At 51.8% G+C, this 57,671-nt stretch carries 45 protein-coding genes and 1 tRNA gene; 23 read left to right on the forward strand and 23 right to left on the reverse strand.

Annotated elements, in window-relative coordinates; translation table 11 throughout:
- The 6 genes from QEH53_RS20000 to QEH53_RS20025 all read left to right on the forward strand — a co-directional run.
- A partial coding sequence (locus tag QEH53_RS20000; protein WP_309024996.1) for a UbiA family prenyltransferase occupies window positions 1–1,106 on the forward strand: 1,106 nt, incomplete at its 5' end.
- A gap of 57 nt (window positions 1,107–1,163) precedes the next feature.
- Window positions 1,164–1,904 carry an SDR family oxidoreductase gene (locus QEH53_RS20005; protein WP_309024997.1) on the forward strand — a complete coding sequence of 247 codons (741 nt, stop codon included), beginning with the start codon at window positions 1,164–1,166 and terminating at the stop codon, window positions 1,902–1,904.
- A gap of 17 nt (window positions 1,905–1,921) precedes the next feature.
- A complete protein-coding gene (locus QEH53_RS20010) occupies window positions 1,922–2,290 on the forward strand; it encodes an EamA family transporter (RefSeq protein ID WP_309024998.1) in 369 nt (122 codons plus the stop codon).
- 21 nt (window positions 2,291–2,311) lie between these two features.
- Window positions 2,312–3,298 carry an NAD(P)-dependent oxidoreductase gene (locus QEH53_RS20015; RefSeq protein WP_309024999.1) on the forward strand — a complete coding sequence of 329 codons (987 nt, stop codon included), beginning with the start codon at window positions 2,312–2,314 and terminating at the stop codon, window positions 3,296–3,298.
- Between the two features lie 178 nt (window positions 3,299–3,476).
- Window positions 3,477–5,231, forward strand: a complete 1,755-nt coding sequence (locus tag QEH53_RS20020) for a PQQ-dependent sugar dehydrogenase (protein WP_309025000.1) — start codon at window positions 3,477–3,479, stop codon at window positions 5,229–5,231.
- An 80-nt stretch (window positions 5,232–5,311) separates the two neighbouring features.
- Window positions 5,312–6,328 (forward strand): sulfotransferase domain-containing protein, encoded by a 1,017-nt coding sequence (locus QEH53_RS20025; RefSeq protein WP_309025001.1) that lies wholly within the window; start codon window positions 5,312–5,314, stop codon window positions 6,326–6,328.
- 281 nt (window positions 6,329–6,609) lie between these two features.
- Here QEH53_RS20025 and QEH53_RS20030 read toward each other — a convergent pair whose 3' ends face one another.
- Together QEH53_RS20030 and QEH53_RS20035 are read right to left on the reverse strand one after the other, a co-directional pair.
- On the reverse strand, window positions 6,610–7,437 hold the full coding sequence (locus QEH53_RS20030; RefSeq protein WP_309025002.1) for a sulfotransferase: 828 nt from the start codon (window positions 7,435–7,437) through the stop codon (window positions 6,610–6,612).
- Window positions 7,438–7,639: 202 nt separating this feature from the next.
- Window positions 7,640–8,959 (reverse strand): FAD-binding oxidoreductase, encoded by a 1,320-nt coding sequence (locus tag QEH53_RS20035; protein ID WP_309025003.1) that lies wholly within the window; start codon window positions 8,957–8,959, stop codon window positions 7,640–7,642.
- A 356-nt stretch (window positions 8,960–9,315) separates the two neighbouring features.
- Between QEH53_RS20035 and QEH53_RS20040 the strand changes: the two genes are divergently transcribed.
- The 7 genes from QEH53_RS20040 to glmS all read left to right on the forward strand — a co-directional run bounded on the left by QEH53_RS20040 (window position 9,316) and on the right by glmS (window position 22,206).
- Window positions 9,316–10,167, forward strand: a complete 852-nt coding sequence (locus QEH53_RS20040; protein WP_309025004.1) for a glycosyltransferase — start codon at window positions 9,316–9,318, stop codon at window positions 10,165–10,167.
- Window positions 10,168–10,231: 64 nt separating this feature from the next.
- Window positions 10,232–11,755, forward strand: coding sequence for a glycosyltransferase family 39 protein (locus tag QEH53_RS20045; protein ID WP_309025005.1), 1,524 nt, complete (start codon window positions 10,232–10,234; stop codon window positions 11,753–11,755).
- Between the two features lie 235 nt (window positions 11,756–11,990).
- Window positions 11,991–12,881 carry a VPDSG-CTERM-specific exosortase XrtC gene (xrtC, locus tag QEH53_RS20050; RefSeq protein ID WP_309025006.1) on the forward strand — a complete coding sequence of 297 codons (891 nt, stop codon included), beginning with the start codon at window positions 11,991–11,993 and terminating at the stop codon, window positions 12,879–12,881.
- Between the two features lie 438 nt (window positions 12,882–13,319).
- Window positions 13,320–16,394, forward strand: coding sequence for a tetratricopeptide repeat protein (locus QEH53_RS20055; protein ID WP_309025007.1), 3,075 nt, complete (start codon window positions 13,320–13,322; stop codon window positions 16,392–16,394).
- Between the two features lie 94 nt (window positions 16,395–16,488).
- A complete protein-coding gene (gene prsK, locus QEH53_RS20060; RefSeq protein WP_309025008.1) occupies window positions 16,489–18,600 on the forward strand; it encodes an XrtA/PEP-CTERM system histidine kinase PrsK in 2,112 nt (703 codons plus the stop codon).
- A 292-nt stretch (window positions 18,601–18,892) separates the two neighbouring features.
- Complete coding sequence (gene prsR / locus QEH53_RS20065; protein ID WP_309025009.1) at window positions 18,893–20,251, forward strand: PEP-CTERM-box response regulator transcription factor; 1,359 nt, start codon at window positions 18,893–18,895, stop codon at window positions 20,249–20,251.
- Window positions 20,252–20,355: 104 nt separating this feature from the next.
- Window positions 20,356–22,206, forward strand: coding sequence for a glutamine--fructose-6-phosphate transaminase (isomerizing) (gene glmS / locus QEH53_RS20070; protein ID WP_309025010.1), 1,851 nt, complete (start codon window positions 20,356–20,358; stop codon window positions 22,204–22,206).
- Window positions 22,207–22,310: 104 nt separating this feature from the next.
- On the opposite strand, the gene rfbA is transcribed toward glmS, so the two are convergent.
- From rfbA to rpsP, 8 genes are all read right to left on the reverse strand, one after another.
- A complete protein-coding gene (gene rfbA, locus QEH53_RS20075; RefSeq protein ID WP_309025011.1) occupies window positions 22,311–23,189 on the reverse strand; it encodes a glucose-1-phosphate thymidylyltransferase RfbA in 879 nt (292 codons plus the stop codon).
- Between the two features lie 21 nt (window positions 23,190–23,210).
- Complete coding sequence (rfbB, locus tag QEH53_RS20080; RefSeq protein WP_309025012.1) at window positions 23,211–24,317, reverse strand: dTDP-glucose 4,6-dehydratase; 1,107 nt, start codon at window positions 24,315–24,317, stop codon at window positions 23,211–23,213.
- Window positions 24,318–24,421: 104 nt separating this feature from the next.
- Window positions 24,422–25,342, reverse strand: a complete 921-nt coding sequence (locus QEH53_RS20085) for a sugar nucleotide-binding protein (RefSeq protein WP_309025013.1) — start codon at window positions 25,340–25,342, stop codon at window positions 24,422–24,424.
- 37 nt (window positions 25,343–25,379) lie between these two features.
- On the reverse strand, window positions 25,380–25,997 hold the full coding sequence (locus QEH53_RS20090; protein WP_309025014.1) for a polysaccharide biosynthesis/export family protein: 618 nt from the start codon (window positions 25,995–25,997) through the stop codon (window positions 25,380–25,382).
- 274 nt (window positions 25,998–26,271) lie between these two features.
- Window positions 26,272–28,245, reverse strand: a complete 1,974-nt coding sequence (tkt, locus tag QEH53_RS20095; protein ID WP_309025015.1) for a transketolase — start codon at window positions 28,243–28,245, stop codon at window positions 26,272–26,274.
- Between the two features lie 334 nt (window positions 28,246–28,579).
- Window positions 28,580–28,945: a 50S ribosomal protein L19 gene (gene rplS, locus QEH53_RS20100; RefSeq protein ID WP_309025016.1), complete on the reverse strand. Its 366-nt coding sequence runs from the start codon at window positions 28,943–28,945 to the stop codon at window positions 28,580–28,582.
- Window positions 28,942–29,619, reverse strand: a complete 678-nt coding sequence (gene trmD, locus QEH53_RS20105) for a tRNA (guanosine(37)-N1)-methyltransferase TrmD (protein ID WP_309025017.1) — start codon at window positions 29,617–29,619, stop codon at window positions 28,942–28,944. The genes rplS and trmD overlap by 4 nt, the downstream gene beginning before the upstream one ends.
- Before the next feature lie 165 nt (window positions 29,620–29,784).
- Window positions 29,785–30,054: a 30S ribosomal protein S16 gene (rpsP, locus tag QEH53_RS20110; RefSeq protein ID WP_309025018.1), complete on the reverse strand. Its 270-nt coding sequence runs from the start codon at window positions 30,052–30,054 to the stop codon at window positions 29,785–29,787.
- A 94-nt stretch (window positions 30,055–30,148) separates the two neighbouring features.
- Here rpsP and ychF point away from each other — a divergent pair, with 94 nt between their 5' ends.
- The 3 genes from ychF (at window position 30,149) to QEH53_RS20125 (ending at window position 34,746) form a co-directional block, all read left to right on the forward strand.
- The gene (gene ychF, locus QEH53_RS20115) at window positions 30,149–31,252 is read left to right on the forward strand and encodes a redox-regulated ATPase YchF (RefSeq protein ID WP_309025063.1); all 1,104 of its coding nucleotides are present in this window, start codon (window positions 30,149–30,151) and stop codon (window positions 31,250–31,252) included.
- 164 nt (window positions 31,253–31,416) lie between these two features.
- Window positions 31,417–32,301, forward strand: a complete 885-nt coding sequence (locus QEH53_RS20120) for a rhomboid family intramembrane serine protease (RefSeq protein ID WP_309025019.1) — start codon at window positions 31,417–31,419, stop codon at window positions 32,299–32,301.
- A gap of 135 nt (window positions 32,302–32,436) precedes the next feature.
- Window positions 32,437–34,746: a carboxy terminal-processing peptidase gene (locus tag QEH53_RS20125; RefSeq protein ID WP_309025020.1), complete on the forward strand. Its 2,310-nt coding sequence runs from the start codon at window positions 32,437–32,439 to the stop codon at window positions 34,744–34,746.
- 95 nt (window positions 34,747–34,841) lie between these two features.
- Here the strand turns inward: QEH53_RS20125 and QEH53_RS20130 are convergent, their stop codons facing one another.
- The 3 genes from QEH53_RS20130 to queF form a co-directional block, all read right to left on the reverse strand.
- A complete protein-coding gene (locus QEH53_RS20130) occupies window positions 34,842–35,117 on the reverse strand; it encodes a helix-turn-helix transcriptional regulator (protein ID WP_309025021.1) in 276 nt (91 codons plus the stop codon).
- A 234-nt stretch (window positions 35,118–35,351) separates the two neighbouring features.
- Window positions 35,352–36,134, reverse strand: coding sequence for a hypothetical protein (locus tag QEH53_RS20135; protein ID WP_309025022.1), 783 nt, complete (start codon window positions 36,132–36,134; stop codon window positions 35,352–35,354).
- A 13-nt stretch (window positions 36,135–36,147) separates the two neighbouring features.
- On the reverse strand, window positions 36,148–36,528 hold the full coding sequence (gene queF / locus QEH53_RS20140) for a preQ(1) synthase (RefSeq protein ID WP_309025023.1): 381 nt from the start codon (window positions 36,526–36,528) through the stop codon (window positions 36,148–36,150).
- A 159-nt stretch (window positions 36,529–36,687) separates the two neighbouring features.
- On the opposite strand from queF, the gene QEH53_RS20145 reads away from it, so the two are divergent.
- The 4 genes from QEH53_RS20145 to QEH53_RS20160 all read left to right on the forward strand — a co-directional run bounded on the left by QEH53_RS20145 (window position 36,688) and on the right by QEH53_RS20160 (window position 42,336).
- Window positions 36,688–38,460, forward strand: coding sequence for a DUF255 domain-containing protein (locus QEH53_RS20145; RefSeq protein ID WP_309025024.1), 1,773 nt, complete (start codon window positions 36,688–36,690; stop codon window positions 38,458–38,460).
- A 239-nt stretch (window positions 38,461–38,699) separates the two neighbouring features.
- The gene (locus QEH53_RS20150; protein ID WP_309025025.1) at window positions 38,700–39,920 is read left to right on the forward strand and encodes an energy transducer TonB; all 1,221 of its coding nucleotides are present in this window, start codon (window positions 38,700–38,702) and stop codon (window positions 39,918–39,920) included.
- Between the two features lie 204 nt (window positions 39,921–40,124).
- Window positions 40,125–41,348 carry an energy transducer TonB gene (locus tag QEH53_RS20155; protein ID WP_309025026.1) on the forward strand — a complete coding sequence of 408 codons (1,224 nt, stop codon included), beginning with the start codon at window positions 40,125–40,127 and terminating at the stop codon, window positions 41,346–41,348.
- Window positions 41,349–41,439: 91 nt separating this feature from the next.
- A complete protein-coding gene (locus QEH53_RS20160; protein WP_309025027.1) occupies window positions 41,440–42,336 on the forward strand; it encodes an NTP transferase domain-containing protein in 897 nt (298 codons plus the stop codon).
- Between the two features lie 64 nt (window positions 42,337–42,400).
- On the opposite strand, the gene QEH53_RS20165 is transcribed toward QEH53_RS20160, so the two are convergent.
- Together QEH53_RS20165 and QEH53_RS20170 are read right to left on the reverse strand one after the other, a co-directional pair.
- Window positions 42,401–43,516, reverse strand: a complete 1,116-nt coding sequence (locus QEH53_RS20165; protein WP_309025028.1) for an efflux RND transporter periplasmic adaptor subunit — start codon at window positions 43,514–43,516, stop codon at window positions 42,401–42,403.
- A 39-nt stretch (window positions 43,517–43,555) separates the two neighbouring features.
- A complete protein-coding gene (locus QEH53_RS20170) occupies window positions 43,556–44,830 on the reverse strand; it encodes a TolC family protein (protein WP_309025029.1) in 1,275 nt (424 codons plus the stop codon).
- 248 nt (window positions 44,831–45,078) lie between these two features.
- Between QEH53_RS20170 and QEH53_RS20175 the strand changes: the two genes are divergently transcribed.
- Window positions 45,079–45,163, forward strand: a tRNA-Leu gene (locus QEH53_RS20175).
- Between the two features lie 114 nt (window positions 45,164–45,277).
- Here QEH53_RS20175 and QEH53_RS20180 read toward each other — a convergent pair.
- The 4 genes from QEH53_RS20180 to QEH53_RS20195 form a co-directional block, all read right to left on the reverse strand.
- On the reverse strand, window positions 45,278–46,597 hold the full coding sequence (locus tag QEH53_RS20180; protein WP_309025030.1) for an SGNH/GDSL hydrolase family protein: 1,320 nt from the start codon (window positions 46,595–46,597) through the stop codon (window positions 45,278–45,280).
- 134 nt (window positions 46,598–46,731) lie between these two features.
- The gene (locus QEH53_RS20185) at window positions 46,732–48,813 is read right to left on the reverse strand and encodes a response regulator (protein ID WP_309025064.1); all 2,082 of its coding nucleotides are present in this window, start codon (window positions 48,811–48,813) and stop codon (window positions 46,732–46,734) included.
- Complete coding sequence (locus QEH53_RS20190) at window positions 48,695–49,915, reverse strand: ABC transporter substrate-binding protein (protein WP_309025031.1); 1,221 nt, start codon at window positions 49,913–49,915, stop codon at window positions 48,695–48,697. Before QEH53_RS20190 ends, QEH53_RS20185 begins: the two co-directional genes overlap by 119 nt.
- 416 nt (window positions 49,916–50,331) lie before the next feature.
- The gene (locus QEH53_RS20195; protein ID WP_309025032.1) at window positions 50,332–50,784 is read right to left on the reverse strand and encodes a hypothetical protein; all 453 of its coding nucleotides are present in this window, start codon (window positions 50,782–50,784) and stop codon (window positions 50,332–50,334) included.
- Between the two features lie 361 nt (window positions 50,785–51,145).
- Here QEH53_RS20195 and QEH53_RS20200 point away from each other — a divergent pair, with 361 nt between their 5' ends.
- Window positions 51,146–52,117, forward strand: a complete 972-nt coding sequence (locus QEH53_RS20200) for a TIM barrel protein (RefSeq protein WP_309025033.1) — start codon at window positions 51,146–51,148, stop codon at window positions 52,115–52,117.
- An 86-nt stretch (window positions 52,118–52,203) separates the two neighbouring features.
- Here the strand turns inward: QEH53_RS20200 and QEH53_RS20205 are convergent, their stop codons facing one another.
- The 4 genes from QEH53_RS20205 to QEH53_RS20220 all read right to left on the reverse strand — a co-directional run bounded on the left by QEH53_RS20205 (window position 52,204) and on the right by QEH53_RS20220 (window position 57,131).
- Window positions 52,204–52,386, reverse strand: coding sequence for a hypothetical protein (locus QEH53_RS20205; RefSeq protein ID WP_309025034.1), 183 nt, complete (start codon window positions 52,384–52,386; stop codon window positions 52,204–52,206).
- A gap of 32 nt (window positions 52,387–52,418) precedes the next feature.
- Window positions 52,419–53,819, reverse strand: coding sequence for a hypothetical protein (locus tag QEH53_RS20210; protein WP_309025035.1), 1,401 nt, complete (start codon window positions 53,817–53,819; stop codon window positions 52,419–52,421).
- A gap of 146 nt (window positions 53,820–53,965) precedes the next feature.
- Window positions 53,966–56,128 (reverse strand): alpha-L-rhamnosidase C-terminal domain-containing protein, encoded by a 2,163-nt coding sequence (locus tag QEH53_RS20215; protein WP_309025036.1) that lies wholly within the window; start codon window positions 56,126–56,128, stop codon window positions 53,966–53,968.
- Between the two features lie 223 nt (window positions 56,129–56,351).
- Window positions 56,352–57,131 carry an AraC family transcriptional regulator gene (locus QEH53_RS20220; RefSeq protein WP_309025037.1) on the reverse strand — a complete coding sequence of 260 codons (780 nt, stop codon included), beginning with the start codon at window positions 57,129–57,131 and terminating at the stop codon, window positions 56,352–56,354.
- 246 nt (window positions 57,132–57,377) lie between these two features.
- Here QEH53_RS20220 and QEH53_RS20225 point away from each other — a divergent pair, with 246 nt between their 5' ends.
- Window positions 57,378–57,656 carry a hypothetical protein gene (locus QEH53_RS20225; RefSeq protein WP_309025038.1) on the forward strand — a complete coding sequence of 93 codons (279 nt, stop codon included), beginning with the start codon at window positions 57,378–57,380 and terminating at the stop codon, window positions 57,654–57,656.
- The last annotated feature ends 15 nt before the right edge of the window (window positions 57,657–57,671 follow it).

A 57,671-nucleotide genomic window follows, 5' to 3' on the forward strand; every position in this document is an offset into this window, starting at 1 on the left:
GCGACAAGAACATTACTGGTCGAAATAAAGCTCAAAAGCTGAACGAGGCCTTCGGCAAAGGTGCCTATGCGTATATCGGCAACGCTAGCGTCGACTTCAATGTCTGGGACGACGCAGCAGAGGTGGCGGTGGCGAGCGACTCTTCCCGCTTCATAAACTCAGTCGAGTCTCGATACAAGAAGGTCCACGCTTTCAAGCTTCCGGGAGCGTCACTAAGCACCATTGTGAAAGCAGTACGTTTGCATCAGTGGGTAAAGAACTCGCTACTGTTTATACCTTTACTTCTAGACCACAAAATCGCCGACCGGAGCATGGTTGCGGCGACGATCATAGGGTTCCTGTCGTTTTCCTTGATGGCATCTGCAACCTACTTGATCAACGATCTGCTCGACTTGGAAGCAGACCGAGCGCACCCCAAGAAGTCAAAAAGACCCTTTGCAGCTGGTACCCTCCCTGTGTCGAAAGGAGTGCTTTCAGTTGGCCTACTATTTGCCATATCGATCGCTCTCCTGTTCTTCGTGCCACCAGTGTTTTCGATCGTCGCTGGCGTATACCTTACATCAACGCTGCTTTACACGTTTCACCTCAAGTCAATGGTGGTGCTCGACGTGTGCCTTCTCGCTGGATTGTTCACGATTCGAGTCGTTGGCGGTACGGTTCTGATAAATAACGATTGGTCCTTTTGGCTCCTCGCCTTTTCGATGTTCCTCTTTTCAAGTCTAGCCCTCACCAAACGAGCGTCTGAGCTCTACCAGCAGATGAAGCGAAATGTTAGATATGCGGCTGGGAGGGCTTACCGAACGGACGACTACCCACTGATCGTTTCCATGGGCGTATCGAGCGGCTTTATCTCCGTGCTCGTCGTAGCCCTTTACGTGAATAGCAAGGAAGTCGTCCTGATGTACAAGAGCCCTGAAATGCTTTGGCTAGTCTGTCCCTTGATCTTCTATTGGATCGGTCGCATCTGGTTGAAAACGGTTCGCGGAGAAATGAACGAGGACCCTATCGTCTTCGCGATCAAAGACCGCATCAGCCACATCACAGCTGTCCTTACTCTAATTGTGATAGGAATTGCTTCTACTGGACTCCCCAACGTTTTCGGATAATCGGCAGCTCCAAAAAGAATTTAGGATGCATCAACCTACTAACCTCATGAATCGAAAATGAAAACGGTCGCCATCATCGGCGCAACCAGCGCAGTCGCCCAACAAATCTCTTTGATCCATGTTAAAGCGGGTGATTCGGTAGCGCTTGTCGGGCGCAACCAAGATGCACTCGGTGTCATCGCAGCAGATTTGAAACTAAGAGGCCCGAAAGAATGCCAAACATTTGCGGCGGACCTTGTCGATTCCGAGCGCCACGACGAGCTCATCTCTCGAATTTTTGACGGCGTTGGCGAACTGGATTGCGTCTACATTGCTCATGGAACGCTCCCCGACCAATCCGAATGCGAAATCGATTACGAAAAAGCGAGGCTTGCCTTCGACTCGAATTGCTTAAGCCACATCTCGTTGCTGACAAGCCTTGCCAAGAGGATGAAAGCCCAGAAACACGGGACAATAGCGGTGATTACGAGCGTTGCTGGCGATCGTGGACGCAAAAGCAATTACGTTTACGGAGCAGCAAAGGGAATGCTTAGCATATACCTCCAAGGGTTACGCAACGCCCTGTTCGAGCACAATGTACACGTGCTGGAGGCACGCCCTGGGTTTATCGACACACCGATGACCGCTCACATCGAAAAAAAGGGAATGCTTTGGGCTTCACCCCAAAAGGTGGCGACCGATATCGTTACCGCCGCTTCACGAAAAAAAGACATAATCTATACACCTTGGTTTTGGTCGCTGATCATGCTGATCATTCGATCCATTCCTGAGTTCAAATTCAAAAAGATGGGCCTTTAGCTCAAACACAAGTTACAATGTCGAAGTACATCCCTCTAATTTTGTTCACCGTCCTCACGAACTTTGGATCGCAGATCTTGCTCAAAAAGGGCATGACGAGCATAGACCAATTTGAAATCAGCCGCGAAGGGCTGACCAAATCGGCTCTAAATGTGGCATTCAGCCCATACGTTATCGCCGGTTTGCTCGTAATGGTGATAAGCATGGCATCCCATTTGGTAGTGCTATCGCGGGTAGACATCAGTTACGCCTACCCATTCCTTGGACTTTCCTTTATCCTCACCGCAGCATGGGGCCATTTCATATTACACGAAGATGTTAACCTGTGGAGATGGGCGGGGGTCGCATTAATTTCTTCCGGTGTAGCGTTGGTTGCCAAAAGCTAATTCAAAGGAGACCGAAAAAACATGAAGCATTTAATTTTTGGCGGAGATGGCTTTTTGGGCAAAGAGCTAACGAAGAAACTAATAAGCAAAGGGGAAAAAGTCGTTATTTTCGATCTCAAGAAGACCGAAGAGGCTGCAATCTACAAAAGCGACTTGGTGACTCATATCGAAATGGACGTCACCAAAACCGAAGATTTTGCGTTGGTTGACATTCAGCCCGACGACGTACCTTACCACTTTGCGGCAAGGTTGCTTGTGCCAATCCTGCCACGAGGAGAGCGCAAAGAGTACTTCTGGACGGCACTCTATGAAGGGACAAAGAATGTGCTAAGCTTCCTTGAGAGGAATAACTGCAAACGCATGATCTACTACACAACGGATATGGTCTATGGCCATACCGTTCATCATCCTCGCTTTGAAGATCATCCTCGTGCACCTCTCGGTCCCTACGGAGACGCTAAACTCGAAACAGAGTACCTGTGCGAAGAGTACCGCAAAAAAGGCTTCAATATTACAATTTTCCGTCCGCGACTAATCATTGGCCCGGGTCGCCTCGGCATTCTCGAAAAGCTTTTCAAACTCGTTGATGCAAACCTTCCTGTTCCCACAATTGGGAGTGGAAAGAACTACTACCAGTTTATCTCAGTAAGCGACTGCGCGAACGCAGTCATCTGCGCAGTGGAGAATGGCATCCCCAACGAAGCCTATAATTTGGGTTCCCTCAATCCGCCAACCGTGAACGAGCTGCTCAAAAAACTGATAAATCACGCCAACAGCAAATCGTTCCTAATACCTACACCAGCAGGTTTAGTAAAGTTCACGTTAGACCTTTTTGATCGTGTCGGAAAACCGATAATGGATCCCGAGCAATACCTCATTGCGGATGAAACATGCGTACTCGACGTATCAAAAGGCGAGCGCGACCTCGGTTGGATTCCGCAAGACACTGATGAAGACATGCTGATCGCAGCTTACAAGACCTATCGAGAAGGCTTGGAACAGAAATAATTCGCCAACGCTGCAATCGAAAAAGCTGAGCTTAGATCGAATTTTACGACTCGGATTTAAGACTTCAGAACGGGGTAGGTGCGGAACCTTTGATGATCGGGTACTTTATTAACCCTTAAGCTGCAAATGAATCTGACGTTAGCGTTGGAGACAGATCGTAAAGACGAACCACGCACAAATGACGAATGCCGCAAAAATCCTTACCATCCTCTCGCTTATAGTGGGCTCAATTGCCTACGCAGACTGGAAATCAGACTACAAACTAGCACCCGGATTCTCTCTTTCGATCGACACCGAAGGTTTCCAACTTCCAGTAGCAATAGCATTCGTTCCCGAACCGGGTCCTAAGCCCGAAGATCCTTTGTACTTCATAACAGAGCTACGAGGTAAAATAAAGGTCGTAACTAACGATAGAACCGTCCACGTCTTCGCTGAAGAGTTCTACCCAGCTGAGGTTGAAGCAGAACTCCCAGATATACGAGGAGAGGTGGGCCTTGCCGGAATTGCTCTAGACTCCAAGAATGGGTACGTGTTCGTCAGCTACTGCTTTATAGACGGAGCGGGGCTCTATCGTAATGCAATAAGTCGTTTCGAGACAACACCTGGCATCTTTTCAATCAAACCAGAGAGTCATAGAACAATAGCTCCCGTTTTCAATCACCACCTATCCCAAGTGTCTCATCAAATTGGTCCAATGTTAGTGGTTGAGGATAAACTCTTCGTTTGCGTCGGAGATGCTGAGGTAGCCTCAAACTCACGCGACTTAGACAGTCCCATGGGCAAAATTCTACGCTTTAACCTAGACGGCTCTGTCCCCGACGGGAATCCACACGCATTGGATGATGATCCCATTAAAGCGAGAAACCTTATATGGGCGAGCGGCCTTCGAAACCCCTTTTCTATAACTCTTGCCGGAGAAAGGATTTACGTATGTGACAACGGTCCAAGTACCGACAGAATGGTAGAAATAATCCGAGGTACGGACTATCTATACGATGGAACCAACGACTCTTCTTCATCTAATGCGAGGTATGTTTGGAACAATGCAGTTTCCCCCGTACAAATGGACTTCGACCCATCCTTGGCTGAAAAGGCAGGATTCCCCAAACAGCTACACAATTCCGCTTACATAACGCTCTCTGGCGCTCCGAATTCTCCTTCCGGCGCTGGCAAGTGGGGACAAAAGTCCATAGTGGCGATCGGGATCGATAGCGACAGCGGAATGATAACACATACTCCGCAGCAAATATATGCTTATGATGGAACCGGAAGTCAATTACCAGTGGGCTTAGGATGGGGACCCGATGGCTTATATGTAGTGAACTTATTACCCGATTCAGAAGGAGAGTCTCGAATCCTGAAGCTTAGCTACGAGAATGGTGACGAGCACCCGAAAATAATCGCCCCAGATCCCTGGACACTGGTCCGACAATACGCATGCGTTTCATGTCACCAAATTGACAACATTGGAAACGGCCATGTAGCGCCTCAAATTTTAAGAGCGGGTATAACAGAGCGGCTCCTAGAGAAGCTAAGCTCTCCTGCTTATCTAGAGCAAGTAGATGAAATCGATAAATTGAACGCCAGTCCGTTCAACGAATACAGAAACATACGCAAACAAATACTCGAATCAGAGGGGCGTGAGAAGGTGCTCGAATGGGTAACATACCGAATAATGGAACCGCGTTTCGACCAGAAAACCATAGCTATGCCCAACCAAGGCATAAAGTATAGAGAAGCCCGACAAATGGCTGAGTGGTTGCTTGCCGTAGACGAGTATTCAGAAAACTCCGCAACAGAACAAATCAAAGCCCTCCTACCCTCCCCCAGCCACAAATCGATGCTAGCATTTTTCGCGATTGGTAAAATTGCCGGTATTGTATTGGCTTTCGTCGGAGTCTACTTTCTAATAAGGAAGAGAAGAGGCAAATAGAACAACCACCCCTACTCACGTTGATCCACGATCATGGAACTACGTAAACTAGCATCGCTCTAAGCACGCGTTCACTGAAAATGGGCAACAAACTAAGATCGAGAATCAGCAACTTCTCTCAGCCGGCAATTCTTAAGGCAAACTACTTGCTCAACAATTACCGCGAAGTCATATGGCTGATTGGAGATGGCAGAAGCGGTACGACCTGGGTGTCAGACATGATAAACCATGAAAGAAAGTATCGAGAAATGTTCGAACCCTTTCATCCTAAATATGTTCGTTCTTTGAGCTTTATTTCTCCACATCAATACATCAGGAAAGACGAATCCAACGAGAGGCTAGAACAACTCACCTCAAAGATTCTAAGCGGAAAATTCACCCACCCAAGAATTGATTCAGAAAATCGTTCCTTTCGCTATCGTGGTCTTTTAATAAAAGACATATTCGCAAATTTGTTAAGCCACTGGGCCACCTCTAAATTTCCAGAAGTCAGGCCTGTCATGCTGTTACGCAATCCGTTTGCAGTAGCTATTTCCAAATACAAAAAATCCGACTGGTATTGGGCGATTGAACCGAGACACCTTCTAAATCAGAAAAGCCTCCACAACGACTACCTACAGCCCTTCGAGGAAATAATAGCAAGGGTCAGCGACGAAAAAAACCATATACTGAACCTAATATTGATATGGTCTGTTATCAACTACGTTCCGCTTCGCCAATTTAGACCTGGAGAAATACATTTGTGTTTCTATGAACACATTTACGAGAACCCAACTTTAGAGATCAGAAAGATTCTTCAATTTGTTAGGCGTACGAAAGAAAAGCCTAAAATTAAGCTTCCGAAGGCGGTGATAGAGCGACCAAGCCGGGTTATAGGTAACGATAGTAATTTGCTCTCTGCGACAAGCCCCATTTCCTCTTGGAAAAACGAATTAACCCCCAAGTTGATAGATGAAGGCCAGAGAATCTTGCAGTGTTTTGGATTGGACAAACTCTACGATGAGAATTCGATGCCGAACGCAAAGGAGCTTAGGGCCATACTCGAATCTCCCGACTCGAGCCTTGATACCCAACCCAGAAGTGGAACATCCTTGTAGGAGCGATAAATGCGGATCGCGGACGAGGAACTCAGCATGCCTTCAATTCCCGCATCTAAGACGCGATGACGGACTTTTGCACGTCCAACGGAAACTCCGCCCAGAGCCCGTTTTGCAAGATTTGGCTGTAATGGCAGCATGAACAAGCGAATAGTCTTCTCCCTTCCGGACGCTTACCGTACCCCACATTCTAGTACTATTTTCCTTAGCGAGATTAAAGGATTAGTAAAGAACCAAGAAATAGTTACCCACTTCTGACAAATTGACCGAACCGCAGATCGTTAAGTCATCCAATGGTCAAATTTACGCTTCGTCAGCTCCTCTAGCCGTTTAATATCCAATTCAAGGAGGCGGCGAACGACCTCTCTAGCGGTTTCATCGAGTTCCGGCCTTTTTCCGAAACTCCTCGCCGAATTGTCTGTAAGTTTATTGAAAGCATTACGGGAAACCTTCTTAAGCAATCTCAAAGAAAGGCTTGGCTGGTCATATTTCGACAAACGCTTCTGCACTCCTCCGATAGATTTATTTGTGTGAATGGACGCCGTCTCAGGAAAACATCTGTAGTCGACACCCAGAAATGCGGAAACGTTCTCCAAAAAACTCTTCCTATCGTTTATAAAGGTATTAAATTCTTCGATAAAGATGGATTCCTCGCCAAAAGCATCGATATACGGAATCAGCTGCATGTAATAACGGGTGGTATTGATCAGCTTTGGACTGCCAAGAATTGACTCTTCAAGAGTGCAATCGATAAATCCACGCGCGTAAAGATGCATGTAGGCGGAAACGATCCGTTCGAAAGGGTCACGAATAAGGTAAATAAACTTCAGATCCGGATTATATTCGTACAAACTTTTAACTGTCCCCGAATAAATCTCTGGGAAATTTGTGTAGGATACGGAACCTTCGAAATGAATTTTTCCTGGGGCCCACTCAAAATGTGAGTGGTACTCGCCTATATTGTCCTGCCAGCGTGGGTTCGAACAAAAATAAACCAGCTCCTTGGGCGAAGAGCCCTGTAGCAAAGGATGAGTGTTTAAGACATCAAAAAGAGTTGTAGTCCCACACTTCTGGGAGCCTATTATCATTAAACCTACTCGCTTTTCCATTCTAGTGACTTAGTTCTCCTAAACGTTTCATATTATTTGGTTCAAACTGCTGACCTGATCGAATTTAACGACTGATATCTCCCAATTTCGAGAAATCACAATTAGTTCGATTTCAACCCCAGCTCGGAATGCATGCAAGCAGCTGAAATCCTATGCATTATGCTTTCGAGAGTCTACGGTTTCGAATTTTGAGTGGAGGGCCTCAGGATCGAGAACAGCCAAACAAGCGCTCTTGTTGACACGAATCAAATTTCCTAGACCCGAAGGGACGGAAGTAATCGAAACCATCCCTGCATGACATCGTATCCTTGGCGAGGTAGAGTCTTCCTTGATGTTTTTTTACGATGCTGTCCAACTCCCTCACGAGATCGGGTAGCTTCGAGTTCACTTTGAAGTCCAATGCTAAAGTATAGCCTTCAATAGGGAAAGAGTTGAAGGCATTCGGATTGTTTTTGCCGAATAATTTCAATACTGCGAGGAAGGAGCCTTGCCCGCTTCTGTTAATGGCGTCAAGTAATTCGCCCAATCCAGCTTCGCTTGAAGCTAGCGGTAGGGCCATCTGGTACTGAATAAACCCTCCTTTTCCGTATATTCGATTCCATTCTAGTATGCTATCTAACGGGTAGAAGAATGTGTCATAGTCTACAACATTCGAAATGGTTCGCTTCAGCTGTTTGAAATAGTACAAAAAGTTGAAAACCTTAACGGTATATTTGTTCAGAGTAAAATTCGGAAAGAAAAATGGCACAGTCTTCTTGCCTTTTCGCCTCAGGTTCAGTGGAGCACCTTTATGCTTGCCCGGAAGCTCATCAATTGTCGCATGCTCTCCCCGCATCATTATGGAGCGTCCCTGGTTCGATCCCTTTTGCAGGCAATCGATCCACGCAACCGAATACGTCCATTGCTTCGATTCCTCGAACAATCTCATTATCTCCTTGAGGTTCTTAGCTTTGATACAGTCTTGCGTGATGTATGCGGTTTCAATCGGCTTTAACTGAAAGGTTGCTTGAGTGATAATGCCCGTCAGTCCCATGCCACCCACAGTCGCCCAAAAGAGCTCCGCATTCCTCTCCCGAGAGCATTTCAACAGGTTGCCTTCTTCGCCGAGAAGCTGGAATTCCAACACATGCTCCGAAAAACAACCATCAACATGATGGTTCTTACCATGAACGTCAGCCGCAATAGCCCCTCCTACGGATACGAACTTTGTGCCAGGAGTGACTGGGAGGAAAAAACCTTGCGGAACGCTTAATTCAAGCACGTCAGCTAGGAGCGTCCCTGCCTGGCAGGTCATGATCCCCGTCAAATAGTCAAATGCTAGGATCTTGTTGTAGCTGGTCATGTCGATGACCGTATCACTGAGGGCAGCATCACCATAGCATCGGCCGTTTCCTCGTGCCAAAAGGCTGTCGCTGTCCTTGAAATCTCGCAATAACGCTGCTTCGAAAGCAGGGTGACTGACCTGAGCTTCAACTTCAGGATAATTTCCCCAGTTGCTGATAGTCTTTTTGTGGAATGACATGGTATCCTTTGCTGAATGGTGTTACCAGAGCTTTAATACGGCTCTGATCGCAAAGAATCAATACTTCGCGCCACAAAAAGAGGGTATGGCGGCTGCAAATGCTTTTGCAATCTCCGGTCGCTGAGCTTTCCTAGTTTTGAACACAACGATTCCTCAAACCGCTAAAGTAAGATTCGGTAAAACCGAATACGCCCCAGATGAGGCAAAAAATTAAAAAAGGCCATCCGGAGCGGACTTCCCGTTGCGTCTGTTATATCGTAAGCTGCGAGGCGTTGGCTCGAAAATCGAGCTTGCCCCACAGGCGCTTCTAAGCAATTTCGCTTAACACCGAACCGCTTGATTGGACATTTCGTAAAATGAAGGAACCTCAACCAAAGTCAGTCTCATTTTGTATACCCTGCAAGAACCGTTTGAGCTACATCAAAGAGACACTTCCGGTAAATCTGAATCACAATCGGAGGGATGAGGTGGAAACGGAATTTGTCCTCGTCGATTTTGCAAGCGAAGACGGTCTGTCTGATTGGGTAATCGAGAATTGCCGAGTAGAACTGGATTCTGGATACCTCAAACTTTTGTACACGCGCGCGATGCCAGGCTTCCACATGTCCCTTGCAAAGAACACTGCCCATGCCTTCGCGAGCGGAAAGATTCTAACAAGCTTGGACGCGGACAATTTTACAGGGCCCCGAGGGGGCCGATATGTCTACCAGACCCTTAAAAAGTGGGATTTCAAAGCGGTGCTTCACCAGTTCAGCGGTGAGTGGAGAGACGGCACTTCGGGCCGAACGTCCTACTGTCGCGAGCATTTCGTTGGCGTTGGCGGATACAACGAGCAATTGGAGCCTTTTGGTCACGAGGAGCTCGACCTGATAGCTCGAATGCGAGCGACATATTCAACAAAGGTCGTAAATGGGCTCAACACCTTGCTCCAACGCTTCTACTATAGAAAAATAAAGAAAGTTAAAAGCCACCCGCGCTACAACCGAGCTATAAAGTCACCGCCGACCGGCGGCGAAACCTACCGAGATGAAATGCAAAAAAGGAACCGGCTCCGAAGCGATCAAGATATCGCCGCGAGCCGATTCATAGCAAATGGCGGAGCTTTCGGAATCGTCGAGGACATCGAGCAGTGGACAAACGGAAGTTTCTCTCCCTGCGAAACATTGCTCCATGAGCGGGGCCTTCAACCCAAATCGAGCCAAGTGTGAAGTTCGAGGTGGGCGCAACTGATTTGAAAATGCGTAGTCAGTCATGAATGGTGGAAATCGCGCCATGACAAAGCATAAGCGTCTCTCGTCGCAGCTGCTCCCCCTTATCATCATTTTGATAGTCGGAACGGCCCTACGTTTCTACCATATAGGCGGCGAATCCCTGTGGCAGGACGAAGGAACGTCCCATGCGTTTGCCACAATGCCGCTAGGCGACCTGCTTGGGGAAAAAGGCAAGGCCGAAACAAATCCGCCACTGTACTATTTCTTGTTGCATCTATGGGTTCATATATTTGGAGACTCAGAGGCTGCCCTGAGAACTCCTTCCGCCTTGTTCAGCGTGCTCTCGCTAGTTTTCACCTACGCAGCTGGACATTGGTTCATGAATCGGCGAGCGGGGTTATTCGCCGCTGCAATTTCCGCAACGATGCCTTTCCATGTCGAATATGCTCAAGAAGCCCGAGCTTATACGTTGATGCTGCTAGGCGCGACAATCGCGGTGGCCGGCTTCGCCAGGCTCTTGAGAAACCCCGATTCCGCTGGCACCACACTCCGCCTCAACCGAGATTGGAGGGCATGGTCATTATATATACTGGGCACCAGCATTACCCTTTACGCCCATAACGCTGGAGTTTTCCTTCCGAGTTCGCTGACGATCGCCGCGGTCATCGCATTCTGCTTGAAGCCGAAGCAATTCGGAATAGGATTTGCAGCCAACTGGCTGGCAGCAAACGTGATCGTTATCCTGATATGGCTGCCTTGGATATTGGTGGTTCTCAACCAAGTGAACGACATGAGTTCCTTTTGGATTCAGCTGCCGAATCCGGTCGAGATACTAAATACGCCTTTGCAAATTTATCTGCCAATCCCCAACCCCGCTCGACTACTCTCGAAACTGGCCGTAGCCGTAGCGGGAATCGCATTTGCAGCATATTGTTTCCGAAGGAAACGATGGGATCTCTTTGCCGCCATGGCGCTCCTAACCGGAAGCGTGTTCGTGCAGGTATGGATCGCTAGCCTATATCAACCAATCTTCATCCCTCGTATCTTCGTCTGGACCCTGCCAATGTTTGCCCTCGCGATGGCAATAGGTACCGCATCGATTTCTAAGCCAAGCGCGAGGTACCTACTGGCAGGATGCTTGATCGCAGCGAACCTCCTGGCACTGCCTAAATACTATAATAAGCCTGACAAGGAATACTGGCGTCAGCTGGCCGAGGCCTACGAGCAAGTGGACAACAAAGAAACACTCACCTTGATCTATCCGGCCGATATTCACATGCCCTTGGGCTATTACCTCGGCCCCGCTCATTTGTTGGAAGAAAGTGCGATGGGGATTGTAAACAACGGCGACCCAATTAAGGTCTACGGGAGTCACTTGGTAGATAAGCTGGTCCGAGTTAACGAAATCCGTTCAAAGGTGAAAGAGCATCAAAGGCTGTTAATTGTAATCCGGGAAACAAAAACTACCGACGCAGCTGAGGTTTACAGCAGCCTTGAAACGGAGTTCATACTGAACACCTTGTACCAAAAGGGCCACCTTAGCATCACCGAAGGCATTACCCGTGAGATCTCCGCTACCCAATAACTGCAGAACTCCTCGGCAACTCGCTCCGGAGCGAAGGCACCGAATGGAACAGGGCTCCGATTTTCCTAAGGTAGATCGATAACCCTCCGAAGTACGTTATCGCGACCTCGTTCAGGCACTGAAGCCTTTGCGAGTAGCAAACAACCCGATGGCAATCTTAGGCTCCCAGCCGAGAGCCTGCAAGCGACAGAAAACAACGAATTACATTTTGATAGAGCTGAATCCCAATTCACCAATGCCTACCCTGAAGCCCCCAAACAAACAAGCCGTCATCGTGCTCGCGATTACGATTGGAGTGTTGTCACTGCTCTTCGTTACACCACTCCAGCACCTATGGGCGCTGGCTCGAAGCAGCGATCTCTATTCTCATGTCATCCTGATTCCATTGGTCTCAGTCTATCTGGCTTGGGATACGAATCGCTCTCAAGTGATCGAGCCCTCGAGACCTAAGCGATCCCTCGCTCTCTTCCCTATCGGACTCGGCCTCGTCTCATTACTCGCCTTCTTCCTTGGCTCTGAAAATCCATTGAATCCCGATCAAATCGAGGATTACCTTGCGTATTCAATTTTCTCTTACACTTGCTTCATCATCGCAGCAATCTTCCTGCTATTTGGAGTAAAAACAATCCAAAGCCAAATCTTTGCGATTCTCTTCCTCCTGCTAATAACTCCGTTCCCCGTCGCTGTAAGAGAGGGAATACAGGTGTTTTTTCAACACACGTCTGCCGAAGTCGCTTACTGGGGCATCAAGCTTATCGGCGTTCCTATTTTTCGAACGGACCTCATTTTCGAGATGCCTACTATTTCGATGGAGGTAGCACCACAATGCAGCGGCCTACGCTCTAGCTTAGTACTCTTCATCACCAGCTTGGTGGCCTCTTTTCTTTTTCTGAAAAGCCCTTGGAAACGGGCTATTTTCGTATCGCTCTTCATCCCGATCGGAATCCTTCGAAACGCCATCAGGATAACGGTGCTTGCGTGGCAATGCTACTACATCGACCCTGCGATGATAGACGGCTGGTTTCACAGGCAAGGTGGGCAACCGCTTTTCGCGGTGACACTAATCCCAGTTTTTATCGTGCTCTGGCTATTTCGCAGGTCCGAGAGCAAAGCTGCTGGAGTGTGACAACGAGAGTGACCAAGCCTCCGCCGGGCCCGCAAGGCGAAATCTCGGTAAGCGGCGCAAAGCTGAAATCCTGACAAAACTGAGCCTGCAAGTGCGCAATTGATAAAAAAGGTTCACTTCGACTCCGTCTCGAGGGATTCCTTTCATGTTGCTCAAGGAAAGACTCTCGTCTCGAATGGCTCTGTAATCGAGAAGCTGGCTAGTACCCGCACGTCAAAATGCTTCATCAACCTCCGTCGACCGTTGAGTATTGGAGAGACACCTTTCGGATTGAGTCGAACTTTGGTTAAACATTTCGCTTCGCTCACTAGAGGAAACCTGCTTGATCACTAAACGTTTACGCGAAGAAACCGACCTAAGACTGGAGAAGTAGCTCTACAAAGCCCTATCTTCGATATTCCGTCGCCCAAAAAAAAATTCCACATCCCTTTCGAATTCATGAATCCAAAATCCATAGCCACACTTTTCCTCGTAGGTATCACCTCCATTCTCTTATCAGGATGCGGAGGCTCCGATCCGGCGAGTCTCATCCAAAAAGCCGAAGACCAAGTTGAACTGGGCAAATTCGCCGAGGCTGAGATTCTCCTTAAGAATGTCTTGCGCGAGGATGAAAAAAATCCGCAAGCTCTCGCACTTGTTGGCGAAATCTACAATCAGCAAGGACGCATCCGCGATGCCTTCCAAGTCCTTACCGCCGTCAAACAACTAAACCCCGAGGACGCGAACAGTCTCGCCACCCTCGCGAGTATCGAACTGGCCGTCGGAATGCGCGAAGAAGCGCTCGTCGACGCCCGTGCAGCGCTAGAGATCGACCCAGGTAACGCCAACGCCCCCGTAATACTGGCCGAACTGTCGAGCTCACCGGCGGACAATGCTCAAACGAAAGAATGGCTCTTGTCTCTTCCTGCCACCGCTTCCATCCACGCGGCAATCGGCTCGCTCGAGCTCAGCTCCGGAAACACAGCCGCAGCAAGTAAGCGATTCGAACAAGCCATCGAAGCTGCCCCCGACTCTTACGTTGGGTATGCTGGCCGCTTCCAAGTTCTGCTTACGCAGAAGAAGCAAGAAGAAGCCATGGACGCCTTCGCTCAAGCCGCCCAAGCCGCCCCACCACGGTCTGGAATTCGCGTACGATACGTGCAGTACTTGCAGCAATCGCAAGGCGACGAGGCCGCCAAAACCGAGCTAGAGGAGATCTTAAACTCAGCCCCCGACTACCTCCCCGCCTTATCTCTAGCAGCTGAACTTGCCGCTAAAACGGGGAATATCGACGAGTCCAGGAAATTCACGGAGCGTGCGCTACGGCTCGACCCGATCGATCAAACCGCCCTTCGGATTAAAGGGACGCTCTTGATCATGGAGAAAAAAGTCGACGAAGCCATTACGCACCTCGAAAAAGCACTCGAATACTATCCAGACGACGCCAAAACAAATTATCAGATAGCCCTAGCCTATCTCGCCAAAGGAGCTTCCTCCAAAGCAAAATCCAGCCTGTTTCGCGTAGTGGAACGCCAACCAGGACACTTCGAAGCTACTGCGTTGCTCTGCACAATATTGGTTCAGGAGCAGGACCTCAGCGGAGCTATTGTTACAATGGAAGACTTCCTGAAAGTGAATCCGAATTCGTTACAGGGCTACCTTCTCCTCGCCGACGTCTATACCCGAAAAGGAGAAAACGAAGCAGCCTTGGCAATCTACAAGAAACTAGAAGAGGCTCAACCCAACAATCCTCAATTGGACTACCTCTCAGGGCTCTCCCACCTCAGGGGGCAGAATCGCAGCGATGCCCGTTCTGCATTTGAGTCCGTCCTCTCGGACAATCCATTGCATTTCCAATCCGTCGAACAATTGACCGCGCTCGACGTAGGCGAGCGCAATTACGAAGCCGCCTTAGACCGGATCGACCAAACTATAGCCGCATCACCTGGCACAAGCGTACTCCACACTCTTCGAGCTCAAATCTTGCAATCGAAAGGAGATACTGAGGCCGCGCTCAAAGCACTAGATACCTCAATCAAGCTCGACGGAAACAACAGGACAGCTCGAACTCTCTACGCCCGCATTCTACTCGCTCAAGGCAAGGAGGACGAGGCCTTGACCCAATACAGGGCGATGCTCGACAACAATCCTGACGATATCGAAGCGAGAATGACGATCGCCACTTTATACGAACGAACGAAGCGATTCTCATTGGCTGCCGAGGAATACGAACAGATCCTCAAAGTGAACGATGCTTCAATCCAAGCATTGAACAACCTCGCCTACCTTTACTCCACCGCTATTTCGAATCCCGAGCGAGCGTTTGATCTAGCAGAAAAAGCGAGAGCCTTATCCCCTGACAACCCCTACCTCGCTGACACTTTCGGTTGGATTCTATTCAAGCGAGGAGATTATACTTGGGCCAAAAACGTGTTGAGCGACAGCTATAGGAAACTTCAGGGTAACGCAGAGGTAGCTTACCACCTCGGCTCGGCACTTTATTACGTCGGAGAACTTGAAGCTGCCGAAAAGCATTTGAGAGATGCAGCTGAAAGCGAGCAGACGTTCGACGGTCGCGATGACGCCGTACGAAAAGTTCAATTACTCTCGATAGATACCACAGCCATAGAGCCGGCCGATTCCAGCTTACTCGAGGACGCCAGCCAAGACGGAGACCCGGTCGCTTGGGTTGTTAGGGCTCAAATCGATGAAGCCATGAAAAAGGATGGAGAAGCACTTTCTAAGTACCAGAAAGCACTGAAAATCAGCTCCGACCACCTTACAGCTCTACTAGGAGAAGCCCAGCTCCTCGCTGAATCAGGAAAGCTCGAGAGAGCCAGCGAACGGGTCGAGCGAGCTGCTAAGTTAAAGCCAAACAACCCTGCCGCAATATCTCTGCAAGGACAGATTGCATTCCTCAAAGGCGATCACTCAAGGGCCGTAAACCGACTATCCGAAGCTGCTCGAATCGCACCCAACAATGCAAGGACACAAAGATACTTAGCTCTTTCTGCTTTCGCGATCGGAGATATCCAAAGAGCGCGAGCGGCTGCAGCACAATCCTTGACCATATCAGAATCGGTTGAAATTTCATCGTGGCTTGCGGGGCTTGATGCACTTCAGGATCCCGATCTAGCGCCTTCATCAGAGTCGCTGCTACCAAAACCAATAAAGGACCTGATCGACGGCTTGCGGTCGCTGGAATCCGAAAACCTGTCAGATGCTAAACAGAAATTCGCTGCAGTCCTCGAAACCTACCCCCTGCAAATACAGGCAAAGCTCGGTATGGCAGAGATCCTCGCCGAGGACGCTTCCAATGCAGGCGAGGTGGAACGTCTCGCTGACGAGGTGCGAAAACTAGATCGCGTTAATTCTACCGCAGTTGCTCTTCAAGGGATTGCCGCATTTCAAAAAGACAAACCAGAACAAGCTCTCCAAATTTTGAATACGCTTACAGACGAGCAAGTATCCAAGCAGAGCCCGAGGATCCAAACAAAAATTCAAGAAATATTGTCCAGCAACAGCGGAAATTGAGTGCCGTTCACTCAATCTCCGATCATTTCTGTTAGCGGCCTAACGCTCTGCCAGCCCGATTTTCAGAACAGCCCCCTTCTAGTCCCTAAAACTCGTGGCTCTACCCGTACTTTTCTCATTCATCAGTGCGGCTGTTGCCGCTTCATTAGCCTTTACCGTTCCTCTCGGTAAGAACCGTGGGCTAGCGGGGTGGGCTTTCGCGGGCGTCATGCTTGCTCTCGCGACAGAGCAATTATTGGTTGGCCTCTCCGAACAAAGCAGCAGCCCCTTCGATGTTGATACTGTCATTCGATGGCGTTTCGCGCTGACCTCACTTTTGCCCGGTCTTTGGCTCCTTTTCTCCGCTACTTACTCCCGCGGCGAAGCGCGCAAAAATCTACGGAGGCGACTGCCCTTCGTTATTCTAGCATTCGCGATTCCCATATCGGTGGTTTCATTCGCCGAGGGTGAAATGGCATACCTAGTCGAAGACCCAGAAGACCCGCTTCAAGATATCTTGAAGCTAAACATAGCTGGCTTCTTCCTCCATGTATCCATGATGCTCGCCATGTTGGGAGCGATGGTCAGCTTAGAACGCACCTATCGTGCATCGGTTGGCACTCTACGCTGGAAAATTAAGTTCATGCTGTACGGCATGGGAACCCTTTACGCAGCGCGGTTCTTTACCAGCAGCCAGATCGTACTGACTCAAAGGATCGAACCTTCGCTCGAGAATATTAACGCCGTAGCACTGTTCGCGTGCTGCATACTGGTAGGACGCTCCCTTTTCAGAAAAGGCAGCTTCGAAATCGACCTCTACCCTTCGCAATCTATCATCAGCGGTTCGTTGGTTATTTCGCTGGCGGGCATTTACCTTATCGCAATAGGAGTTCTCTCGAAAGTTATCGTCCACTTTGGGGGGGAACAGGCTGGAGCAATCCAAACGCTCATCGTCCTCATCACCCTTGTAGCGCTCTGCGTTCTGGTACTTTCTGACCGCTTCCGTCAGCTGATACGTAGGTTCGTAAGTCGCAACTTTCAGAGACCACTCTACGACTACCGCACCCTGTGGCTAAAACTCACGGCTGCCACCGCTCAAAGCGTACGTCAAAAAGACATTTGCGAATCAACGGCCAAGCTACTCGCCGACCTCTTCGATACGAAGCTAACTAACATCTGGCTCTTGGATGCGAACGAGGGAAACTTTAATCTCATTTCGACAACGGATCAAGACGACGGCCATGTTGACAGCAACGGCGCTCACTCAATTCCATCCGATTCAATTCTCAAAAAACTGATCGATTCGCCCGAGCCTCAATCGATCGAAAGGTCAGGAGAAATTTGGATAAAACCGATCCTAGACAGCAACCCAAGCTCCTTCGACGATGGCGGAGATCGCATCCTGGTACCACTGACCGGCCAGGGGCGTGCTATCGGATTTATCATGCTCGGAGATCGCACGAATACGCTCGAATTCACCCAACAAGAATTCGACACACTTCGGTGTATTGGAGATCACATCGCAGCAAACATCCTAGGTGCTGCACTCACTCGCAAGCTTGAGGAATCCAAGGAAATTGAGGCCTTCCAAACGATGGCTACGTTCTTCGTCCACGACCTAAAGAATGCGGTTTCCACCCTTAACCTCATGCTTAAGAACATGCCACTGCACTGGGACAATCCAGAGTTCCGGGTAGACGCCCTGCGAGGTATTGGCAATACCAGCAACCGTATCACAGACCTCATCACGCGGCTCAGTCAAGTAAGGCACGGATTGGAGATCTCTCCATCGCCTACCGATCTTAAGAAACTGATCGACGCCTCAATTTCAGAATGGGAGAAGCCGGACGATATAAACTTCGAAACCGAGGAGACAGAAGGGATCTCGATCTCCGCAGACTTTGGCAAGCTGAAGAGCGTGGTACTTAACCTGTTAATTAATGCCAGCGAAGCTATGGACGGTTCAGGCAGCATTTCCGTTTCCACTCGAGTGACAGGAACAAACGCAGAAATTGTTGTTGCCGATACCGGCTGCGGCATGAGTCCTGACTTCATTCGCAACGGACTCTTTCGCCCTTTCAAAACCACCAAAAAGAGCGGACTAGGCATCGGTATGTTTCAAAGCAAGATGGTCGTAGAAGCTCACGGCGGAGCCATTTTCGTCGAGAGCGAGGAAGGGAAAGGAAGCGTGTTTAAAATACGGATACCAACTTCCGCTAAGGATTGAGTACCTTTTACACAAAGGCTCGCGCAACGAGCCCCGGTTTGAGTGCAACCTATTGGGCGACTGGCTAATGTTAGCTCATTTGAGTTTTCCATAACATGTGTCGTTGGAGAAGGGAGACGAGGCCTCGGTGACGGCAGGCGAGCCCCTCCTAACCTGTCGCATCATCTTGATTAAAAAGCCTGCTACAAAAAAACCTTCATATTCCCTCCTTTGGAACGATACTGTAAGGTAATCCGACAGTACAGACACCCGAGTCAGCACCGCAACCTTACTCCAGATCACTCTTCCATCTATGCCTGCTAGTAAACCTAAGCTACTGATCGTCGACGACGACGAAGAAATCCGCACCCAAATGCGTTGGTCCCTCGGAACTGAATATGAGATTTTTCAAGCGGGAAATCGGGAGGGTGCTATCCAGCAATTTAAGGAAAACACACCTCCTGTAGTGCTTCTAGATCTCGGCCTGCCGCCCCGTCCGAACTTAGTAGAAGAAGGCATGAACACCTTGGCAGAGATTATGCAAATAGCTCCCAAGACCAAGATAATCATCATATCTGGCCAAGGCGAGCGAGAGAATGCCCTCGAAGCCATCGGTCGCGGGGCTTACGACTTCATGTCGAAACCGGTCGACACAGATGAGCTTCAGCTCGTCCTGAAACGTTGTTATTACGTTGCCGATTTGGAACGAGACTACGTTTCCATGCAGCGCAAACTCAACGTGGACGCTTTCGAAGGTATGCTCGGCACCAGCGAGCCGATGCAAAAGGTCTTCAATCTTGTTCGCAAAGTGGCTACGAGCGACGCTCCCGTAATGATCCTCGGCGAAAGTGGCACAGGCAAGGAGATGGTTGCCAACGCTATACACAATCGCTCTAGCCAAGCGGACGGTCCTTTCGTCGCCATAAACTGCAGCGCGATTCCGGAATCGCTGCTCGAAAGCGAACTTTTCGGCCATGAGAAAGGCTCATTTACCGGGGCCGATAGCTCTCGCGTTGGTAAGATCGAGCAGGCCTCGGGTGGTACACTCTTTCTCGACGAAATCGGCGAAGTTCCGCTCAACGTGCAAGTCAAACTCCTAAGGTTTCTTCAAGAAAGCTACATCGAGCGAGTAGGAGGACGTGAACAAATCCCCGTCAAAGCCCGTATCGTCGCCGCCACAAATGCGGATTTGAAAAAAGGTATGGCGGACGGAACCTTCCGCGAAGACTTTTATTTCCGTCTTTCAGTTGTTGAAATCGATCTTCCACCACTTCGGGAAAGAGGGGAAGATATAGACTTCATCGCCACCAGCTTCCTCAAGCGTTTCGCCGCAGAAGCAGACAATGGTGCACTCACCTTTAGCACCGCAGCCCTCAAAGCAATTCGAGCGTACCCTTGGACCGGTAACGTACGCGAACTGCAAAATCGGGTGCGAAGAGCGGCCATCATGTCAGAGGGCAGCAAAGTTTCACCTGAAGACCTGCAGCTTCCCTCCGACCGTCAGGTTCCTTCAGGCACCACACTCAGAGAAGCTCGCGAAGCCTTGGAGAAGGAGATGATAGAAGCCGCTCTGAAAAAGCACAAAAACAAGGTCACCGCAGCCGCAGCCGAGCTGGGCATCAGCCGACCCACGTTTTACGAGCTTCTAGATCGACTCGGCATCAAGAGATAGGGCAAGGAAGCACTCGACATTTCACGTACGACTTACTGGTATCCTTAGCCTTTGGGCCGCCTGGTCACCCGGAACTTTGACTGGGAGGCGCAAAAGTACTAGTTATGTGTGGAATAGTTGGATACATCGGGCACGAAAATGCAGCCCCTATACTCTTGAACGGTCTCAAACGCCTCGAATATCGCGGCTACGATTCCGCCGGCATGGCGATTTGGCAAAAGGATGACTCGATTCTTCTTACTCGACGCGTCGGCAAGGTTGCGAACCTCGCAGCCGCCCTCCCTTTGGACCATGACGATGCCGGACTCGGCATCAGCCATACGCGCTGGGCAACCCACGGTGGAGTAACCGAACCCAACACTCACCCTCACAGCTCCTGGAATGGGCTCATCCACCTCGTGCACAACGGGGTCATTGAAAACTATGAACAGCTGAAAACCACGCTAGCTTCTAAAGGCGTACGTTTTAGCAATGAAACCGACTCCGAAGTCCTTTCCAACCTGATCGCTTACAACTTGGAAACCTTGAAAGAAGGAATCTCGGAGAAAAGTGTGTACAAAGCGATCCGCACCAGCCTCGCGGCAGTCGAAGGGACCTACGGCTTAGCTATAATCTGTTCGAAACTTCCCGGTGTACTTTTCGGAGCTCGCAAAGGAAGCCCACTCATCCTCGGCGTGGGCAAAAACGAGATGATGCTCGCCAGCGACGCCAGCGCTATCCGAGCCCGCACGCGAGAGGTCGTCTATCTCGACGACAACCAAATCGTCACCATGACGGAGGACAAGTTCAACATAACCACCATGGAAGAGGCGGCGGTCGTCCCAGAGATCAGCACAATTTCCTGGAAGGACGAAGATGCAGAGTTGGGCAATTTCGCCCACTACATGCTCAAGGAAATTCATGACCAACCAAGCGCGCTAGAAAACGCATTCCGAGGGCGCCTCGACCTGACTGAAGGTACCTGCAAGTTTGGTGGGCTAAATCTTTCCCGCCAAGACATCCGTCACATCGACCGTATTCTCATCGTAGCCTGCGGCACAGCATGGCACTCCGGATTAGTTGGAGAGTATTTGATCGAACGCTATGCCCGAATTCCCGTGGAAGTGGAATATGCTAGCGAATTTCGCTACCGGAATGCGCCTATGGACAAGAACACCTTGGTCATAGTGATTAGTCAAAGCGGTGAAACCATCGACACGTTGGAGGCGCAGCGCGAGGCCCAACGCAAAGGCTACCACGTGATCGGTATAATAAACAATGTCGGCTCTACCATCGCGCGAGAAAACGATGGAGGAATTTACCAGCACTCCGGACCTGAGATTGGGGTAGCTTCAACCAAGGCGTTCACTTCCCAAGTCCTCATCCTCTCCATGCTCTCTTGCTATCTAGGACGTACACGTGACCTTTCCTATGCGGAAGGTTGCAAGATGGTGAAGGCAGTTCAGGAGCTCCCCGCCCTCGTCAAGCAAACCCTGTCGCTTGCTGACTCCCTCAAAGCGGTCGCTAAGGACTTCGCTAAATATCAGGACTTCCTATTCCTCGGCCGATTGGAAATGTTTCCCATAGCTCTGGAGGGCGCCCTGAAGCTCAAGGAAATCAGCTACATCCACGCGGAGGGCTATCCCGCAGCAGAAATGAAGCACGGCCCGATCGCCCTCATTTCCGAAGATTGCCCGAGCGTAGTGATCGTGCCAGACGACGAGACCTTGAGGAAGAATCTTTCCAGCGTCCAGGAAGTCCGCGCCAGAAAAGGTAAGGTTATCATCATAACGGACTCGCACGAGATCCCCTCCTCGCTTGCCGATGAGATTATTATCGTACCCAAGGCCCACAATTGCGTCCTGCCAATTTTGATGACTATTCCACTGCAGCTCCTCAGCTACTACATCGCGGTTGAGCTCGGCAAGGACGTGGACAAGCCACGTAACCTCGCGAAAAGCGTTACAGTCGAGTAAAGGCACAGAACAGACCTCTCCGTGCGGCGATTGAGAATAAAAAAGAGGCAGGACAATTGTCCTACCTCCCACGATCGTTCGTGCTTTTCAGCTTGAGAAAGCAGCTACTTGATTAAGTGCCTCAAATAGGTCGCGTAACTCGTCTTGCCCAAGAATTGGATACGCTCCTCTAATTGCTCGCGGGTGAGCCAACCCTTCTCATAGCCGATCCCTTCAAGGCACGCCATCTTAAGCCCTTGCCGCTCTTCGATCACCTGAACGAACTGGCCGGCCTCCATGAGGTTCTTATGCGTCCCGGTATCCAGCCAAGCGGTACCGCGGCCGAGCAGTTCCACATTCAAGGCACCCTTTTCCAGATAGATGCGATTCAGGTCGGTGATCTCCAATTCGCCTCTCGGCGAAGGTTTCACCTGCTTCGCGTACTCGACTACCTTCTCGTCGTAAAAGTACAGGCCAGGCACAGCGTAGTTGGACTTCGGTTCCGTTGGCTTCTCCTCGATGGAGATGACCTTTCCGTCAGGCGCAAACTCCACAACGCCATAAGCCGTCGGATTCGCCACGTTGTATCCAAAAATAGTAGACCCCTCCGCGCGAGCGTCCGCATTCTTGAGCGTACGCACCAACTCATGCCCGAAAAAGAGATTGTCTCCCAACACGAGGGCTGCCGGGGCTCCGTCCAGGAATTCCTCCCCGATCAGGAAGGCCTGCGCGAGGCCGTCGGGACTGGGCTGGACCTCGTAGCTGAAATTGACCCCGAAAGCGGACCCGTCGCCGAGCAAGCGCTCGAACAGCGGCGTGTCCTGCGGGGTGGAAATGATCAGGATATCCTTGATTCCCGCCAACATCAGGAGGGACACAGGATAGTAGATCATCGGCTTGTCGTAGATCGGCATCAGCTGCTTGGATACGGCGATCGTGCAAGGATAAAGGCGGGTTCCGGAACCGCCCGCGAGGACGATCCCTTTTCTTGGTTTGGAAGACATAATAATCTAGGCTCGAGAGAATCAGCTGTTTCCTAGGCGCTCGCGGGCGTACTTCCTTTCGGCGATGTCGCGGCACCAGTCCTGGTTGTCCAAGTACCACTGCACCGTCTTGCGGATTCCGCTGTCGAACGTCTCGGCGGGAACCCAGCCGCACTCCTTCTCGCTGCGCTCGCAGTTGATGGCGTAGCGGCGGTCGTGCCCAGGACGGTCCTTCACGTAAGCGATCAGGTCCTCGTACTTCTCGATACCTGCCGCTTGGGCGTTGCGGTTCTCCGACACGGGCGCCAGCTCGTCGAGCAAGGCGCAGATACGCTTCACGATCTGGATGTTCTCCATTTCGCTGCGACCGCCGATGCAATAGGTTTCGCCTAGAGCTCCCTTCTCCAAGGCCGCTAGGATCCCCGTGCAATGGTCCTCAACGAACAGCCAGTCGCGGATCTGCTTGCCGTCGCCGTAGATCGGCAGCGGCTTCGCCTCGAGGGCGTTAAGGGTGACCAAGGGGATCAGCTTTTCGGGGAACTGGAAGGGACCGTAGTTGTTGGAGCAGTTCGTGGTGACGACCGGCATCCCGTAGGTGTGGTAGTAGGCTCGCACGAGGAAGTCGCTGGAGGCCTTGGAGGCCGAATAGGGACTGTTGGGAGCGTAAGGGGTCGTCTCGCAGAAGGCTGGGTCGTTCAGGCCGAGCGTGCCGAACACCTCGTCGGTGGAAACGTGAAGGAAGCGGAAAGACTCCTTCGCCTCTCCTTGCAAAGTCGCCCAACGGCGACGAGCCGCCTCGAGCATGCGAAGGGTGCCCGTCACGTTGGTTTCGACGAAGGGCTCCGGCGTGTCGATGGAACGGTCCACGTGGCTCTCCGCCGCGAAGTGCACGATGGCGCTGACGCCGTGCTCCTCGATGAGCGAGCTGGTCGTATCCTGGTCCATGATACTGGAATGGGAGAAGACGTAGGCTTCGGACGATTCGAGGTCGCTGAGGTTGGCCGGGTTGCCCGCGTAGGTCAGCGAGTCGACGTTCACGACACGGTCAAAGCCCTTGGCCTTGAGCAGCTTCGCGTCGTCGCGAAGCAGGACGCGTATGAAGTTGGAGCCGATAAAGCCGCAGCCACCGGTTACGAGGATAGAGTTCATAGGAGAGAATTTTCGACCGCGAAGGCAGCGGCATCGGGCGAGCCGTCGCCTGGGTCAGTTTCGGATGTTTTGAGCGAGTTAAATAGAGTCTGGCTGCCCGAGGGCTAGGCTTTCCGCCAGTTCCTGAGCGACCATTCGAGAGCTTCTTCGACAGGACGCATGACGACGCCAGCGTCGCGAAGCTTGCTGTCGTTCAAGACGCAGTTCGAGCGGGGCGTCTTGGCAGCCTTCGACATGAAATCCGCTTCATCCTCGAAGAACTGGAACTCCTTGCCGTTCACGCCGGACTTCTTGATGAGGTCCACGACCTGCGAGGTCTCGACCGCGCCAGGATTGGTGACGTTGTAGATCCCGAACGGGACCTCCTTCTCCACGCACTCGTAGCACGCATTCACGAAATCCTCCAACTGGCTGAGGGAGTTGGTCGCCTGCAAGAGCGTCGCGTAGGTCTGGACCTTGGTGAGGTAGTTGCGAGGGTTGTCGATGTGGTTGAAAGGTATCCGCAACCTCCATACGTAACCTTCGGGGGACGACTCGTGCTCCCACGAGGGCCACTCGCCTTCTCCGCGGGCCGCTTCGCGGTAGCCGAGGACTTCTTCTCCCAGAGCCTTGGTCCCGCTGTAGAACGAACAAGGCGGCCTGCGGAAGGAAAAGTTCGGCGCGTCGCTTTCGAGCCAGCCACCGCCGCCCGGGCGCTCGCCTCCGAAGATGCATCCGCTCGAAACGTGGCCCCAACCGATTGAAAGGTCGGAGCAGACCTCACGTATCAAGCCTGGCAATACGGCGTTGCCGTCTAGGCAGTTGCCCTTGTCCAGCTCGCAGGCGTCCACGTTGGGCTTGCCGGTGTAGCCCGCGCAGTTGACGAGGAAGGTCGCTCCCATTCCCTCGAGGGAATCGGCAAAGGCCTTTTGGGACCCATTAGCGATCTGCCGACCGCTAAGCGCTTCGAACGCGACGCCCTTGCCCTCGAGCAGTTGACGGAATGCAGTGCCGACATAGCCGGTGGAACCGATGAGTGCTATCATGAGTATATTGCAAAAGTTATGAGATAATCCAACGGGCCTACCAGACCCTCTGAGGAACGGACACTATATCGTAGGATTCCAGTACAAAAGCGCCGTCTTTTTTACCATCTATAACTGCAGCCAAATCCAATTCGAAATGCTGATACTTTTCACCCTTTCGTCGAATAACCACTACCGACTTCATCTTGCCAGTCGTCTTATCGATCCCCCCTGCAGCTATGATCGCCTCCAACACCGAGAGCTGGCGGAAGGACTCAATGATCCCCGGGTTTCGAACCTCCCCTTCCAAATAGTAAGTGAAATGCGATTCGAGAACCACAACCATCACCTCATTCGAAACGAGCTGATTCTCAAATTTTTTGGATAACTCGCTTTCCAGTTCGCTGGGAGTTTTACCCGCAGCTAGAACTTCGCCAATAATTGGAGCTGAGATGACTCCATCTCGGCGGATTTGAAGTTGCGTATCTAACTCAGGTGCACCGGGAAAACTAATCCGCAACATATCTTCAGCTTGCAGGATGAATTTCTCGTTCGATACCTGAGCAGATAGTCCTACCAGCGGGAGGAAACAAGCAACCAACAGCAGAAATAAACGTAGGAACACGTTAGATCCGGATCCAAGTGAATTCGTAGCAGAGAAGGATTTATTTTTCATATTATTTTCAGGCGAGTCGCTTAGGCAACGGCGCAATCCCACCCGACTTAAATGACCGCATCAAGCAGAAAGCCACTAGGCGAGACCTTGCAGACAAACTATAGCCGGAAACAGATCATCCATGACCACGTAATACCCCTATCTGCCCATCGAATCATCGGGGCAGCAAGCGGCACGAACATTCTCTCACCAGAAGCCAAGGAAAGGGTTAACAAACAAAAGCCCCGAAGACTAGTGTCCTCGGGGCTTCGAAATCTGAGAATTCCGTGAAGTTCTACTTGGCAGTCGCGACGATGTTCGCAGCTGTCATGCCGAGAATCTCCATGACAGTGTCTCCCGGAGCGCTGATACCGAAGCGATCAATACCAATGACCTTGCCTTCTGTACCTACATACTTGTACCAGAGACCAGAAACACCCGCTTCAATCGCGATGCGCTTGGCACAAGCTTTCGGGAGGACAGATTCTTTGTAATCGTCACTCTGACCATCGAAACGAAGCATCGACGGCATGGAAACCACACGCGTGCCCCCTCCCATTTCCTCGGCCGCCTTGATCGCGTGCTGAAGTTCGGAACCCGTGGCTATGAGAATCGTCTCGAGCCCAGCGGTCTCCTTTTTGATAACATAACCTCCCTTGAGAACACCCTTACGACGTTCCTCAGCGGATGCCGTTGTGATGTTTGGAATGTTCTGTCGCGTTAGGGAAAGCATGGTCGGACCGTCGAGCCGCTCCATCGCTGCCACGAACGCGCCAGCGGTTTCCTCCGCGTCACCTGGACGAATCACGTCCAGGTTCGGAATCACGCGAAGACCAGACACCGTTTCAACCGGCTGGTGAGTGGGGCCATCCTCGCCCACACCTACAGAATCGTGCGTAAAGATGTAGATAGTCGGCAGTCCAGCAAGGGCAGCCAAGCGAATCGAGGGACGACAGTAATCGGCAAAGACCATGAAAGTAGCACCGGAAGCACGGAAAATTCCGTCGTAGGCGATACCATTCATCAAAGCGCCCATCGCGTGCTCGCGAATACCGAAGAGTAGGTTACGGCCTGTTTCGCTGCCTGGCAGGAAGTCGCCGCCATCCTTGATGTAGTTCTTCGTAGAACCGTGAAGATCAGCCGAACCGGAAATAAGCTCTGGTCGAGCCTTCGCGATCGGTTGCAAAACAGATGAGCCCGAAGCACGAGTCGCTGCCTTGGTATCATCGGCGGTCACCGGGATCGCAGCAAAAAGCTCATCCACGTCAATCGGAGCCGCAGCACCCGTTTCTAGCTGAGAGGCTAGCTCTGCGTTAGCAGACTTCCACGCGTTATAGGTTTCGAGCCAAGCTTCATAAGCGGTTACCCGCTCCGCCTTTTTGGTGGCGAAAAACTCCCGAACCTCTTCCGAGACGAAGAATGTCTCTTCGGGAAGCCCAAGCCCCTTTCGAGCTGCCGCGGCAAACTTGGCGCCACCTTCGCCATGTCCGGCACTGGTACCTGCCACTTCTGGAATCCCGCGCCCGATTTCCGTTTTGCAGATAATGAGCTGAGGTTTGCCAGTCGCCGCCTTTGCCGTGGCATAAGCATCAGAAATCGCTTCGAAATCGTGCCCGTCGATGGTCACCACGTTCCACCCAATGGCTTCGTAGCGAGCCGCTGCATCTTCGCTTTGCGTCTTCTCGGCCATGGCGTCGAGCGTGACGTCGTTCGAATCATAGAAAAGGATGAGGTTATCGAGCTTGAGGTGACCGGCGAGAGCGGAAGCTTCTTGCGCGACCCCTTCCTGCAAGCAGCCGTCGCCAGCGAGAACCACGATGTGGTTGTCGATGATCTTGTGTTCGGCTGTATTGTACTTGGCAGCGGCCATCTTACCAGAGATCGCAAAGCCAACACCGTTGCCTACTCCTTGACCGAGAGGGCCAGTGGTACATTCCACGCCCGGAGTTTCCTTGAACTCGGGGTGGCCCGGAGTCTTGGAGTGCAGCTGGCGGAAGTTCTTCAATTCCTCGAGCGGAAGATCGAATCCTGCGAGGTGAAGCCAGCTGTAAACGAACATGCTACCGTGTCCTGCCGATAGGATGAAACGGTCGCGATTCACCCAGCGAGGTTGGTCAGGGTTGATGCTCAACGCATCGCCGAATAGGACGGAGCCGATTTCAGCGGCGCCGAGCGGAAGACCAAGGTGGCCTGAGGAACAGGCATGCACCGCATCGATAGCGAGTCCACGCGCTTGAGTAGCGGCTTTCTGGAGGAGTTCTTTGTTCATAGATCGTTCTAGGGTGAATCTTATTGAAATTCGAAAGGGCTAGAGCATCACCGCACCCGCAAGGGTTTCAAGTCTCAAGGAGGCAAAGATCCTAAACCGTTGCGCTAAAATGAGACGAAGACCCAAATCAATGAAGCATCCTCAATAGAAACCCGAATACAGCTAATAGATCAGGTAAAACCGAGCTTCATTCCCACGCTCGCGAAGCAAGATCCATTTCCCGCGGTAGCGGGCTCGAGGCTAGAACAGAATTTTGCTCCCACTGTCCACTTACAAAAAAGCCGCCTTCCAATTACGGAGGCGGCTCTTCAAAAGCGTGTAGAATAGCAGAGGATTAGTGGTTGCCCTTGGCAAGACGCTTTTCCTTGACCTGCATTGCCTTCTTACCGACGAGATCACGCAGGTAGTACATGCGAGCACGCATCGTCTTGGATTCCTTGTCGACTTCGATCTTGGAGACCAATGGGCTGTGAACGGGGAACACCTTTTCAACGCCTTCACCGTAAGAGATGCGACGAACCGTAAAGGTGCGGTTGATGCCGGATCCTTTGAGAGCGATTACGATACCAGCGAAAATCTGGATACGCTCCTTACCACCTTCGACTACGCGGGTGTGGACCTTGACGCCATCGCCTACCTTGAAGGGAGTGACATCTGCTTTTAGGTGCTCTTTTGTTACTTCGTTTACTGCTGCGTTCATGGTGAATCCTCTAATAAATCTGGTCTGCGATTGCGCGTTCTTTCTTCTCTCTCACGCTGCCGCCATTTCTCGATTTCTGCATGGTTTCCCGAGAGCAGAACCTCTGGAATTGGCATGTTTCGAAACACCGCTGGGCGCGTGAATTGTGGAAAGTCGAGCAAGTTGTCTTGGAAGCTTTCGTTAGTCAATGACTTTTCTTCCCCTAAAAATCCGGGCAAAAAGCGGCTCAAACAGTCGATCAAAACCGCTGCGGCAAGAGTCCCATTCGTCAACACGTAGTCCCCGATGCTAACCTCTTGGTCTATCAAATTTTCACGCACGCGATCATCGATTCCTTCGTAGTGCCCGCTCACCAAAAGCAGTCTCTCCTTCTTGGCTAAGTCGCGAGCAAGCTCTGGCGTGAGCGGGTCCCCGTCCGGCGCCAAGTAAATGCGGTGGGTTCGGGGAGTCTGGATTTCCTCGATCGCGTCAAAAAGCGGCTCTGGCATCAGGACCATGCCAGCACCACCTCCGAAAGGGCGATCATCGACTTGATTGTGCTTGCCCTTCGACCAATCGCGAAGGTTGTGCACCTCGACGTCGAGAACCCCACGCTTCACCCCGCGACCCATCATGCTCTCGGAAAGGAAACCATCCAGCATCTGGGGAAACAGGGTTAAAACATCGATCTTCATGGGAAAGGTTATCAGTGAGCGAATACGTCGCTTCTATATAATAATGTAGCGGCCGGGCTCTGCCTCCTATCTCAGGAAGCAAACTACCCTCAGAAATAAACAAACCCGGCGTTTTCAGAGAAAGCCGGGTTCGGAAAGTGTGACTAAAGGGACCTGCCCTCTGCCTTACGCTTCAGCAGTCGCTGCCTGCTCTTTGCGAGCACGCTTGATGAGCGAATTTGAAGTATCGGTCGGCTGGGCGCCCACGGACATCCAATACTCCGCACGCTCTACGTTGAGCTCGAGCTGCTTAGCTGCGTCTTTTTGCTTCGGCAGGTAAGTACCGAGCTTTTCAACGAAGCGTCCATCGCGGCGTCCGCGTGCTTCCGCTACCACTACTCGGTAGACTGGTTCGTGTGTTGCGCCTGCGCGTTGAAGTTTGATCTTAAGTGCCATCTTTGCGTCTCCTAGAAAATTGGAAAAGGTGGCGAAGATTAATCAAAAATGAATCTTGTCAAGCAACATCCAATCCAATGATCTTTCCGCCCTTATGCTGAAAGCTGGTATCGTCGGTCTTCCTAACGTTGGCAAGTCAACTCTCTTCAATGCGCTCACTCGTACGCGCAAGGCGGAGTCTGCTAACTACCCCTTTTGCACCATCGACCCCAACGTGGGCGTGGTCAACGTGCCGGACGCCCGTTTGCAGGTGCTGCAGAAGATCGCTGGGACCAATGTTGTCATCCCTGCCGCCATCGAATTCGTCGACATCGCTGGTCTCGTGGAAGGTGCCAGCAAAGGGGAAGGCCTTGGCAACAAGTTTCTCGCCAACATCCGAGAAACCGACGCTATCGTGCAAGTCGTACGCTGCTTTGAGAACGACGACATCGTGCACAGCATGGGCTCGGTCGACCCCATTCGCGATATTGAGATTATTAATACAGAGCTCATCCTCTGCGACTTGGAATCCGTCGAGCGCCAAAAAGAGAAACTCGTTAAGAAAGTCCGCTCAGGCGACAAGGAAGCGGCTGCCACCGTGGAACTGATCGATCGCCTACTCCCCCACTTCAACGACGGAAAGCCAGCCAACACTCTGGAAATGTCCAAGGAGGAGCTCGAAATTCTCAAGGGACTCCACCTCCTCTCATCAAAATCTGTAATCTATGCGGCCAACGTCATGGAGGACGACCTCGCCGAAGCAGACGCGAATCCTTTTGTAACCAAGGTGCGCGAATACGCAAAGTCCGCCCACGATGCCGGGTGCGTGGTCATTTCCGCTCAAATCGAATCCGAGCTAATCGACCTTTCGGACGAGGACGCTAAGGAATTCCTCGCCGACCTCGGAGTGGACGATTCGGGCGTTTCGCTACTAATTCGCGAGTCGTACGCGCTGCTCGGCCTCAAGACCTACTTCACCGCCGGCGAAAAGGAAGTGCGGGCTTGGACTTTCGAGGAGGGTATGACCGCTCCCCAATGTGCCGGAGTCATCCATACCGATTTCGAAAAAGGTTTCATCAAAGCAGAAGTGGTTGCTTACGACGACCTCAGCTCGCTAGGCAGCGTTTCCGCGGCACGCGACGCGGGTAAATATCGCCTCGAAGGTAAGGAATATCTTTTTAAAGACGGCGATGTTGCGGTTTTCCGATTTAACAACTGAACTTAGGGACCTTTTCGAGGTCTGTTTGCCCAGCGAAATCAGGATTAAGTCGTACCCGTCCCACATTTTCCTACAGAGCGGCAGGAATGGAGCGATTTATTCAAAACGTCGCCCCTTGTAATTAACGCAAAAGCAGCGACCTTAGGCCCAAAAGCAGCAACTAGATGTACGACCGATCATACATGACACCCAGTTCCGATGATACAGCGAAAAAAACGCTAACTTGGATCATCGGAGCGAATGTAGTCGTTTTCGTTCTGCAAAACATCTTCGACCTTTCGGGCGGACCGGGAATCGTAGCTCGATTCTTCGCCTTCCACCACGATTCGTTGCAGAGCGGCATGGTCTGGACGCCGATCACCTACTCCTTTCTGCACAGCACAGGGAGCCTGTTGCCGTTGCATCTCATTTTCAATATGGTCGTGATCTACTTTTTCGGTAGAGCAGCCATGACCGCTCTCGGTCAGAAACGCTTTCTCCAACTCTACTTCGGAGCTGTCTTAGTAGGAGGATTAGCGTGGTTCGCAGCCAGTTTCGTTTCCGGAGCTGGTTCGGTTATCGGGGCCTCCGCTGCCGCCTCTGCCCTTCTCATCTTTTTCGCCTGCCTCAATCCAGACCGCGAAGTGCTTCTCTTCTTCGTTATTCCAGTCAAGCCTCGCTACCTGGCATACTTTTACGTGGGGATCGGAATATTAGGTCTCTTTTTCCAAGAGCTTTTTGCGAAGGGTCCCAACGCCGTAGCCCATTCCGCCCACCTGGGGGGAATGCTCTTCGCGTTCCTCTTCCACAAGTACGTCTACCAACCGAATCCTTACGACAATTCCGGCACCGTCTCCTTATCTTTCGCACGCTTCTTCAAGAAACGTCCTAAAACCGAGAAGAGCACGTCCGGCTACACCTACCGAGTCAACGTGTCCAGGGATACACGCGACCTGAAAGAAGAGGTCGATCGCATTCTCGACAAAATTAACAGCAAGGGTTTCGCCTCACTTTCTTCGAAAGAGAAGGAAGTTTTGGACGAAGCGCGAGATCTGCTAAGGAAACGATAAGCGGGGAATTTCCATTCCGCGCTGGCAAAAACTGCCGTAATCCGTAGTAAAACAAAACAATTACCAACCCCCGTCGACCGAAATAAGGAATCCAGAACCCACGCAGTCGACAGACAGAACTCGAACCAGAACCCTATGATCAAGCGCTTAACTGCCGCAGCAGCTTTGCTCGGCCTCGCCATCGTACCCATCAGTTACTGCGTCACTGCCGTTGACGACGTGACCAAGGGTGAACTGCCTAAATTGGAGAGTACAGCTCTCATGCAAAACGAGGCTCGGCTCATCGTCGAAATGCTCGAAACCATGCACTTCGAGAGCGCCGAGATTTCAAACGAGACCTTTGCCGAGCTTATCACCCACTTCATGGAGGCACTCGACTACAACAAACTGTTCTACCTTTCCGAGCACGAGAAAAGTTTCACTGAAAAGTACGGCGACTCACTCGGCTTCAAGTTGCGCTACCAAGGAGAACTGGAAGCCGCCTTCGAGGTTTACACCCTCTATCGAGACCGTGTGATCACCCGCGTCGATTGGGTGCTCGCTCAACTCGAGAAGGAATGGTCATTCGACGAGGACGAATACTTCATCTACGACCGCAGCGAGAGTCCTTGGCCCAGCAGCGAAGAGGAGGCAGACGAACTTTGGCGCCTCCGCATCAAGTACGAGTTGCTGCAGGAGATCCTAAACGATAAGACTCAGGAGGAAGCCAAGGAACGCATCACCAAGCGCTACAAGCGTGTACTCCGCAGCATCTATGAGAATAGCTCGAAAGACGTCCAAGAAATTTTCCTAACGAGCCTCACAAAGATGTTCGATCCACACTCCAGCTTCCTATCCTCAGATACGCTGGAAGACTTCAACATCAGCATGCGTCTGAAGCTAATAGGTATAGGTGCGATGCTAAGCGAAGAGGATGGCTATTGCGTAATTCGCGAACTTGTCCCTGGCGCCCCTGCAATTCGCAGCAAAAAACTCAAGCCGAACGACCGCATCGTCGCCGTCGCCCAAGAGAATGAGGAACCGGTCGACATCATCGGCATGGGGCTTCGCAAAATTGTTGATCAAATCCGCGGCGAAAAAGGATCGAAGGTTACTCTAACAATCATCCCGGCCGACGCTACCGACGATTCCGTGCGCGAGGATGTGGTTATCGTTCGCGATGAAGTTCATATCAATTCCAGCCGCACTACCGGCAAGATTTTTGAAGTTCCGGACGCCAATGGAAACTCTAACCCGATCGGCGTCATCGATATACCTACTTTCTACGGTGGGGACGAATACATCGAAAATGGACAACGCTACACCACAAGCGTCACCGCCGATGTCGAAGAGCTCGTTCTCAAGATGAAGGCAGAGGGCGTACAGGGTATCGTGCTCGACCTTCGTCGCAATGGCGGCGGACTCCTTGACGAGGCCATCAAAATGACAGGTCTCTTCATCCGACGCGGGCCCGTCGTACAGGTTCGCGAGAAGAGCGGCTACGTCGTCTCCCACATGGACCGCGATCCTAAGGTAGCTTACAGTGGCCCGCTAGCCGTGCTCACCTCTCGCTATAGCGCCTCCGCTTCTGAGATCCTAGCGGGGGCCCTGCAAAACTACGGTCGCTCCATCACCATCGGAAACTCATCTACCCACGGTAAAGGCACTGTGCAGCAAGTCTTCTCGCTCGACCAATACGTACTGAGAAAGGAGCTCGCCAACGACCGTGCTGGAGCCGCTAAGCTCACCATTCGCAAGTTCTATTTACCCAATGGCTTCTCTACTCAAAGAAAAGGAGTCGTACCCGACATCCAACTTCACTCCATGGAGGAGGTAACCGCTGTTGGCGAAGCAGATCTTCCGCAATCTCTATCCTGGGACTACATCAAGCCAGTCGCTCGATTCGTGGAAATGACCCTCAAGAACAGTCTATTGGAAACGCTCACCATGAACAGCGAAGAGAGAGCCAAATCACTCGAGGAATTCAACTTCCTACAGAAACGACTCGACTGGTTTGCCGAGCGCGAAGAACGGAAACAAATTTCGCTCAACCTTGAAAAGCGCAAAATCATGATGGAGCAGGACGAGGTATTCCTCGACGCAATTAAGGAGGAGCAGCGACAGCTCGCCGAAAACAACTACGAATACACAGAGATAAAACTCGACAGTGTAGTTCGCGAAGAAGCCCAGCGAGAACTGGAGGAAGAGGCATCGAAAGCCGAAGAACCCGAGGTGACAGCAGTCCCAGAGGCCAGCGAAGAAAGCGATCCGGAGGTCGCCGCTGCGGATCCAGAGAATTCTGCGGAAGAAGAAGAAGAGGAGGAACTTCCCGAGTTCGACATTCAACTTCGCGAGACACTTCGCATCATGACAGAAGCCATCGGCATCGAGCCCGATCCGGTGGACTGGAGTCAACCAGCACTCCCGATCGCTTCGAAGTCACGTTTCGAACGGCTGCTCAACTAGCAAATCCAGAGCAATATTTGAATTCACGACAAAGCCGCCTTCCTTTCAATGGGGAGGCGGCTTTCGTCTGGAAAGTTCTTTGATGCCGCTAGCGACTACTCAGGCTTGAGCTGCCAATTGTTTGTAAGAGCACAGACAATCGCTGCGTAGCGGTTCTCTATTCCGAGCTTACGGAAAATGCTTTCGCAGTGTTTTTCCACGGTGCGGTGGCTTATCCCAAGGATGCGACCGATGTCTCCATTAGTCTTGCCTTCGACGATCCAGAAAAGCACTTGCTTTTCGCGTTTCGTCAATCGATCGAGCTGTTCGACACTAGGAATAGATCTCTCGCGAGCTTCTGGGTCAGTTTCGGACAAATGGTTGGATTTCACAGTTGGATTAGATTCCGGATTACTCCCCTTAAGCCATAACAGCTGCCCAAGGGGCTCGGTCTCTCACGCAGCAGATTCTCTGCTTCGCAACGCTTCGACCAGAGTTGGATGATTACTTTACGGACTTTTTACTAAGCCCGCTCCTTAACCTTAGTCAATAGTGGATATTTCCAGCCATACTGTCTCAGGTAATCTACTAGAGCCTTTCGACTGCTTAAAATCGAGCGACTCCAGTCAATCTTCCTCCCGGAGGGGAACGCACTCGGAGCAGACGGCACCGTCTTTCCTGTAGCGGAAATCGCGATCTGGGTGGGAAACATCCGTCGCTCCGCAAACCGAGCAAGTGTGAAAAGGTTCAACTTCGAGCCTGCGCTTTTCGGACTTCATCGTTCGCACACGTTTTTTCGATCGAACCCCACGGATGATCTCCGCTCCAAAGAAGATTGGGAAATTAATGAGCGAAGCGACAAACTCCAGCTTCGTCGCGGGACCCTCTCGAAGTACGAAGAATAGAGCCATGGCAAAAGTGAACCAGCCGAGCCACTTCATTTTCACCGGCAGAACAAAAAACAGATTCAGCTCGATCTCCGGATGAAGGTAAGCAAACGCCAAGAAAATAGAGGTAAGAAGGAAATAGCTCGAAAACGAGTGATATGGGAATACGACGCCCGAGGCTACGACGCACACAATCCCCAACAACACATACAGGTTATAGCGAAACGCTCCCCAATGTTCCTCAAGGGCACTGCCCATCATATGCAGGATCATCAGCGAAAACGCGATCCAGATGAGACTGAAGGTCTTCGGAATGAGAATGAAACTGACAGGATTCCAAAAATAACCTCCCAAGAAATTCACGAGGCGATATTCCATCAGCTCCAACATCCGGGCAGCCGTCTCCGGAGGCGAAATCGCTACCATCAGAAAAGTTAGGGCCTGCCCTACTACGATGTAATTAGTCAGACCCCGAATGGCCCAGGAACCAAAACGCTTCTCCAGCTTGTCTAAAAAACTCATGATTTAGCCGTAACTACGCGTCAGTCCTAGGAAACTCTGCAACGGACTCGATAGTGATGCCGCCTCTCGGTTTTTGCACGGTCAGAACTTTGCAGCGTTTGGGAGAGATGTCCGCAACCACCCGATCGCAGATTTCCGCCGCGATCTTTTCCGCAAACATCGCCTTGTCGTTGAAACCCCAGAGGAAGAGCTTGAGGCTCTTACTCTCGATACAAAGCGCGTCAGGCACGTACTCGATCGATACTGTGTAGAGATCAGGCTGACCCGTTATTGGACACGAGCTGGTCAACTCGTCCGATGTCATAGTCACCAGAGACACCCCTTTCGGCGCCTCGAAGCTGTCCAGCTCCGTCACCGGTTCTCGAACTATTTTCCCTAGGTATTTCGATTCCATAAGCCCTAATTTTCTGAAACGCTCAGACTATCGAAGCCGAAACAGCCAACATCAAGCTTTGCATGCGGGGGATTCTCCAAGACTGCCCTTTTAGCTCAATCTAATGTTGCAGCAGACAGAGAGCTTGCGACCGCCGACGGCTCCGCTAAGTTTCGCGCTATGTCCATCTACCCCAGATTGCCGCTACTTTTCCTCGCAACCTTCCTGAGCGCCGAACTGCTCGCAAAATCCTCCTTCTGGACCGCGCACGAGACGGACGCTGTCGAGTGGCTCCACTGGAATGAAGAGACCCTCCGAAAAGCCGCCGACACCGACAAACCGCTCTTTTTTTTCGTAGGGCACTACGGCAACAGCCTCGCTCGCTCTATGCTTGGCGAGACTTTCCAGAACACCACCATTGCAAGCACTCTCAACGAAACCGCGATCCCTGTACTGGTTGACATCAACGAGGAACCTGAACTCGCTTCCCTGCTCGGCCAAATGGCTAACGAGCACTTTTCGGCAAACGAGCTACCCACCTGCATCTGGACCGATACTCACCTAGCGCCCCTCAACGGCGGCGGCTATTTTCCGCCTACCGACGATTGGGGCGGACAAGGTTTTCTGAGCGTTGCCCGGAACGTATCCGAACAGTGGTTGAACAATCGAGCCGACTTCGTCGCCTCAGCTAAAAACAGACTGGAAGAGTCACTCACTCAGTCGTCGATTAGTCTAAGCCAGCTCGCGGCAATCCCAGAAACGTACTCTGCCGAGTCGTTCGTCGATCAAGAAGCCCCTACCCTCTCCGCACTCGCTCTCTACAACAGTGCCCGATACGCCCGCACTCTACCTGATTCAGAATCTAAGGAGCTAGCGGCCGAGTTGCACAAGTTCATCGGGCAGGTGGTAAACGGGGCAGGATTCGACAGTATCGACGGCGGCTTCTTCATCGGATCCAATGACCCCAATTGGAAACTCCCCCTCTTTCAAAAGTCTACCAGCGACCAGGCCTACATGCTGCTCGCTCTTTCAGAGCTCTACGAAATAGACCAAAAATCCGAATACAAATTCCTGATCGAACTAACGGTTGCGTTTATCGAGCAAAAACTGCTCAAAGAAAATGGACTCGCGATCCAGTACCTCGACAGCTTTGCAGAGGGTGAAACGCCTGACATGACAGAAGGTTCCTATTATCTCATCGAAGGAACCCAAGTGGCGAAGCTAGATTCTAAGGCAAGAGAGGCGTGGGGACTCTCAACAGAGGGGAATCTCGACGAAGACACCGACATCCTCGGCATCTACAAAGGATTGAACGTCCCCTTTGCGCATTCGGAACAAGCCTTAAGCCATGAACTCGACAAGGAACGCAAGGCTCTCCGTAAACTACGCTCGAAGAAAGCGTTCCCCCTGTCCGACAAAAATGGATACACCGCGACCAACGCCCTTCTCGCCAGAGGATTGACTGCGGCAGCTGAGGCCCTCGGAGATACCGATCTCACTAAATTAGCGAACTCTCATTTGCAGAGGACAATCCAAGCTAATTTTGACGCAGTCAGCGGAACACTCTACAATTCAGACGACCGGATTCAAAAGGCGTCCTCTCACGCCTATGCCCAGTTGGCTGCGGCCGCTCTAAGCCTGAAAGAGAGTAATAATGAATCTTTGGATACAGCGAAAGCAATCTACTCCGCTTGGCAAGGGGACTCGCGGTATCTGGAAGACAATGCGCTAGCACGTAAGATAGGCATCCAAGATATGTCCTCTGCTATATATCTCGACGGAATTTTAGAGAGTCCAGTCGCGCTTCACCTGGAAAACCAACTCAAGTTAGGCGAAGCCCAGGCACCTGCGACATCCAGCCTTTTAGAGTCGGCGCCTAGCGAGCTCCAATATCCATCGCAGTTTCTCGAATCGCTTCAGGTCGTTGCGAGACTCTTAGTCAGTCAAGATTGAGGCACAGTCAGACGGACCTCTGGTCCCTTCTGGAGGAGTTTACCTCTGGACCAACTCGCCGCGTCTCACTTTGGCAGGTAATTTCGTGGGTTTCGAGTTAAGGGGCCCCACAGGAAACCTCCCTAGACTCAAGTCAGCTTCTCCCGGCAGGTTGTGAGCTCCATCCTTGGCGTCGCTAGAGGATAGTAAGCTTTAAGGTTCTTAGAGTCCGGACCGTAACATGGTGACAACAACGTCACATGAAGACTAAAAAACACTCACCGAATCTAGGCATCATCTCCCTCTGCGCAGCGCTCGTACTACCGTTTGCTGCTGGGGCCAATTCCGTACCTACTCCCAAGAAGACTGTCGCCCCCCACCTCAATGAGGCAATCAGTCAAGACGCAGGAGAAGTAAGAATTCTCGTGGATATTAACGAATACGGATTTGTGACCGACGCCTTGATCGAGGATTCCACCAACGCGGCGCTCAACCAAGCCGCTCTAGCTGCCATCTATCAATGGACATTCGAACCCGCAGTCGCGAACGGCGTGGCTGTACCATCGAAAGCGATTCAGCCTTTTTACTTCAATGACGGCTCGATCGTTATGGAAACCAAAAAGACTGCATCCGACAGGAACCCTATCGCCAAGTCTCGAGTAGCTCCTGTGCTCAGCCCAGATCTAAAAAACATCACGGGCGAAGTCGTGCTCCAGGCAAGTCTCGACTCAGAGGGACGGGTAGAAGCTGTTAGCGTGAAGAGCTCAACACACTCCGAACTGGAAGCTGTGGCCGGAGCCGCCCTCGCCCAATGGAAATTCAAGCCCGCAATAAAGGACGGTGAAAATTCCGCTTCGAAAGTCATCATTCCATTTTCTTTCAAAGGCACCGGTCGCGAAGCCGTGCATGAGATCGTGGCAAAGAACGCAAAGGTCGATGCTGCGCCCGTCGCTCTTCGCCAGCCAACTCCCGAATTGACCCGCGAGCTCAGGGAACAGCGCGGAGTCGCAAAGCTTAAGCTGACAGTAGACGAGTACGGTTACGTAGCTGCCGTAGATATCGTCGAATCCAGCAACGAAGCGCTTACGTCCGCAGCTCGCGACGCAGCTCTTCAGTGGAAGTTCAAGCCCGCATTTAAAGACGGCGCAGCAGTGGCATCCACGGTAGTCCAACCTTTCAGCTTCAACGGTGGTCTGCTAACTGCAGATCTTCCGGTAGATACCATGCCGGAGGTCAAGAGATCTAAGGCTCCGAAGCTTCCCGAAGCCTTGGCTCAGGTTCAGGGGTATGTTAAAGTGCGCCTCAATCTAGATGCACGAGGCAACGTCGTCCACGCAGCCTGTACCAAAAGTTCACACGACGAGCTGGTCGCTCCGACTGTAGAAGCTGCGAAGTCTTGGAGCTTCAAGCCTGCAATTCGCGACGGCGAGAAAGTACCGTCCACAGTGGTCGTTCCCTTCGTTTTCAACGAGCGCTCCTAGAGGCTAGAGCCTCTTTCAAAACTCTTAGAGCAACGAGGCGCGGTCTTTGCGGACCGCGCCTCTTCGCAAGATGAAGGTATCAAACTCCCCTTGGTTGCAAGCGCTACCTAACGCTACTTAGAGAGTCACCACTCGAGCCTTGGGTAATCGCGGGCATCAAGTTTGTGAGTCATTCGGTCGATTCAACCTGTATAATTCGATCACATGAAACGCTCTCAAAACTCAACACTACTGGGTACTTTTTGCATCCTTGCAGCGTTCGTTATTTCGATCGCCGCCAGCGCTGCGACATCCGTGCCTACTCCTAAAAAGACCGTCGCTTCGCATCTAACAGATGCCCTCAGCGACGCTACCGGCGAAGTCAACATACTCGTCGATATCAACGAATTCGGATACGTAATCGACGCACAAATCTACGATTCTACGAATTCCGACCTTAATGAAGTTACACTGTCTGCGATCCACAGATGGACCTTCCACCCTGCAATTGAGGACGGTGTCGCCACTCCCTCGCGAGTCGTGCAACCTTTCAACTTCAACCGAGGTTCGATCGTCCTAAAGTCCAAAAAGTCTCCCGAAGACAGCCTTCCCATCGCCAAGGTCAAAGCAAAGCCACAGCTCACTGAAGATCTAAAGCATATCACTGGCGAAGTCATCCTACAGGCAGACCTCGACGCTTCCGGAGAAGTTGCTGCGGTTACTGTCAACTACTCCACCCACAGCGAATTGGAGGATATCGCTTCCAAGGCCTTGAAAAGCTGGAAATTCAAGCCAGCTACTGAAGCTGGCGAGGCCGTCGCTTCCAAGATAATCATACCGTTCCACTTCAAGGGATCCGGAAACAGCAAGGTCGTAGCCGCCGCCAGACGTGCAAAAAATGTGGAGAGCGCTCCGTATGCGATTCGTCAAACAATGCCAGAATTGCCGCGTTTTCTTCGCGATGCCAAAGGGGAAGCCAAACTAAAGCTGACCATCGACGCCAGTGGATACGTCGCCAAAGTCGATGTGCTAGAGTCGAGCCATTCCAAGCTCACCGAAGTAGCTCGTGAAGCCGCGTTGCAATGGAAATTTAAGCCCGCTATGAAAAATGGTAAGGCAGTACCATCAACCGTAACCCAACCTTTCACGTTCAACGGCGGCCTCCTCGTTGCAGACGTACCGGTTGATTCCGTACCGGTGGCGAAGCATACCCAGTCTCCGAAAATCCCCGAAGCGCTCGCACTCGTGCGAGGTTACGTTAAGATCCGGGTCAGCTTGGATGAGAGAGGCCGCGTGATCAACGCCTCCTGCGCCAACAGCACCCACGAGGAGCTCGTCGGCCCATCCATCGAAGCCGCTAAGCAATGGTCTTTCAAACCCGCCATCCGCGCCGGCGAAAAGGTCCCTTCTTCCGTGCTAATCCCATTCGTCTTTAACGAACAAAGCTAAGTTCAAAACACTTGCCCCTCTCCTCGGGACGACTCGTCGAGTCGTCCCTTTTCTGTTGCCAGCGTCCGTGCTCGAAACACAAATCCTCCCCATGCAACCAATCTTGCTCGTACTTGCAGCCGGAATGGGCAGCCGATTCGGCGGCCTCAAGCAAATGGCGCCCGTCGGCCCACAAGGAGAATGGATCCTCGACTACTCCGTCTTAGATGCCTCTCGAGCAGGTTTCGGCAAAATCGTTTTCGTGATTCGACACGAAATGGAGGAAGAGTTCCGACGCCTTACCGAAGATAAGTATTCAGGCACCATCGAACTCGCTTACGCCTTCCAAGAGATAACCGACACCCCCGTATCAGTCCCAAATATCGAGCAGCGACAAAAGCCTTGGGGCACAGGACACGCTGTTTACGCAGCTCGCCAGCACCTGGACGCGCCTTTCGCCGTCATCAACGCTGACGACTTCTACGGCGCCGAAGCCTTTCAAACCCTCGCCAAATTCCTCGGTGATTCCTCCCTTCAATCCGAGCAGCAAACTTATGGCCTAGTCGGCTACCGCCTTTCCAATACCCTTTCCAAGCACGGTACTGTATCGCGCGGCATCTGCGAAATCGCGGACGACCATACCTTACTTTCAATCGAGGAGCACTCCGAGATCGGCTACCGTGCCGACGAAACCATTACTGCGGTCAACGAAGCCGGCGAAGAACTTACTCTCTCGCCTGACACCCTTGTTTCCCTCAATTGCTGGGGCTTCCCTCTCGGCTGGGCAGCCCAGCTCGAGCCGCTCTTCACGACCTTCCTGGAGGGACGCGGAACCGAGGCGAAGTCTGAGTTTTACCTGCCCGCTGCAGTGGACCAATTGATCAAAGCAGGAGGATCGCGCACCCTCGCGCTACCTTGCGATTCCCGCTGGCTCGGCGTGACCTACCGAGAAGACCTTCCCTCCGTCCGCAACGCCATAGCCGCACTTTGCGCCGAAGGCGCTTATTGAAAAAAGAGGCTTAGCGCCTCTAAAGGGCGATCGATCATCCAAACGACTCTCGTCGCACTCCGCTCTAGAAAACCATTTCTGTGGTTCGTACCTGATCGCCAATCTTGAACAGATCGAGGTCCTCCACGATGACCTGATCTCCTTCGTCTAGGCCGGACAAAATTTCCACGTTGGTCATGCTCCCATACCCCTTTTCGATTTCTCTCATCGAAACGAGACCGTCTTCGACCACGAAAACACGATCGCCGATGATCGCAGTGCCCGGAATAATCAAAGCGCGATCACGCTCGTCGAGCGTTATGGTCGCCTCGCCTGTCAATCCGGGAAAAAGTTTCTCGGTCGGGATATCGACATCCAAGTGAACCGTATAGCGCTGCGTCACAGGATCTGCCACCGGCAGGGTTTTAGAAACTGTAGCATCGAAGGTCGAATCACCGTAACCTAAAAACTTCACTCGGGCGATTTGCCCCAATTCGATACCGGAAAAATTCTCCTCGCTGACCTTTACCTTCACGATGCGGTCTATCGAAATCATTCGAGCCACTTCCTGGCCGCCGGAGATCAGGTCACCACGGTAGGCAAGCACCTCCGTGATCACTCCGTCCATCGGAGCACGGATGGTCATCTTTTCTCGCTGGCGCTCCAGCAGCTTCAACTCGTTTTTCAGCTGGGCGATTCGCACTTCCTTGGAATTCAGTTCGGCCTCTATTGCCTGCTCCGTGCTGGTGATGTCGCGCTCTCGAGCTTCCACCTCCGACTTGCTGGCTTCTCCCGCCTCGAAGCGACGCTTCACGTCCTCCAATCGCTCCTGCTGGGTTATGAGGCTAAACTGGCGACTCGAGCCCTGCTCCAAAATCAAGTTTGCAGCTTCCATTTCGATCCCGAGCTTCTCGATTGCGATATCGATGTCACCCAGATCGAGCGACATCAGTATATCACCCTCTTTCACGGTGGCTCCTAGTTCGAGATTCGAATCAAGTACTCGCCCCTGCAGGTCGCCGCGGATATCCATCTCGCGCTCAGCCACTACTTGTAAAGTTCCAGGGACCGAACGTACCGCGACATGGCGCTTGGTCTTCGCGATCGTCGCGACCGGCTTCATTGAACTCACGAAATACACTGCACCCGCTGCTAAAACAGCGACCACAGCAATAATTTTTAGTAGAAAACCTAGCTTCATCTCACGGGTGCGGCTCGAGGTTTCTTAAAGATTCAAACCTCAATCCAGGCCCAACTCATTAGCGACCTGGGATAGAGTATCAAGATACGAAATGCGCGAGTCTTGGGTTCTAATCAATGTGTTGTCGTAGTCGCTCTGGGCTTTCTCCTCTGCGGATACGGGCGAACGTTGCTCCTCCACATCGAGCTTCACCTGGTCCAGTTCCTGCCTCGCGCTCTTCAGAACGCGCTCCTCGATCGCCAACGCTCGACCCTCGATGCTAAGGCGACGCAACAAGCGATCGAAACTGAGAAGCAAGCGTTCCTCGCCCAACCGCTTAGCTCTCTCTGCTCGACTCAACCGGCTTAAAGCTTCCATCGTCTTACCTTTCTTGCGGAAGCCATCGAAAACGGTCCAACCCACGCTCAAGCCGAAATAGGAATACTCCTGCTCTCGCCGTGTCCCATCGACATCAAGAGCATTAGAACTCAAGCCCAATTGCGCGTCGACCTTCGGCAGTAAGGCTTTCCTAGCGATGTCGAGATGACGCTTGTTCACTTCGATATCGATCTCACTTTGCTGGATCCTCTCGTCCTCTTCGATCGCTTGGTCGTAGTAAGCCACGAGCGATTCAATCTCCTGCTGATCCAAAATATCTACCTCCGGAACGACTCCAACTGCCAGTCCCGAGAGTTGCTTGGGAGACATACCCACGTAATTGGCGAGCTCTCCGAGGCGAAGTTCATAATCCGATTCAGCTCGTAGCGACAGAAGTTCCTTTCGTTCTACATCCAAATCGAAACGAGTAATTGACCCCGAACTCGCTGCACCTGCCTCAATTTGAGATTGCTGGAAATTCCGTTGGGATACTGCCTGTTTAAGGTCTAGCTGAGCTCGGATCGAACGTTGCTTGGCTACTATGAGTCCCATGAAATCGTGCCTCACCTGAGCAAGAACACTAGCAGCCACAATCTGCGTGTTCAGCTTCTCCATCTCGAACTGCAACTCTCCGAGCTCTTTCTCGGAACGCCTGGTTCCCCAATGGTAGAGAGGCTGGCTCAAGGTAACGTTGTAGACAACCCGATCCTCGTATCCCGTCCCGTCAATATCGTCGATAGCCTTTTCTTGCCGAAATGCGAAATTGGAGCGAAAGGACGGCATCACTGCCGCACGAGCCGCAATCCTGCGACCTTCTGATTCGGCTTCGGAATACTCGCGCAGAAGCATTAGCTCCGCCCCTTCCATCGCCCCAGAGATGATGTCTTTCATTTGAGGAATCAAATCTTCAGGGAGACGTCCCCGAAAAGGATCTGCAGCGAAGGAACTCGTGCTCATGAGGCACGCGACAAGCAACAAAAACGGACGCATAGGAGAAAACAGGATCGGAAATTGTGGGGCCACAGCCAGACCACGGAAGGCAGGATGATCAAGTCTGGGATGCTCGGTTCTGAGAGAAGGGCGAAACGCGATCAACACAATTTGTGGACTCCTCCTCCGAGACGGCCCTCTACAGCGGATTTCCTCCAAATTAGGGTTGATTTCGCTCCAATTGTGCGTCTTCTTCTCCAACTTTTCCGGTGTATGCCCAGGTGGCGGAATTGGTAGACGCGCTAGATTTAGGCTCTAGTATCGTGAGATGTGCAGGTTCGACCCCTGTCCTGGGTACCATCGAAATAAAAGAAGCCCGCTCAGAGCAGCGGGCTTTTTTGCGGGTCGTTACTCGAACGCAGCATATCGCTACGACGCGAGGTTACTTTTCCTGCGCGGCCGTTCGGGGGATCACTAGTCGACCAAAGTGAGCGAATAGCTACGCGGTGGCACTTCGTTCGCAGCGTAGATCTTGTCTTCGAATTCCATGGCTAAAGCTTCAAGTTCCTTGAGCGTCGAATAAAACGAATCCATTTCCGCATCGTAGCTTGCCTTGCGGGGAGTATAGTCTGGATGGGCCTGGCTTTCCTCTAGCCAACTTTCCTCCGACCGCAGCTTAACCTTACGACTGAGCCAAAGATCACGCATCGGTTTTATCGCCTGCTCGTTGCGATCCTTATTTAGGGTCGCGACCGCCATAGCCTGTTTGTACTGAGGAGCGTGAGCCAAAGCATGTAGCTCGATCCCCATCGCCAACTGGACGTCGGAATAACGGCCGATCGGAACAAGATCTATGTTCAGCTCGTATTCGCCTTCCTTTAGGCCACTTACCTGCAGGCTTTCCCGGCTGAAACGTTCAGCAGCGTTCACTAACTCGAATCCCTCGTGAGCAGAGTAAGGCAATACCCATGGCAAGGCTGTCGCTGTAAAGTCGAAACTAACGTGTCCCTTTTTGGAAACGAGGTTTTCGATTAAGCCGTTCGCATCCGATTTTTCGATACGTCCCTTTCTGTTCAGAGAAATCATTATTTCTGATACCGGCTCGATCTTAAAGGCATCCTGTAACATAGCTGTCGCCATCACGACATGCCCCTTTGCTTCCGGATGCACCGCGTCTTTAGCAAGCGTGAAGGACGGATCCTTCCGTCGTTGGGCAAAGGTCAAGCGACGCATCGGGGTCGCCATGTCCACGAAATTGAAGCCGCCTAGCTGGGCCCGCTCGGCTACCCATTCAGAGTAGAAAGCCAACACAGGGGGATAATAATCCCGCATCTCATCACGCGTATTTACCCAATGCGCGGCATTTTCGTACAGGCGAACAGAGCGCGTATCAAAATAGGTCGGACCCATGGGGATCACTTCTGATATATTTCCCAACTGATCTAACAGTTGCCCCATCCCAATTTCGTACCGCGAAAAGATTTCGTGGTCGAAGTATCGGTAACGTCCATCGTTCATGCCCAAGAGCACGGATACATAGTCCGCCTCGAAAACTGCCACTTCTTCTTCAAATCGCAGCAAAGCGTCACCCACCTGATCTCCACTCACGCCCGCATTGCGAAAGTGGATACGCTTATGAGGATAGCGTGTGTAGAAATAGGTCTCAACATACTGCGAATAGAGACATTGATGAGTGATGCTATCTCCAAGAAAGATGAAAGTATCCCCATCCTCCAACTCCACTAATTCAGCGAATGGGCTCGGTGACTTCTCCGAGGCGGCGTAAGCGGGCATAAGCCCCGAGAGGCCAAAGCACAGGAAAAACAAGGGGAAAGCTCTCAACATATGAGTCCGAACTATTGGAAATCCTCGCAAAACAACAAGACTGCAAAGCGGTCAAATTTCGCTTCCGAGCCGACGAACGCGGGCTACTTTCTGGAGGGCACAATCCACTGTTCGAGGATAGCGACGAGGTTATCCTTCGAAATCGGCTTCGTGATATGGCCGTCCATTCCCGCTTCTATGCACTTTAAGCGATCAGACTCCATCACGTTGGCTGTGACTGCGACAATTGGCACATTCGGACGAAGCGTTCCCGTGCTCTTTTCACGTATAAGCCGCGTCGCCTCCATCCCATCTAGGATGGGCATTTGCATGTCCATCAATACAAGGTCGTAGTTCGTCTTCTTGAGCATCTCAACAGCCTCTTCGCCGTTGTTCGCAATATCGCAAGAGATCCCGAACTTCTTCAATATTCCTCTAACGACGATCTGATTCGTAAGCGTATCCTCCGCCACCAAAACCTTCGCACCAAAAGAAGAAAAGCCGTACGCAACGTTGTTCAATTCGCTCGGCAGCCGCTCTGCAGCAGGGCTGCCAGCCTGCGACGGAAGCCTCTCGGGAGGGCCCGGAGTTATCTCTTTCGAGACACTTTCCGGTTGCTGGACTTGTAAGCCAAAACAAGCGGTAAACCAGAATTCCGATCCTGGTCCTCCGATCTTGGATACAGTAGAAGAAGCGATAGGACTGACCACCCCAGTCTCTCCACCCAACAGCTCCGCCAGTTGCTGCGAAATGGCTAAGCCCAAGCCGGTACCGCCATACTTTCGCGAATGAGAGGCGTCGAGCTGCGAGAATTTACTAAAGAGTTTATCTCTCCGATCTGCAGGAATGCCGATGCCAGTGTCTTTAACCGAAAAGCGTAGCTTGACCAGCAACCCAGAGGGTTCTCCGAGGGAAACTGAAGTGAACACTTCTCCCTCATCCGTGAACTTGATAGCGTTGCCAACCAAGTTCACCAACAATTGCCGTAAACGACCGGGATCGCCATGCAATAGGACTGGCACATCCACGTCCGTTCGGTAAACGGTCCCCAGTCCTTTTTCGGAAGCTCTCAAGGCGAAGGATCCTGCAACCTCGTCCAAGATTGTTCGCAAATCGAAATCGATCTTCTCGATTTCCAACTTTCCGGCTTCGATTTTCGAGAGATCTAGAATGTCATTGAGAATTGTGAGGAGCGACTCGCTGCTGCTTTTTATGCTTCTGACATGTCGAAGCTGCTCTTCTTCAAGCTTTGTATCCAAGAGCAACTCCGCTAAACCGATAACCCCACTCATGGGCGTCCTAATCTCGTGGCTCATGTTGGCCAAAAATTCCGACTTTGAATCGTTCGCCACTTCTGCTGCATCCCGAGCCGCCACTAAGCTTGCTTGCGCCCCTCGCAAAGAGGTAGCCGTTCCATTGAAAAACTCGGCAAGCTCCGAAAGTTCGTTTTTCCCCGTGACTTCGATTTGTGAGTCTAAGTCACCCTTTTTAATCGAGCGCATCCCGTCTTCTAGTGCCCCAATCTGATGGGCGATACTTCGAATTACACGAGCCACAAGCAAGAAGCCAATTAAAGACCCCACGACCCCTAAGTAGAGTGCAGTCTGGCTCATTTCAGCCAAGTCTTCCGAGACGGTTTGCCGGTAGGACTCGCTCTGCTTTTCAAAGTCGTAAAGCAACCCCGTCACGCTGAGTTCGATGAGGGAGCTCACTTCCTCCAACTCTCGATTTAGAACGGAGATGCGCGACTCAACTTCCTGCTTTGCGCCCTCTTCCTCTAAAAGAGGCACGGTATCCAATATTTCCACTGCTAGGTCCAATTGTTGCACCATCAAGGTTTCGAGTCTCAGCTCGCGACTCGTTACGCTCTCGGAACGTGCGATAGAGAATTCCGCCTCACTCAGCGACGAATTGATAAAAGGGATCTCCACCTCGACGAGCCCTTTCAGGCGCGAGCTTTCACTGAAGCTGAAACGAACGTAGTTGTTGATCCGCTTGGCCAGCAAAAGCCGCAGCTCACTGTTCGCCTGTTTCATTTGCCGCAACAAGTCGACAACCGGCTTGATTTCATTCTCGTAAGTGGCGAAATTCTCCTTCGCTTCGGACGCAACGGCTCGGTTGTACCAAACGATGGATACAACAATGCAAAGCATTAGGCTGTAGACGAGATAAAGCTTGGAGCGAATTTTCATAGGCAACTACCGCTTTACCTTCTGGATAACCCCCGCTCCCTTGACCGTGTAAAGAGAGAAATAGATGCCTCGCGATGTGCCATCTTTCATCACAGCGATATTTCCGCAAACTCCTTTGAAAATAGTTAATTTCGTGAAGCGAACGTTTCAACCAAGATACCAAAGTCTCACCCTTTCTTTGTTCTCCATTTTGTAAGATGCTGAGAATCATGCTTGTCGCATCGTAGGCTTGCATAGGCGGCCAAACCGAAAATGGCTCCTCACCATAGTTCAATCGATAGCGATCGAGGAATTGCCGAGCGAGTATGTAGTTTCCATCGTTTGGGGTAAAAAAAGAAAATTCGGTTCCTTTAAGAGCTCCTTCCGAATTTTCGTAGTATCCTTCTCCCAACGTCGTCGTGGAAGCAAAGAACGGAACTTCCATTCCGAGCTCTCGCGCTTGCTTCATGGCATAGCCGAGGTTCTTGTATCCAAAAAACGCTAGCGCATCGCAGCCATCCTCTTTGAACTCCTCCAGCGACTCCATGAAATCCACCTTCGAAATATCAACCGGGAGTATCTCGACCTCAACCCCTCGTCGCTGCAGCAACTCGGAGAAGGCATCTGAAGAGATCGTCATAAACGAATTCGTAACGTAAAACCCACGCACACGTTTCTTTCCCAATTCGACCACTCGAGAAGCTACAACTTGAGCAGTCTCCTCCGTCTTCTTGCCGATCACAAAGGTGTTCTCGTTCATCGTCGAAAGCAGCTGGTCATTGTTCAACGAGTTGACAAGCAAGACGCCATCCGCTTTCACCTTTTCTTGCAGAGCGATCGTGCCATCAGTATGACTGATGAGCAGAATATCGATACCATGTTCCCGTCTCAGCTTGTCGTATAGCGTCACTGCATTCGCTCCATCCCAACCGTCATCCTCGAAAGCGAATGTCACAATCGGATCGTCATCGGCGCGGGTTTCGTTGTATTCTTGGATCGCCAAAGCAATAGCCTTGGACGGGGCCAATCCTAAATCAACAGCGTTGCCAGACAAGGGTCCAATGAAACCGATGTTGATCTCTTCTCTAGGCTCAGGAGAGCAGGAAGAAAGCAGCACGGTTAAGGTTGCGAGTAAGGCAAAGGGGTAGAAGACACATCGCATTTTCGTTAAGAGCATCATAACTAGATTTGCCTCTGCAAACAAACGGAACCTACCATCGGATACCGGTAATGCATATCCAACGCAAGGTTATCCTTAGACGAGTATTTGTATTCAGTGATCCGATACTCTTTATTAGAATTCAAGCCACTCAAAAGCCCCCGCTCAGGATGCTTTTCGCATACGATCGGAGAATATGCAAAGGGAGCATGCAAGTTTTCGGTGAAGCAAAAACTCATCTAACTGCTAGGGACCTGTGTGTTTGACTTGAGCTGTGCACAGAGAAACCTGCACAAAGACTTCCGCGAGTCTATCGCCTCAGGCAGATCGTCAGGCTTTTCATTAAAATTTACCAGCCTGCCCTCAGGATTATCCTATTTTCCCGTACTGCCGAAACCACCGCTGCCGCGCGTAGTTTCGCTTAACTCATCTGAAAGCGAGTAGGAGATAGGCGAGCAATCGGGGAAGATCAGCTGAAACAAGCGAGTCCCTGCTTCTACGACAAACGGCTCGTTTTTGATATTGTCCACCGCCGCCATGATCTGCCCGCGATAGCCACCGTCGATCAGACCGATGGAATTCGCCATGCGCAACGGCGTCTTGGAGATCGAAGAACGCGGAATAAGGAAGTACGCCTTCCCGTTAGCCGGTTGGCAGGAAATGCGGAATTCGATGAACTTCGTTTCACCTGGTTCTACCCGCAGGTCCTCGATCGTATACAAATCCAAGCCTGCATCCCCATCGTGGAAGTGGCCGTGGTTTTGGTAACGCTCTCTCGCTGCGTCGTTGAGTGGCTTGATTAGGAGGTTTGCAGAGGTCTGAGACATGCCCGCAATACGAGGGCAACAGACCGGGGTGGCAAGCTCGTAGCTAGCGTCCCTAAAATCAGGGATTTGTTAAAGCCCTCGGGGTGCAACCCCATCAGTTTCGTCTTCAAAATCGAAACAGTCGTTTCGCAAACTGTATCCACGAGCTCCCTATCTCAGCGTTATGGGAAAAGCCGAAGAATGGCGGTATCGATCTATATTGTTCGGTGATGCTGGTATGAAACCGAAATCACGCCTCCGGAGAAGGCCATAACATTTCTACTTTAAATTGCGCTCGGCAAAAACGTGATACAGCGTCAGAACACCAATCAATAGCTTAGCTAATCTAACGTAAACAAGCGTATCCCTCAATATCCCCCTTATGAAACGTAGAGACTTCCTCCGTAACGGACTGCTCGCAGGAGCAGCCATCGCTTCCGGCCCCATATTCTCACCTCGCCTTTACGCAAACCACCACCAGATGCCGAAGTTCAAACTTCGTTACGCCCCTCACCCCGGCATGTTCAAGGCTTCTGCGGGCGACGACATTATAGACCAAATCAAGTTCGCCGCCGACCAAGGCTTCACCGCTTGGGAAGACAATGGCATCAGCGGGAGGCCGGTTGAGCTACAAGCCAAGATTGGCCAAACCCTAGACTCCCTCGGCATGAAAATGGGCGTATTCGTCGCCTACGCCAGTTTCGACAAACCCACCTTTACCCGACCCGACTCCGACTCAACACAGGAAATCCTATCCAATATTCGTAACGCGGTCGAAGTCGCGAAGCGAGTTAACGCAACCCACTTCACCGTAGTTCCGGGATCCGTCGACCAGCAACACACTGACCAAGATAAATGGAACAAATACGGAGGGCCGCGCTTGTCCGAGGGCTACCAAACTGCGAACGCGATTGATATGTTGCGCCGCTGCGCCGAGATCCTAGAGCCACACGACCTAGCCATGGTACTGGAACCGCTAAACTGGCACGCCGACCATGGAGGCGTCTTCCTGGAGCGCTCCGATCAGGCCTACGCCATCTGCCGCGCCGTCGACAGCCCTGCCTGCAAGATCCTCTTCGACATCTACCACCAACAAATCGCGGAAGGAAATCTGATCCCGAACATCAAATCCTGCTGGAGCGAGATCGGCTACTTCCAAGCAGGTGACAATCCGGGACGTAAAGAGCCCGGCACCGGAGAAATCAATTACCGCAACGTCTTCGAGTATATTCACGATCGCAGCCAAACCGAAGGCAAGGATTTCGTCGTCGGCATGGAGCACGGTAACTCGATAAAGGGGGAGGAAGGCGAACAAGCCGTCATAAAGGCCTACCGCCAAGCCGACTCCTATTAGCGCCCTTGGGGCGACGGTCGAGTACCTCGCCCCCTACCACGGCCAAGACAGTTAAACTTGAGACCGCACAATACGGAACGTCTCGTCTACTCGCTATCCGCTGGCACCAAGCGACTCGCAAGGATCGAACCCACGAACCATGCGACCATGCCGATCGTCATGTAGAGCTTCACATCCTCAAGCTCCATCTTATCGATGAAGTAGAGTATAGAGGGAAGGATTGTGAGCAATAGACCGATACGTCCCAAGGTTTTGAATACTGTGTTCATATTGATATTCGTTTTCGTTTCAGTCGACGGGTTTAGGCTCTTCTCGATTTCATGCTGAAGAGCAAGTAGAGACCCCCACATGCCAGCCAACAGGGCATGGTCAAAAACCAAGGTGACACGCCCTTTACTTGGATGAAGTAAAGAGCAATTCCGATAGGCAACACCCATGCCAAAAGCACGGCCAAGTTAAACGAGCCTTTATATGCCAGTCCGTGCAAATCAACCGCATCTCCCCTGGTCCGGAAATACCAGTTGAAGAAGATGATCGCTCCGATGGGAGCCAAGATCATCCCATAGAGACCCACGAAATCGAGGAGCATAAAAGCGAAAGCGGGGAAAACTCCCGCCACCGTCGCTAACGCCCCTGCCGCCAGTGTTCCTGCCCTTCTAGATATCGAGGGCACCATCGCCTGGAACGCCAAACCTGCGCGATAGATCGTAGGATTCGCCGTCGTCCATCCAGCCACGATTACACAAACAATGCCTGCAAGACCCACTACGCTATCCGCCATCGGGCCAGGAACGGGACTCGCATCCTGAGTGAGCTTGATTTGAGCCGCCAACATGAAAGCTGCAGCGATCCAAGCCACGTAGTGGCCAACGTACATTCCGGCCGAAGTCGCCCAACCGTAGCTGCTTTTCTTCGCGAAGCGAAACACTGACAAGTCCGCCATTCCCATGTGCATGGCGGCATTACACAACCAGCTGAAGAAGACAACGCTCCAGAACCCCATGGAGGATTCAGCTTTTCCTTCTTGGGCAAAAGCGATCGAGCTCGTCCACAACACGTTCAATTCATCCCAGCTAGAAACATCGACCTGCTTGAACGCGACTAATCCGCAAGCGACAAATACGAGCACCATCCAAGGTGCTGCGATATTCGCGAACTTCGCCACCATGTCGTATCCAAGAGTCGCTACCACCGCGATTAGAGCCCCTACTCCCAGGGCCACCAATACGAACATAACACTATTTGGATACACCGCATCGATGGTCGGCATTTCCATGTTAAACGGGATTCCCACCGCCGTCGCGGAGACAGTCACCATCGCTCCAGCTAAGAAACAGAAGAGAACCCCATTCGCCAAATTGTACACCTTGACCAATCCTCCTCCCGCAATCTTCTCTAGATGAAAATAGAGCGTAAGCCGAGCCTTGGTAGCAATCGGTGCGCAAACGAAGCGCCAGCTAAGAACCGCTAGCATATTTCCCAAGAGCAGGCCGATGAAAACATTTTGCAACGTCACGCCGTTGAGAAGGAAAAGCGGCCCAATCATGAACTCGGTGCCGGCCGCATGCTCGCCTGCATACATTCCCCAGAACTTACCCGCACCTTTGTGCGACTTCTTAGGCACGGGTTGACGTTCGTATTCGCTGGTTGCTGAGTCGTTACTCGAAGCGGCAACTACTTTTGAGGGATCGGCAGTGGTCATAGGCAGAACAAGGGATTTGGGGTGCAGGGTTTTGGGGTGAGCTATTCAGGTACCTGTAGACGGATCAATGAACAAGCAAATCAAACCGAAGCAAGAGGCATAATCAGCCGCAAAACGACCAAAGTTTACGCGTACAGTCAAAAAAGTTATTTGAAAGTTAGCTCGACCAAGTACTCGCCACTCGCGACACCTTCCAAAAACAGGACACCAGATTGTTCAACGTAAGGACTCGCCTCTCCGTTGACCTTTAGCGACTCAAGCTTGCTCCCGTTGGGAATCTTAAGCGATACAGTCGGCTCCGTGTTGCCCGGGATAACGAGCTTCACAGTCATCGACGCTCCCAGTACTTGCTTAATCGATACATCGACAGGGCCTCGTATTGTTGGCACGCGGCCTTCAGCGAGCTCTAATGATCCCGGCCGCGGAGCAATCAACATTCGCTCAAAACCCGGCGTGATAGGGCGCACCCCCAAGAGGAAACGGGCGATCGCGTTGCCAGGCGCTGCCCCCCAAGCGTGGTTCCAGTCTTGGTTCGGCTTAAAGGAGTCGTCCCAAGCCTCCAAGGTTATCGTCGAACCAACCGCCAACATGTTTTGCCAGCTACGAACGCCCTTCATCGTCATGAGCCGGAGGGCCGCATCTTCTCGGCCTCCTTGGTAAAGAGCTTCGAGCAAGTACTGGGCCGCATACACGCTACAAGCCAGATCCTTTGATACGATATAGTCGGATACGCTTTCGGAATGTTCCTCGGGAACGAGACCAAAAGCTAAGGGAAAAAGGTTCGCATGAAAGGCTGAGTGCTCGGTCCCTTCCCCATCGAGATAAAGCCCCTTCTCTTCGTCGAAGAGCAAGTCATTAAAAGTGTCATAGAATCCGATAGCTCGTGCCTCGTAGTCGCTGGCATCGTCCTCTTTTCCCAGAGCTTTGGCCATTTCGGCCATCTGCAAAAGGTTAAGGTAATGGAAAGCATTCACAACCGTATTCACTTCTTTAAATACATAGCCATCGCGCTCCACCGGTGGCCAATCCACAATATCTGCAGACCGCCCCGGCCGCTTTCCGTGGTCCTCGTACGGGTAGCCAACGAGCAAGCCATCTTCCCTCGCTCGCTCCTCTAAGGTCTTCTCCTTTTTGAGCCGATCGTAGACGCGGCGGATCGAGGAGATATCGCCCGTATACATAAAATCCATGCCTGCCATCATAACAGAGTGTTGCTTCCACTCCGTCGGCCAGGTTTCGAAGTCCATCAGGTATTCATGTGTGTACCGCCCAATCGAATACTCGCTATCCACCGCATAGTGAGAGAGCATGTTTATATACGAATCTGCTTCGTATGGGATGCGCTCGCGATCTCCATCCACATAAACACCGGCGAAGCTGGTTGCCTTCATACTATACTTGCAAAGTTCCCAGAGGGCATCGAGATCCTCGTTCGATGAGCGAAAGAAGGATGCGTATTCATCCCATGGATAATGCAGGGTTATCTGCTTTGCTTCCAAATTGCTGAGCTCGATTCCGTTAGTCTCGATTTCGATATAGCGAAAGGGAGCAATCGTCCCGAAACGTCCAGGTATGGCGATGGCGACTGGCTTGGTATTGCGGAGGTTTCGAGGTGGATGCACTCTATAGACTCCTTTTCCTTCCACCACGTCAGCAGATACTTCGTAATAGCGAACGCTCGAGCTGTCGGGCAGCTCTCTCAAGACGCCTTCAGAGCTACCGCGTTCGCCGAAATGTATTGTCAACTGACCTGCTGCCGACGCTACCAACTCGAGCTCCAAGAAGCCAAAAGCGACCTTTTCGAAATCCAGCAAGTAGCGCCCGGGCTCCAACTCGACAACCGAATGCGGGGCAACTGGCGTCGTTTTCGTCGGATGTTTGGAGGGAGCATCGGCCATTTCAGAAGCCATCGTGAAACGCTGAGCGGCTGACCAATGACCTAGACTTCCTCCCTCAAGTCCCACCCGCACTCGCCATTCGTAAGTTTCATCTGCTTCCAATGGCTGGCCATCGTATTCGATTCCCAATGACGCGGACGACCCGACTTGACCAGAATCCCAAACTCGAGACGCTTCATCCTCTAAACCTCCTGCCGCTCTCGAGACTTGGATGTGGTAAGACGTTTGGACACCTCCTTTTTCGGATACGGGGACCACCCAAGCGAAACGGGGTGTCGGATCGACGATCCTCGACAGTTCCATACCTTTCAACAACTCGCAACGGAGGTCCGAAGGCGGAGGTGTTCCAGCGAACAAACAGGTACCAGAAACGAGAGAAACGTGCAGCAAGAGCAGAAAGAGGTTTTTCATTTAGGAAACAAAAAGGTCGAAATAGCAGCCTTAGTGAAGGCTATCCGGGGAGGTAGCAGAAGTTGGTAACCAGGTGAACCAGTCCATCGTTGCGAGAGCCGGAACCCGATAACAATCACCTGTCAAAAATACGGCGGTGGCAAATCATTCTGCTATGTCCAATCGGATCTTCAGGTCCATCTTGGGAAAATCCCCTTGAACGACCGCTTCGCACGCTCTCGTTTTAGCTTTTATACCCCTTCCGGAACGCTCGCGGTGACATCCCTTGCCTCGCCTTGAAAAAACGCGAAAACGCGAACAAATCGGGAAAGCCCAACTCAGCAGCTAGCTCGGACACGCTTCTATCCGAGTAGGCCAGCAACAACCGAGCTCGCTCCATGCAAACCGCGTCAACCTTCTCCTTGAGGGAAGCACCAGTCTCCTTCTTAAACCGCGCCCGTAAGTGCCCCTGAGTCACACCTATTTCCTCCGCAAGCTCGCCCACTTGCCTTAGTCGCCCCTTCCCGTCGTCGATGATACGCAATACCCGTGAGACCAGCTCTCCGAAGGCCTGCGCTTTCGGTGCGGGCGGCTCCGTATCTGCTTCACTCAAGTGCAGCAGTAACCCTTCCAACACGCGAGCGAGACCCGCCGACTTGCGTCCTGGGGCATGCTCCCCATTTGGAACGAGACCTTCCAGAAGATTTAGAAAACGCATGGTCGTATCGTCGCTTCGGATACGCCCCACCCGCGGCTCCAAATTCCCTTCGCGAAGTTCGTACTTGATCGAAAGGTAGGCGTTCCTCTCCTCCAGATACGCGAAGGAGTGACGCTGCCGAGGAGGAATCAGGTAACAGTCCCCCGCCCGCAAAATTGTTGTTCGATCGTCTACCCGCACCTCGACCGCTCCCGACCGACAAAACTCGATCTGCCAAAATGGATGTTCGTGCCAGCGAAAATGTCGCCCTTTCTCAAAGCAATCCCTTCGGTGATACAACAGACCAATTTCTAGTCGTGTTCCCATCCATCAAAAAATCACCTGAATCTTCGTTTTTGCCAAGTTTTAAGATCATTTGCGCCATTTCCTAAACAAGAGTAACCGTTTATGATAAATTGATGGCACGCACGATGATCCAACCTCCCATGGAATCCTTGACTACCAGGACGCCAACACCCAGCGAATCGCAATCTTGCGCGAGGCCAATAGGATCGAGCTCGCCTACGCCTCAATCCCCGAGCCGGGCCCTGAAGAAATTCGCATCGAAATCAAATGGAGCGGCACCTGGGGCTCTTATGCGAAACCCTTCCAGGCATCATTCGCGCCGCCGAGCTCTCACGTATCAATTACTCCACTACAGTTCTCATAATTGGGCAAGGTGTCAGCGGACATATTCTGACTCAAGTTGTCTCGCTCTTCTCACCCAAGCGGCTGGTTGTCACCGACATCAACCAGAGAAACCTCGACCTCGCCCGTAAATATGGAGCTACCGTCACCTATTTGCTCGACTGCTCCCGAAGCATTCGATCTCCGCTCCGACCCCAACAATGAGACAATCCACGTCCT

The sequence above is a fragment of the Pelagicoccus sp. SDUM812002 genome (assembly GCF_031127835.1).
GTDB lineage: Bacteria > Verrucomicrobiota > Verrucomicrobiia > Opitutales > Opitutaceae > Pelagicoccus.

Bases quoted from the DNA above. Each gene is read 5' to 3' on its own strand.
- QEH53_RS20010 (WP_309024998.1), top strand. From the start codon at position 1,922: ATGTCGAAGTACATCCCTCTAATTTTGTTCACCGTCCTCACGAACTTT.
- QEH53_RS20155 (WP_309025026.1), top strand. From the start codon at position 40,125: ATGAAACGCTCTCAAAACTCAACACTACTGGGTACTTTTTGCATCCTT.
- QEH53_RS20205 (WP_309025034.1), bottom strand. From the start codon at position 52,386: ATGAACACAGTATTCAAAACCTTGGGACGTATCGGTCTATTGCTCACA.
- glmS (WP_309025010.1), top strand. From the start codon at position 20,356: ATGTGTGGAATAGTTGGATACATCGGGCACGAAAATGCAGCCCCTATA.
- QEH53_RS20090 (WP_309025014.1), bottom strand. From the start codon at position 25,997: ATGAAAAATAAATCCTTCTCTGCTACGAATTCACTTGGATCCGGATCT.
- QEH53_RS20145 (WP_309025024.1), top strand. From the start codon at position 36,688: ATGTCCATCTACCCCAGATTGCCGCTACTTTTCCTCGCAACCTTCCTG.
- tkt (WP_309025015.1), bottom strand. From the start codon at position 28,245: ATGAACAAAGAACTCCTCCAGAAAGCCGCTACTCAAGCGCGTGGACTC.
- QEH53_RS20125 (WP_309025020.1), top strand. From the start codon at position 32,437: ATGATCAAGCGCTTAACTGCCGCAGCAGCTTTGCTCGGCCTCGCCATC.
- QEH53_RS20135 (WP_309025022.1), bottom strand. From the start codon at position 36,134: ATGAGTTTTTTAGACAAGCTGGAGAAGCGTTTTGGTTCCTGGGCCATT.
- trmD (WP_309025017.1), bottom strand. From the start codon at position 29,619: ATGAAGATCGATGTTTTAACCCTGTTTCCCCAGATGCTGGATGGTTTC.
- ychF (WP_309025063.1), top strand. From the start codon at position 30,149: ATGCTGAAAGCTGGTATCGTCGGTCTTCCTAACGTTGGCAAGTCAACT.
- QEH53_RS20150 (WP_309025025.1), top strand. From the start codon at position 38,700: ATGAAGACTAAAAAACACTCACCGAATCTAGGCATCATCTCCCTCTGC.
- QEH53_RS20030 (WP_309025002.1), bottom strand. From the start codon at position 7,437: ATGGAAAAGCGAGTAGGTTTAATGATAATAGGCTCCCAGAAGTGTGGG.
- QEH53_RS20160 (WP_309025027.1), top strand. From the start codon at position 41,440: ATGCAACCAATCTTGCTCGTACTTGCAGCCGGAATGGGCAGCCGATTC.
- QEH53_RS20215 (WP_309025036.1), bottom strand. From the start codon at position 56,128: ATGAAAAACCTCTTTCTGCTCTTGCTGCACGTTTCTCTCGTTTCTGGT.
- rfbB (WP_309025012.1), bottom strand. From the start codon at position 24,317: ATGAACTCTATCCTCGTAACCGGTGGCTGCGGCTTTATCGGCTCCAAC.
- QEH53_RS20045 (WP_309025005.1), top strand. From the start codon at position 10,232: ATGACAAAGCATAAGCGTCTCTCGTCGCAGCTGCTCCCCCTTATCATC.
- QEH53_RS20025 (WP_309025001.1), top strand. From the start codon at position 5,312: ATGGGCAACAAACTAAGATCGAGAATCAGCAACTTCTCTCAGCCGGCA.
- QEH53_RS20170 (WP_309025029.1), bottom strand. From the start codon at position 44,830: ATGAGCACGAGTTCCTTCGCTGCAGATCCTTTTCGGGGACGTCTCCCT.
- QEH53_RS20120 (WP_309025019.1), top strand. From the start codon at position 31,417: ATGTACGACCGATCATACATGACACCCAGTTCCGATGATACAGCGAAA.
- QEH53_RS20035 (WP_309025003.1), bottom strand. From the start codon at position 8,959: ATGTCATTCCACAAAAAGACTATCAGCAACTGGGGAAATTATCCTGAA.
- QEH53_RS20200 (WP_309025033.1), top strand. From the start codon at position 51,146: ATGAAACGTAGAGACTTCCTCCGTAACGGACTGCTCGCAGGAGCAGCC.
- QEH53_RS20195 (WP_309025032.1), bottom strand. From the start codon at position 50,784: ATGTCTCAGACCTCTGCAAACCTCCTAATCAAGCCACTCAACGACGCA.
- queF (WP_309025023.1), bottom strand. From the start codon at position 36,528: ATGGAATCGAAATACCTAGGGAAAATAGTTCGAGAACCGGTGACGGAG.
- QEH53_RS20055 (WP_309025007.1), top strand. From the start codon at position 13,320: ATGAATCCAAAATCCATAGCCACACTTTTCCTCGTAGGTATCACCTCC.
- QEH53_RS20040 (WP_309025004.1), top strand. From the start codon at position 9,316: ATGAAGGAACCTCAACCAAAGTCAGTCTCATTTTGTATACCCTGCAAG.
- QEH53_RS20165 (WP_309025028.1), bottom strand. From the start codon at position 43,516: ATGAAGCTAGGTTTTCTACTAAAAATTATTGCTGTGGTCGCTGTTTTA.
- QEH53_RS20220 (WP_309025037.1), bottom strand. From the start codon at position 57,131: ATGGGAACACGACTAGAAATTGGTCTGTTGTATCACCGAAGGGATTGC.
- QEH53_RS20085 (WP_309025013.1), bottom strand. From the start codon at position 25,342: ATGATAGCACTCATCGGTTCCACCGGCTATGTCGGCACTGCATTCCGT.
- prsR (WP_309025009.1), top strand. From the start codon at position 18,893: ATGCCTGCTAGTAAACCTAAGCTACTGATCGTCGACGACGACGAAGAA.
- QEH53_RS20005 (WP_309024997.1), top strand. From the start codon at position 1,164: ATGAAAACGGTCGCCATCATCGGCGCAACCAGCGCAGTCGCCCAACAA.
- rfbA (WP_309025011.1), bottom strand. From the start codon at position 23,189: ATGTCTTCCAAACCAAGAAAAGGGATCGTCCTCGCGGGCGGTTCCGGA.
- QEH53_RS20180 (WP_309025030.1), bottom strand. From the start codon at position 46,597: ATGCCCGCTTACGCCGCCTCGGAGAAGTCACCGAGCCCATTCGCTGAA.
- xrtC (WP_309025006.1), top strand. From the start codon at position 11,991: ATGCCTACCCTGAAGCCCCCAAACAAACAAGCCGTCATCGTGCTCGCG.
- QEH53_RS20210 (WP_309025035.1), bottom strand. From the start codon at position 53,819: ATGACCACTGCCGATCCCTCAAAAGTAGTTGCCGCTTCGAGTAACGAC.
- rplS (WP_309025016.1), bottom strand. From the start codon at position 28,945: ATGAACGCAGCAGTAAACGAAGTAACAAAAGAGCACCTAAAAGCAGAT.
- rpsP (WP_309025018.1), bottom strand. From the start codon at position 30,054: ATGGCACTTAAGATCAAACTTCAACGCGCAGGCGCAACACACGAACCA.
- QEH53_RS20015 (WP_309024999.1), top strand. From the start codon at position 2,312: ATGAAGCATTTAATTTTTGGCGGAGATGGCTTTTTGGGCAAAGAGCTA.
- QEH53_RS20225 (WP_309025038.1), top strand. From the start codon at position 57,378: ATGGAGCGGCACCTGGGGCTCTTATGCGAAACCCTTCCAGGCATCATT.
- QEH53_RS20020 (WP_309025000.1), top strand. From the start codon at position 3,477: ATGACGAATGCCGCAAAAATCCTTACCATCCTCTCGCTTATAGTGGGC.